Source organism: Rhizobium sp. 10PS4 (assembly GCF_032464805.1).
Classification (GTDB): Bacteria; Pseudomonadota; Alphaproteobacteria; order Rhizobiales; family Rhizobiaceae; genus Rhizobium; species Rhizobium laguerreae.
On record NZ_JAWDIW010000005.1, the window covers coordinates 1 to 56,410 of the forward strand.

At 61.2% G+C, this 56,410-nt stretch carries 52 protein-coding genes, 4 pseudogenes and 1 riboswitch (1 of these 57 cut by a window edge); of the genes and pseudogenes, 24 read left to right on the forward strand and 32 right to left on the reverse strand.

Going from position 1 to position 56,410, the window contains the following annotated elements; genetic code table 11:
* Positions 1–19 precede the first annotated feature (19 nt).
* The 6 genes from RWJ89_RS10370 to RWJ89_RS10395 all read right to left on the reverse strand — a co-directional run bounded on the left by RWJ89_RS10370 (position 20) and on the right by RWJ89_RS10395 (position 7,100).
* Positions 20–472 carry a DUF411 domain-containing protein gene (locus RWJ89_RS10370; protein WP_020050402.1) on the reverse strand — a complete coding sequence of 151 codons (453 nt, stop codon included), beginning with the start codon at positions 470–472 and terminating at the stop codon, positions 20–22.
* A 56-nt stretch (positions 473–528) separates the two neighbouring features.
* Positions 529–3,699: an efflux RND transporter permease subunit gene (locus RWJ89_RS10375; protein ID WP_316030896.1), complete on the reverse strand. Its 3,171-nt coding sequence runs from the start codon at positions 3,697–3,699 to the stop codon at positions 529–531.
* Positions 3,696–5,141, reverse strand: a complete 1,446-nt coding sequence (locus RWJ89_RS10380) for an efflux RND transporter periplasmic adaptor subunit (RefSeq protein ID WP_245503830.1) — start codon at positions 5,139–5,141, stop codon at positions 3,696–3,698. The genes RWJ89_RS10375 and RWJ89_RS10380 overlap by 4 nt, the downstream gene beginning before the upstream one ends.
* Positions 5,138–5,557 carry a FixH family protein gene (locus RWJ89_RS10385; RefSeq protein WP_206105868.1) on the reverse strand — a complete coding sequence of 140 codons (420 nt, stop codon included), beginning with the start codon at positions 5,555–5,557 and terminating at the stop codon, positions 5,138–5,140. The genes RWJ89_RS10380 and RWJ89_RS10385 overlap by 4 nt, the downstream gene beginning before the upstream one ends.
* A gap of 112 nt (positions 5,558–5,669) precedes the next feature.
* Positions 5,670–6,053, reverse strand: coding sequence for a hypothetical protein (locus tag RWJ89_RS10390; protein ID WP_131663567.1), 384 nt, complete (start codon positions 6,051–6,053; stop codon positions 5,670–5,672).
* Between the two features lie 42 nt (positions 6,054–6,095).
* Positions 6,096–7,100 carry a squalene cyclase gene (locus RWJ89_RS10395; protein WP_131663566.1) on the reverse strand — a complete coding sequence of 335 codons (1,005 nt, stop codon included), beginning with the start codon at positions 7,098–7,100 and terminating at the stop codon, positions 6,096–6,098.
* 407 nt (positions 7,101–7,507) lie between these two features.
* Here RWJ89_RS10395 and RWJ89_RS10400 point away from each other — a divergent pair, with 407 nt between their 5' ends.
* The 3 genes and pseudogenes from RWJ89_RS10400 to RWJ89_RS33225 all read left to right on the forward strand — a co-directional run.
* Positions 7,508–8,338, forward strand: coding sequence for a response regulator (locus RWJ89_RS10400; protein ID WP_131663565.1), 831 nt, complete (start codon positions 7,508–7,510; stop codon positions 8,336–8,338).
* A gap of 185 nt (positions 8,339–8,523) precedes the next feature.
* Entirely contained in the window at positions 8,524–9,855 is a 1,332-nt protein-coding gene (locus RWJ89_RS10405) for a diguanylate cyclase (RefSeq protein ID WP_017960878.1), read from the forward strand.
* A gap of 31 nt (positions 9,856–9,886) precedes the next feature.
* Positions 9,887–10,007, forward strand: a pseudogene (locus tag RWJ89_RS33225) (glutaredoxin); the annotation flags it as partial.
* A gap of 661 nt (positions 10,008–10,668) precedes the next feature.
* Here RWJ89_RS33225 and RWJ89_RS33230 read toward each other — a convergent pair.
* The 10 genes from RWJ89_RS33230 to RWJ89_RS10460 all read right to left on the reverse strand — a co-directional run bounded on the left by RWJ89_RS33230 (position 10,669) and on the right by RWJ89_RS10460 (position 20,889).
* Complete coding sequence (locus tag RWJ89_RS33230; RefSeq protein ID WP_003540607.1) at positions 10,669–11,688, reverse strand: GlxA family transcriptional regulator; 1,020 nt, start codon at positions 11,686–11,688, stop codon at positions 10,669–10,671.
* Between the two features lie 294 nt (positions 11,689–11,982).
* Entirely contained in the window at positions 11,983–12,183 is a 201-nt protein-coding gene (locus tag RWJ89_RS10420; RefSeq protein ID WP_026157393.1) for a hypothetical protein, read from the reverse strand.
* Between the two features lie 302 nt (positions 12,184–12,485).
* Positions 12,486–13,067 carry a hypothetical protein gene (locus RWJ89_RS10425; protein ID WP_245503829.1) on the reverse strand — a complete coding sequence of 194 codons (582 nt, stop codon included), beginning with the start codon at positions 13,065–13,067 and terminating at the stop codon, positions 12,486–12,488.
* A gap of 132 nt (positions 13,068–13,199) precedes the next feature.
* Positions 13,200–14,642: a DUF1254 domain-containing protein gene (locus RWJ89_RS10430; protein ID WP_316030897.1), complete on the reverse strand. Its 1,443-nt coding sequence runs from the start codon at positions 14,640–14,642 to the stop codon at positions 13,200–13,202.
* 123 nt (positions 14,643–14,765) lie between these two features.
* Positions 14,766–15,596, reverse strand: a complete 831-nt coding sequence (locus tag RWJ89_RS10435; RefSeq protein ID WP_131663563.1) for a transporter — start codon at positions 15,594–15,596, stop codon at positions 14,766–14,768.
* 116 nt (positions 15,597–15,712) lie between these two features.
* Complete coding sequence (locus RWJ89_RS10440) at positions 15,713–17,515, reverse strand: adenylate cyclase (RefSeq protein WP_131663562.1); 1,803 nt, start codon at positions 17,513–17,515, stop codon at positions 15,713–15,715.
* A 216-nt stretch (positions 17,516–17,731) separates the two neighbouring features.
* Positions 17,732–19,009: an alpha/beta hydrolase gene (locus RWJ89_RS10445; protein ID WP_168285081.1), complete on the reverse strand. Its 1,278-nt coding sequence runs from the start codon at positions 19,007–19,009 to the stop codon at positions 17,732–17,734.
* A gap of 65 nt (positions 19,010–19,074) precedes the next feature.
* Positions 19,075–19,449 (reverse strand): hypothetical protein, encoded by a 375-nt coding sequence (locus RWJ89_RS10450; protein WP_316030978.1) that lies wholly within the window; start codon positions 19,447–19,449, stop codon positions 19,075–19,077.
* A 105-nt stretch (positions 19,450–19,554) separates the two neighbouring features.
* On the reverse strand, positions 19,555–20,571 hold the full coding sequence (locus RWJ89_RS10455; RefSeq protein WP_168285066.1) for an Lnb N-terminal periplasmic domain-containing protein: 1,017 nt from the start codon (positions 20,569–20,571) through the stop codon (positions 19,555–19,557).
* A 51-nt stretch (positions 20,572–20,622) separates the two neighbouring features.
* Positions 20,623–20,889 carry a hypothetical protein gene (locus tag RWJ89_RS10460; RefSeq protein WP_026158814.1) on the reverse strand — a complete coding sequence of 89 codons (267 nt, stop codon included), beginning with the start codon at positions 20,887–20,889 and terminating at the stop codon, positions 20,623–20,625.
* Between the two features lie 221 nt (positions 20,890–21,110).
* Here RWJ89_RS10460 and RWJ89_RS10465 point away from each other — a divergent pair, with 221 nt between their 5' ends.
* The 4 genes from RWJ89_RS10465 (at position 21,111) to RWJ89_RS10480 (ending at position 23,956) form a co-directional block, all read left to right on the forward strand.
* Positions 21,111–21,413: a DUF2147 domain-containing protein gene (locus RWJ89_RS10465; protein ID WP_410056111.1), complete on the forward strand. Its 303-nt coding sequence runs from the start codon at positions 21,111–21,113 to the stop codon at positions 21,411–21,413.
* Positions 21,414–21,528: 115 nt separating this feature from the next.
* Positions 21,529–22,083 (forward strand): hypothetical protein, encoded by a 555-nt coding sequence (locus RWJ89_RS10470; RefSeq protein ID WP_316030899.1) that lies wholly within the window; start codon positions 21,529–21,531, stop codon positions 22,081–22,083.
* Complete coding sequence (locus RWJ89_RS10475) at positions 22,073–22,306, forward strand: hypothetical protein (RefSeq protein WP_316030900.1); 234 nt, start codon at positions 22,073–22,075, stop codon at positions 22,304–22,306. Before RWJ89_RS10470 ends, RWJ89_RS10475 begins: the two co-directional genes overlap by 11 nt.
* 132 nt (positions 22,307–22,438) lie before the next feature.
* Complete coding sequence (locus RWJ89_RS10480; protein ID WP_316030901.1) at positions 22,439–23,956, forward strand: DUF1254 domain-containing protein; 1,518 nt, start codon at positions 22,439–22,441, stop codon at positions 23,954–23,956.
* Positions 23,957–24,589: 633 nt separating this feature from the next.
* On the opposite strand, the gene RWJ89_RS10485 is transcribed toward RWJ89_RS10480, so the two are convergent.
* The 5 genes from RWJ89_RS10485 to RWJ89_RS10505 form a co-directional block, all read right to left on the reverse strand.
* Positions 24,590–25,237, reverse strand: a complete 648-nt coding sequence (locus RWJ89_RS10485; RefSeq protein WP_131663558.1) for a MarC family protein — start codon at positions 25,235–25,237, stop codon at positions 24,590–24,592.
* A 79-nt stretch (positions 25,238–25,316) separates the two neighbouring features.
* The gene (locus RWJ89_RS10490; protein ID WP_168285069.1) at positions 25,317–25,718 is read right to left on the reverse strand and encodes a hypothetical protein; all 402 of its coding nucleotides are present in this window, start codon (positions 25,716–25,718) and stop codon (positions 25,317–25,319) included.
* Positions 25,719–25,772: 54 nt separating this feature from the next.
* On the reverse strand, positions 25,773–27,929 hold the full coding sequence (locus RWJ89_RS10495; RefSeq protein ID WP_316030902.1) for a mechanosensitive ion channel family protein: 2,157 nt from the start codon (positions 27,927–27,929) through the stop codon (positions 25,773–25,775).
* Between the two features lie 44 nt (positions 27,930–27,973).
* A complete protein-coding gene (locus RWJ89_RS10500; protein WP_168285071.1) occupies positions 27,974–29,287 on the reverse strand; it encodes an alpha/beta hydrolase in 1,314 nt (437 codons plus the stop codon).
* Positions 29,288–29,430: 143 nt separating this feature from the next.
* Positions 29,431–31,251 carry an adenylate cyclase gene (locus RWJ89_RS10505; protein WP_316030903.1) on the reverse strand — a complete coding sequence of 607 codons (1,821 nt, stop codon included), beginning with the start codon at positions 31,249–31,251 and terminating at the stop codon, positions 29,431–29,433.
* Positions 31,252–31,397: 146 nt separating this feature from the next.
* Between RWJ89_RS10505 and RWJ89_RS10510 the strand changes: the two genes are divergently transcribed.
* From RWJ89_RS10510 to RWJ89_RS10520, 3 genes are all read left to right on the forward strand, one after another.
* Positions 31,398–31,655, forward strand: a complete 258-nt coding sequence (locus RWJ89_RS10510; protein ID WP_025394943.1) for a hypothetical protein — start codon at positions 31,398–31,400, stop codon at positions 31,653–31,655.
* A 152-nt stretch (positions 31,656–31,807) separates the two neighbouring features.
* Entirely contained in the window at positions 31,808–32,914 is a 1,107-nt protein-coding gene (locus tag RWJ89_RS10515) for an HlyD family secretion protein (RefSeq protein WP_168285073.1), read from the forward strand.
* Positions 32,904–33,932 carry a DUF2955 domain-containing protein gene (locus RWJ89_RS10520; protein WP_131663551.1) on the forward strand — a complete coding sequence of 343 codons (1,029 nt, stop codon included), beginning with the start codon at positions 32,904–32,906 and terminating at the stop codon, positions 33,930–33,932. Before RWJ89_RS10515 ends, RWJ89_RS10520 begins: the two co-directional genes overlap by 11 nt.
* Before the next feature lie 386 nt (positions 33,933–34,318).
* Here the strand turns inward: RWJ89_RS10520 and RWJ89_RS10525 are convergent, their stop codons facing one another.
* The 5 genes from RWJ89_RS10525 to RWJ89_RS10545 form a co-directional block, all read right to left on the reverse strand.
* A complete protein-coding gene (locus RWJ89_RS10525) occupies positions 34,319–34,816 on the reverse strand; it encodes a CYTH domain-containing protein (protein ID WP_168285074.1) in 498 nt (165 codons plus the stop codon).
* Positions 34,817–34,991: 175 nt separating this feature from the next.
* Complete coding sequence (locus RWJ89_RS10530) at positions 34,992–35,324, reverse strand: hypothetical protein (protein ID WP_131663550.1); 333 nt, start codon at positions 35,322–35,324, stop codon at positions 34,992–34,994.
* A gap of 102 nt (positions 35,325–35,426) precedes the next feature.
* The gene (ppk2, locus tag RWJ89_RS10535; protein ID WP_131663549.1) at positions 35,427–36,260 is read right to left on the reverse strand and encodes a polyphosphate kinase 2; all 834 of its coding nucleotides are present in this window, start codon (positions 36,258–36,260) and stop codon (positions 35,427–35,429) included.
* 17 nt (positions 36,261–36,277) lie between these two features.
* Positions 36,278–37,996 (reverse strand): SulP family inorganic anion transporter, encoded by a 1,719-nt coding sequence (locus tag RWJ89_RS10540; RefSeq protein ID WP_168285075.1) that lies wholly within the window; start codon positions 37,994–37,996, stop codon positions 36,278–36,280.
* Positions 37,997–38,192: 196 nt separating this feature from the next.
* Positions 38,193–38,657, reverse strand: coding sequence for a hypothetical protein (locus RWJ89_RS10545; RefSeq protein ID WP_128401682.1), 465 nt, complete (start codon positions 38,655–38,657; stop codon positions 38,193–38,195).
* Positions 38,658–39,414: 757 nt separating this feature from the next.
* On the opposite strand from RWJ89_RS10545, the gene RWJ89_RS10550 reads away from it, so the two are divergent.
* From RWJ89_RS10550 to RWJ89_RS10570, 5 genes and pseudogenes are all read left to right on the forward strand, one after another.
* Positions 39,415–40,797 (forward strand): DUF3300 domain-containing protein, encoded by a 1,383-nt coding sequence (locus RWJ89_RS10550; RefSeq protein ID WP_131663547.1) that lies wholly within the window; start codon positions 39,415–39,417, stop codon positions 40,795–40,797.
* Positions 40,798–40,817: 20 nt separating this feature from the next.
* Positions 40,818–41,774, forward strand: coding sequence for a DUF2950 domain-containing protein (locus RWJ89_RS10555; protein ID WP_168285076.1), 957 nt, complete (start codon positions 40,818–40,820; stop codon positions 41,772–41,774).
* Positions 41,775–41,855: 81 nt separating this feature from the next.
* Positions 41,856–42,089, forward strand: coding sequence for a DUF2171 domain-containing protein (locus RWJ89_RS10560; RefSeq protein WP_017964693.1), 234 nt, complete (start codon positions 41,856–41,858; stop codon positions 42,087–42,089).
* A 115-nt stretch (positions 42,090–42,204) separates the two neighbouring features.
* Positions 42,205–42,377 (forward strand): annotated as a pseudogene (locus RWJ89_RS10565) (DUF2945 domain-containing protein).
* A 75-nt stretch (positions 42,378–42,452) separates the two neighbouring features.
* A complete protein-coding gene (locus tag RWJ89_RS10570) occupies positions 42,453–42,638 on the forward strand; it encodes a DUF3008 family protein (RefSeq protein ID WP_003564288.1) in 186 nt (61 codons plus the stop codon).
* A gap of 25 nt (positions 42,639–42,663) precedes the next feature.
* On the opposite strand, the gene RWJ89_RS10575 is transcribed toward RWJ89_RS10570, so the two are convergent.
* Entirely contained in the window at positions 42,664–43,383 is a 720-nt protein-coding gene (locus RWJ89_RS10575) for an MgtC/SapB family protein (protein WP_168285077.1), read from the reverse strand.
* 238 nt (positions 43,384–43,621) lie between these two features.
* Between RWJ89_RS10575 and greA the strand changes: the two genes are divergently transcribed.
* Both greA and RWJ89_RS10585 read left to right on the forward strand, forming a co-directional pair.
* Entirely contained in the window at positions 43,622–44,104 is a 483-nt protein-coding gene (greA, locus tag RWJ89_RS10580) for a transcription elongation factor GreA (protein WP_168285078.1), read from the forward strand.
* Positions 44,105–44,128: 24 nt separating this feature from the next.
* Positions 44,129–44,449, forward strand: a complete 321-nt coding sequence (locus RWJ89_RS10585) for a hypothetical protein (protein WP_376776624.1) — start codon at positions 44,129–44,131, stop codon at positions 44,447–44,449.
* Between the two features lie 48 nt (positions 44,450–44,497).
* Here the strand turns inward: RWJ89_RS10585 and RWJ89_RS10590 are convergent, their stop codons facing one another.
* Complete coding sequence (locus RWJ89_RS10590) at positions 44,498–45,391, reverse strand: LysR family transcriptional regulator ArgP (RefSeq protein WP_168285079.1); 894 nt, start codon at positions 45,389–45,391, stop codon at positions 44,498–44,500.
* A gap of 100 nt (positions 45,392–45,491) precedes the next feature.
* On the opposite strand from RWJ89_RS10590, the gene RWJ89_RS10595 reads away from it, so the two are divergent.
* Positions 45,492–46,100, forward strand: a complete 609-nt coding sequence (locus RWJ89_RS10595; RefSeq protein ID WP_168285084.1) for a LysE/ArgO family amino acid transporter — start codon at positions 45,492–45,494, stop codon at positions 46,098–46,100.
* A gap of 110 nt (positions 46,101–46,210) precedes the next feature.
* On the opposite strand, the pseudogene RWJ89_RS10600 reads toward RWJ89_RS10595, so the two are convergent.
* Positions 46,211–46,398, reverse strand: a pseudogene (locus RWJ89_RS10600) (hypothetical protein).
* Positions 46,399–46,472: 74 nt separating this feature from the next.
* Between RWJ89_RS10600 and RWJ89_RS10605 the strand changes: the two are divergent.
* On the forward strand, positions 46,473–47,414 hold the full coding sequence (locus tag RWJ89_RS10605; RefSeq protein ID WP_017960848.1) for a LysR family transcriptional regulator: 942 nt from the start codon (positions 46,473–46,475) through the stop codon (positions 47,412–47,414).
* Positions 47,415–47,580: 166 nt separating this feature from the next.
* A complete protein-coding gene (locus RWJ89_RS10610; RefSeq protein ID WP_131663541.1) occupies positions 47,581–47,736 on the forward strand; it encodes an entericidin in 156 nt (51 codons plus the stop codon).
* 74 nt (positions 47,737–47,810) lie between these two features.
* Here RWJ89_RS10610 and RWJ89_RS10615 read toward each other — a convergent pair whose 3' ends face one another.
* Both RWJ89_RS10615 and RWJ89_RS10620 read right to left on the reverse strand, forming a co-directional pair.
* Positions 47,811–48,164 carry a hypothetical protein gene (locus RWJ89_RS10615; protein WP_131663540.1) on the reverse strand — a complete coding sequence of 118 codons (354 nt, stop codon included), beginning with the start codon at positions 48,162–48,164 and terminating at the stop codon, positions 47,811–47,813.
* A 20-nt stretch (positions 48,165–48,184) separates the two neighbouring features.
* Positions 48,185–49,186, reverse strand: coding sequence for a glycine betaine ABC transporter substrate-binding protein (locus tag RWJ89_RS10620; RefSeq protein ID WP_206118613.1), 1,002 nt, complete (start codon positions 49,184–49,186; stop codon positions 48,185–48,187).
* 639 nt (positions 49,187–49,825) lie between these two features.
* Here RWJ89_RS10620 and RWJ89_RS10625 point away from each other — a divergent pair.
* The 3 genes and pseudogenes from RWJ89_RS10625 (at position 49,826) to RWJ89_RS10635 (ending at position 53,586) form a co-directional block, all read left to right on the forward strand.
* Entirely contained in the window at positions 49,826–51,280 is a 1,455-nt protein-coding gene (locus RWJ89_RS10625) for a cobyric acid synthase (RefSeq protein ID WP_132609799.1), read from the forward strand.
* 104 nt (positions 51,281–51,384) lie between these two features.
* Positions 51,385–52,156 (forward strand): annotated as a pseudogene (locus tag RWJ89_RS10630) (SDR family oxidoreductase).
* A gap of 170 nt (positions 52,157–52,326) precedes the next feature.
* Positions 52,327–53,586, forward strand: coding sequence for an adenylate/guanylate cyclase domain-containing protein (locus RWJ89_RS10635; RefSeq protein ID WP_207919075.1), 1,260 nt, complete (start codon positions 52,327–52,329; stop codon positions 53,584–53,586).
* 28 nt (positions 53,587–53,614) lie between these two features.
* On the opposite strand, the gene RWJ89_RS10640 is transcribed toward RWJ89_RS10635, so the two are convergent.
* A complete protein-coding gene (locus tag RWJ89_RS10640) occupies positions 53,615–55,405 on the reverse strand; it encodes a chloride channel protein (protein ID WP_132609073.1) in 1,791 nt (596 codons plus the stop codon).
* 254 nt (positions 55,406–55,659) lie between these two features.
* Positions 55,660–56,056: riboswitch (cobalamin riboswitch) on the forward strand.
* A 332-nt stretch (positions 56,057–56,388) separates the two neighbouring features.
* Here RWJ89_RS10640 and cobU point away from each other — a divergent pair.
* On the forward strand, positions 56,389–56,410 hold the beginning of the coding sequence (gene cobU, locus RWJ89_RS10645; protein WP_077978435.1) for a bifunctional adenosylcobinamide kinase/adenosylcobinamide-phosphate guanylyltransferase. The gene runs 503 nt beyond the window's last position; the window shows 22 of its 525 coding nt (coding positions 1–22); its start codon is at positions 56,389–56,391; its stop codon lies beyond the right edge, outside the window.

The window sequence follows — 56,410 nt, forward strand, 5'->3', positions numbered from 1 at the left end:
GGATCCAACTCCACTACGTCTATTTCGGGCGTACCGATTGATAGATCTGCGGCGTTCCGGCTCCCTTTGGGACCGCGAACACATCATAGGAGGCCTGCGGATCGTTGCCCATGCCGAGCGAGCCGGAGGGCATTCCGGGAACTGCCAGGCCGGCGATATCAGGCTTCTCGCGGAGCATCCGATGGATTGCCTCCAAGGGAATATGCCCTTCCAGATATTTTCCTTCCACGACGCCGGTATGGCAGCCCTGCACGGCGTCCGGCACGTTGTACCTCGCCTTGATGGCAGACAGATCGGTGGCGTCCTCGACCGTGACTGAGAAGCCGGCCTTCGTTAACGCATCGGCCCAGGCATGGCAGCATCCGCAATTCGGATCCTTGTAGACGGTGACGCCGGTAGCCGCCTTCGCTGTGCTACTCATCATGACGGCGACGCATGTGGCTGCACCGCTTATGAACGCTCTCCTGTTCATCTGTTTTCTCCCTTTGCGAGCATCGAGGATGAGCCCGCAGGCCTGTCCTTCTTATCTCATTCGGCAGCCTGCAGTTCACCCGATTGATCGGCGGCGGCAGCAGCGCTTTCCGAAGCGGCTGGCAGTCGCCACCCCTTGATCAATCCGTAGACGGCCGGAATGACGATCAGCGTCAGCAGCGTCGAAGACACCATGCCGCCGATCATCGGCACGGCGATGCGCTGCATGATCTCCGATCCGGTTCCAGTTCGCCAAAGGATCGGAACGAGACCCGCCATGATGGCGACGACGGTCATCATCTTCGGTCGGACGCGCTCGACCGCGCCGACCATGATCGCTCTGTTAAGGTCCAACTTCGAGAAGGCGCGGCGTTCCTTTTCGCAGGCCTCGCGCTGCTCTTTCAGGGCGTGGTCGAGGTAGATCAGCATGATCACGCCTGTCTCAGCCGCAACGCCCGCGAGCGCGATGAAGCCGACGGCGACCGCCACCGAGGCATTGAAGCCCATCCACCACATCAGCCAGATGCCGCCAACGAGCGCGAATGGCAAGGACAGCATGACGATCATCGTCTCCGTCAGCGCTTTGAAGTTGAGATAGAGCAGCAGGAAGATCAGCGCCAGCGTCAGCGGGACGACAACGGCGAGCCGCGCCTCGGCCCGTTGCAGGTACTCAAACTGGCCGCTCCAGGCGACCGAATAGCCGGGCGGCATCGTCACCTTCTCGGTGACGGCCTGCTGAGCCTCCGCCACATAGCCGCCGAGATCGCGGTTGGCGATGTCGACGTAGATGTAGACGGCAAGCTGACCGTTCTCCGTGCGAATGGTCGTCGCGCCACGGGTCAGCTTGACGTCCGCCACTTCGCCGAGAGGAATGGTTCCCCCACCGGGCAGGGATATCTGCACTCCCCTGGCGATGGATTGCGGATCGCTTCGCAACGCCCTTGGATACCGGATCGCCACGCCATAGCGTTCCCGGCCTTCGACGGTCGAGGTGACGACCTCGGAGCCGAGTGCCATGCCGACGACGTCCTGAATGTCGTTGATGGTCAGCCCGTAGCGGCCGAGCGCCGTTCTGTCCGGGACGATGTCGAGATAGTAGCCGCCGATCACGCGCTCCGCATATGCGCTCGACGTTCCGGGGATCGTTTTCAGCACGGTCTCGATCTGCCGGGCGACCTTCTCCATTTCACCGAGATCGGTTCCGTAGACCTTGACGCCGACCGGCGTCCTGATCCCGGTAGACAGCATGTCGATGCGGGCGCGGATCGGCATCGTCCAGGCATTGGAGACGCCGGGAAATTGCAGAGCAGCGTCCATCTGCTGCTTCAGGCTTTCGGTGGTGACCCCCGCCCGCCATTCCGACTTCGGCTTTAACGTGATGATCGTCTCGAACATTTCCGTGGGGGCCGGGTCGGTTGCGGTCAGTGCACGACCCGCTTTGCCGAAGACGCTCTGGACTTCGGGGAAGGACTTGATGATCCGATCCTGCGTCTGCATCAATTCGGCCGCCTTGGTCACCGATATGCCGGGCAGGGTGGTCGGCATGTACATCAGCGTGCCCTCGTCGAGATTGGGCATGAACTCGCTGCCGATGTGCTGGGCGGGCCAGACGGTCACTCCAAGGATGACAAGCGCCACTAGGATCGTCAGCGTCTTCACCCTGAGAACGCCTGAAATGACCGGACGGTAGATCCAGATGAGGAACCTGTTCAGGGGGTTCTTGTGCTCTGGGACGATGTATCCACGGACGAAGAGGATCATCAGTGCCGGCACCAGCGTCACCGAAAGCAGCGCTGCGGCCGCCATCGAGAAGGTTTTGGTGAAGGCGAGCGGACCGAAGAGGCGTCCCTCCTGCGATTCCAGTGTGAAGATCGGCAGGAACGAGACGGTGATGATCAGCAGGCTGAAGAACAGCGCCGGACCGACTTCGCTCGCCGCCTCGACGAGGATTTCCACGCGTGGCTTGTCAGGCGGCGCGCGTTCGAGATGCTTGTGGGCGTTCTCAATCATCACGATCGCCGCATCGATCATCGCGCCGATGGCGATGGCGATGCCGCCAAGGCTCATGATGTTCGCCCCGAGACCGAGGAGTTTCATGGCGATGAAGGCCATCAAGATGCCGACGGGCAGCATGATGATAGCGACCAGCGCACTGCGCACGTGGAGGAGAAAGGCGATCGTCACCAGTGCCACGACGATCGATTCCTCGATCAGCGTCCCTTTCAGGGTCTCGATGGCGGACTCGATCAAGGTCGAGCGGTCGTAGACCGGAACGATCTCGGTGCCATCGGGAAGGCCGCCCTTGACGGAATCCAGGCTCTTCTTGGCGTTGTCGATGACCGTCAAGGCGTTGGCCCCGAACCGCTGCAGGACGATGCCGCTTGCGACCTCGCCTTCGCCGTTCAATTCGGTGATGCCGCGCCGTTCGTCCGGAACGAGTTCCACCCTGGCGACGTCGCTGAGCTTCAGCGGCACGCCGTTCTGGCTCTTCAGCACGATGCTCTCGATGTCGGGTATGCCCTTCAGATAGCCGCGCCCGCGCACCATAAACTCGAACTCGGAGAGTTCGACGGTACGGCCGCCGACGTCCGTGTTGCTTGCGCGCACCGCATTGGCGATGTCGTCGAGCGAAACGCCCTGCGCCTTCAGCCGGGCCGGATCGACGACGATCGAATACTGCTTCACGAAGCCGCCGACGCTCGCGACCTCCGAGACGCCTTCGGATTTCGAGACCGCGAAGCGCACCACCCAGTCCTGCAGCGATCGCAGTTCGGCGAGCGACAGCTCCTTGGCGACGACGGCGTACTGGTAGACCCAGCCGACTCCTGTCGCGTCTGGGCCGAGCGTCGGGGCGACGCCCTGCGGCAGACGGCTCTGGGCGGCGTTCAAATATTCCAGCACGCGGCTGCGCGCCCAATAAGGATCGGTGCCGTCGTCGAAGATGACGTAGACGAAGGAAACGCCGAAGAAGGAGAAGCCCCTGACGACCTTCGACTTCGGCACTGTCAGCATCGACGTCGTCAGCGGATAGGTTACCTGGTCCTCGACAACCTGCGGGGCCTGGCCGGGATATTCGGTATAGACGATGACCTGGATATCGGAGAGATCGGGAATGGCGTCGAGCGGCAGGGACCGCAGAGCGTAGACGCCGCCTGCGACGGCGAGTGCTGTGCCGAAAAAGATCAAGACGAGATTGTGGGCGGACCACGAGATGACACGGGAGATCACGGCTTGGCCTCCTCTTGCGTCATGGCGCTGAGCGCCGAGCTGAGATTGCTTTCGGCGTCGAGCAGGAAATTGGCAGCCACGACCACCTTGTCGCCGGCGGCAATGCCCTTGGTGATTTCTGTCTGCTTCTCGCCCCGGACTCCGAGCGTCACGTCCTTCGGCTCGAATTGACCATCGCCTTTGTCGATGAACACGACCCGGCGATCGCCTGTATCGATGACGGCGCTGTTGGGGACGGCAATGACAGGTTTTGGTGCTCCGGCCTGGATCTCGACGTTGGCATACATGTTGGCCAGCAGTACGCCGTCCGGATTGGGAAGCTCGATGCGGACCTTCGTCGTTCGCGTCTGTATGTCGACGTCGGGATAGATCAGGTCGACGACACCCTTGAACGTCCGGCCGGGATGACTTCTGACCGTTACGTTCACCTCGGCTCCGCTGCGGACAGAGGCCAGATCATATTCCGGCACGCCTGATATCACCCAGACGTTGGAGGTATCGGCGATGCGGAACAGCACGTCGCCGGGTTTGGCCATCATGCCTGCCGTCGCCATGCGTTCGAGGACCACCCCATCGCGCGGCGCGACATAACCTATGCTGGCCGGCACCTGCCGGCTCCGCGCGATCGTATCGATCGCCTCCTGGGGAACGCCGAGGTTTTTCAGGCGCAGCGCGGAACCCACCTCTCCGTTCCCGCGGCCGCCATCTCTCCCGGCCGCGTATTCGGAGGCCGCAGTGGCGATGTCCTTCGAATAGAAGCTGAAGAGGCTCTGGCCTTTCCTTATGCGGTCACCGGTGGTGACATTGGCGACGTCGTCGACGAACGAATCCGTCCGCATCGAGATGACGCTGACGAGCCGCTCGTCGAGGACAATGGTGCCAGGCACCTCGATCTTCCTGACGATGCTGGCCATCTCGGCGGTGGCGGTCTTGACGCCCGTGCGCTGCAGTTTGCCGAGCGAGACCTTGACGGTCGAGGCGTCGCCCTGATCACCCTCGTAGACCGGGATATAGTCCATGCCCATCGAGTCCTTTTTCGGCACCTTCGACGTGTCGGGCAGGCCCATCGGGTTTCGATAGTAGAGAAGTTTTCCTGTCGGCGGCGCGGTTGCTGACGATGTCGTGGTCGTTTCCGTTTCGACCGGTTTTGGTGCTGCGGCGTCGGCGAAACTTAGATCCTGACTCGCATGCACGGCGACGAATGGCCGGCCATCCTCTGTATTCTTCGGCGTCGCAGAGAATTGCGGGAGGCCGTCAGGATGGCGATAGTAAATGATCGCGCCGGTTGGCACGGCCGAGGAAGCTGCCGGCGTAGCGAGCGCCGTTTCGGCGAAGGAAAGGCCGAGCTGTGCGCCAAGATCGTTCGTGCCAGCCCAATAGCCTCCCCCGCCGACCAATACGGCAAGGGAGAGCGTGGCCGCCACACGCGCTGGCGTGTTCACGGCGCTGCCTTGAGGACGAGTTCGCCCTCGACAGTGTCCGGCTCGCCCTGGACTTTGGCGGCAAGCTTGAAGCGCCAGCCACCCGCCATGGTAAAGTCCGCCTTGAAGGCATAGACACCGGGTTCCGTGGAGGCGGCGGCCTCGACGGGTGTCGTCATCATTTCCATGCCCGCGGGAGCCATGTCCATACGGGTGGTGAAGATGACCGCGTCGGGAACGGGCTTGCCCGTGCGCTTGTCAACGAGGCGGACGGAGACCTGCGATCCCTGGCCCTGCTTGACGTCGGTCGAAACCGGCTGGAATTCGTAGTCCTGTGACGCGGCGAAGGACGCTGTGGCGGAACCGACAATCAGCACGCCGGCGAGGAGCATCGCTCCCGCGGAAAAGATGGTCTTGTTCATAATATCTGATCTCATTGGGATAGGCGCTCAGGCCGCATCCTCAGTCATAATTGATTGCCGCAGGTCCCTGAAAGATGCGCAAAGCATCCGCCGTGAACCGTAGACGTGTTTCAGGAATGACTTGAGATCAAGCTTTCGGAGGTCGGGCCGGAGGCTCGACATACGCGGGCGTCAGTTGCGACGCCAGAACGAGGTCATAGCGATGGGACAGCCAGGAGATCGCAAATGACCAGCCTTGGATGTCGGGCGCGTGGGCGAAGATCGAGGTCGTGCAGACCAATGCCAGCGGGCAGCCCTTTGCGCAGTCCGGCTTGACGGGCTGCTGTTCGGGGCAGCACGGCATCTGCTCCGCCATCTGCATGCCGGCCATCGTGGCGCTCATGCCATCGGTCATCGCCGGATCAGAAGAGGCCATTGCACTGCCCGCCAACCCGATGCTCATCGGACCGATGACGATCGCGAGCATGGCGATGGCAAGCAACAGACGATGGACGGCCCGCAGGAAATTCATGGGCGGAATACTGGCATGCCGGTTCCGGAATTGGAAGCAGGCTCACGGAGATGTGTTGCAGGCGTCGAGACGGACTGAGGGCTGGGCATCCCACCATCTGAGCACCCGCATCGCCCGGAGCGTCACCCACCGCGAAGGCTTGCCTTGCCCGTCATCGACCTCGAACCACACCCGACCGGCAGGGATCTCGTCGAGTGGCCAGCGGCCGTCCTGCAAGCGCCGGGAACGAAGGTGGTCGATCGCCTCGCCGAGGCGCGGATCGGGGTCGGCGCCGGTCAGGATCGCGCTGGCGCGGAAATAGTCGAGCGCGCGCAAAATGTCGTAGCGCCAGCGGTTTGGATACAGGAGGCGCAGGAAGCGTTCGTCGGCCGGCTCGCCGGTGCCAAGGCGGCGGAAGAGGTTGCGGGCCAGTAGGAATTCCTCGCCCGTTCTGCGCGCCTCTCGAGACCGATGCGTGCCGCCGGTCGATCTCTCGTATTCCAGCAAACCTTCAAGCACGTTGATGGTGCTGGCGAAAGACGAGCGGACGGAGCCGTTGATCCGCTCGCAGTTCCAGCCGCCGTCGTCGAGACGCTCACCGGCCAGCCTGTCGACGATGGGCGAGACGTCGACGCCGAAATAGGCGCCGTCGGCAACGGTGCGGCCGTTGATGCACTCCTCGACTTCGCCTTCCCAATAGGGCTGGCCGCCTTCTTCCCAACGGGCGTTGGCGCCGACCAGTTTGACGGTGCGCCTGGCGCAGCCGCAGGCGGGATCGAGACCGAACTCGCGCAATTGCGACAGCGAGAAGGTCGTGGCCGTCCACGGCTGGCCACGCTCCTTCCACTCGTGCGGGTCGAAACCGGCGGGCAGGAAGGCGCCGCCTGCCCATTGCCCGTCCTCGTCCTGACAGGAGAGCAGCCTGGCGCCCCAGCCCTCGGTCTCGACTTTGGCCCGCTCAGCCATCCATTCCCGCTCCGGAGCATTGAGCAGGTCGCGCATCACCTGCCATCGGATCGAGGGGTCGGAGTCGAGAAGCCATTCGATCACCGGGTCGGATTGGATCATGGGCGAACCTGTCGGCGGGTCGGGTCGATGGCTCGTTTATAATCGCTTCGGCCGAGCGGTGCCAGCCAGATGGGCTGGTCGGCGGCGCCACCGATAGCGCCTTCGGCTTCCACAACAACCGCTCGCTGGCGCTTGCCATGCTGCGGCCGGATTGCGCCAGGGAAGGCACGAAACCGAAGATCAAAACGTCGGTTCGACCTATAATGCGACGGTTGTCGGCGAAAGCCCGTGCGACGCCGAGAATGCGGCGCTTCCCGCCTGATTTCTTAATCATATCTGCAAAGAAACCGGAGGCGGCCACATCGGGCCGCGTCTTCGTATATATCGGAACGCGCCGATTAATAATTATTCAAATCAATCGATGTATCGGTTTGATCCGGGGACAGATTTTACATCAAAGGTTTGCTATGGCGTTTCTAGGTATTTCGGGGATGCAATATTCCGGGGAAATGTTTGCGGGTGCGCGTATTCTTGTCGCGGAAGATTCCAACGTATTCACCTCGATGATCAGCAAACGTCTCAAAGAGCTGTTCGATATCGATGTCGAGATCTGCCGCAGCTTCGAAGATCTGCAGGTTTCCTACGACAAGTCTCCCGATCCGATCACGCTGGCGATCTCGAACATCAACCTGCCCGGCGCCGAAAACGGCGAAGCGCTCGAATATCTGGTCGATCTCTCCATACCCACAATCGTTTTCACCGGCACCTTCCATGAAAACATGCGCGACAAGCTGATGGCCAAGGATATCGTCGACTATATTCTCAAGGACAATATCTTCGCCGTCGATCTGCTGGCGGAATCGATCTGCCGCTTTCTCACCAATCATCGCCACCACGTGCTGATCGTCGACGATAGTGCGACTGCGCGCGCGTTGCTGTCGAGCCGGCTGAAGCGCTACAATTTCCGTGTCAGCGTCGCCGAGAGCGGCGGCAAGGCGCTGGAGATCCTGAAGGCCAACCGCGACATCGGCCTTGTCATCACCGACTACAACATGCCTGACATCGACGGCTTCGAGTTGACGCGGCGCATCCGCGCCAATATCGGCTCGCACGAGTTGCGCATCATCGGCGTTTCCTCCTCCTCGAACCGGCTGCTTTCGGCACGATTCCTGAAGGCCGGCGGCAATGATTTCATGCTGCGTCCCTTCATCGACGAGGAGTTCTACTGCCGCGTCAACCAGAACCTCGATACGCTGCTGCAAATTCAATCGATGCGCAAGGAGCGGGCGGTTGCCTGACAGCCCTTCCAGCATCGGTATCGCCAGGGGGTGGAAATGACGGTCGGGGACAGTCATCGAATTTTTGCAATTACAAGTAATAATGCCATTATTTGTCCCCTTCACGTGCACAGGCCTCTCGGTTATCGTCCCCGCCGGGGAGAGGGCCGAGTCGCGCCCATCGGACGCATGGGGGAGTAGCGGCTGTGGCTTTTCAAGCGGATTTTCAGCGGGACGGCATCGGGTTACGCTCCGGCGGGCTCAAGATACTTCTGGTTGAAGATTCCCGGATGTTTTCCGCCGTGCTCTGTCACCGGTTCCAGACGGAGCTCGGCCTTGCCGTCAAATCCTGCCCGTCGCTGAAGGCTCTTCGCAAAGAACTTGCCGACGACGCTCACGGCTACACCATGGCCGTCGTCGATCTCAACCTGCCGGATTCGCCCTATGGCGAAGCGCTCGACTGCACGATCGAGCACGATATCCCGGCGATCGTCTTCACCGCGACATTCGATCTCAACACGCGCAACAAGATCATGGAGCGCAATGTCATCGATTACGTGTTGAAGGACAATGAATTCGCGCTCGACAATCTGGTTGCCACCGTCCGGCGGGCGATCTCCAACCGCAAGACGCGGGTGCTCGTCGTCGACGATGTCGTCTCGGCGCGCCAGGTGCTCGTCGACCTCCTGAAGGCACAACAATATCTCGTCGTCGAGGCAAATTCTGGGCTCGAGGCGCTGGCAGCGCTCGAGGCCTATAGCGATATCGAGCTCGTCGTCACCGATCACCACATGCCCGATATGAGCGGCTACGAGCTGACGCGGCGCATCCGCCATCGTTTCGGTTCAGACAGGCTGCGCGTCATCGGCGTTTCCTCCTCCAACGACCGGATGCTTTCGGCGAGCTTCCTCAAGGCCGGCGCCAGCGATTTCGTCTACCGGCCCTTCGTCGCCGAGGAGCTGCAATGCCGCATCGCCAACAATGCCGAAACGCTGGCGCAGATGCGGCAGCTGAGGGCAGCGGCGGCCTGCGACTACCTGACTGGCCTCTATAACCGCCGCTACTTCTACGACAACGGCCCGAAGCTGGTGAACGAATGCCTGCGGCTGAAGGTGCCGAGCTCCGTCGCCATTCTCGATATCGACCATTTCAAGCGGTTGAACGATACCTATGGCCACGAGATCGGCGACAAGGTGTTGAAGGCTGTCGCAAACAGGCTGTTCACGATCTTCGAGGGCAGCGACAATCTTCTCTCGCGGCTCGGGGGCGAGGAATTCGCCATCCTCTTCCCGCAGATGGATTCGGCAGCCGCGACCAAGCTCTGTGACGAGATCCGCTCGGACATTTCGCGGCTGAAGGTCACGGCCGACGACGAGGAACTCGGCGTCACGATTTCGATCGGCATCGCCGAAATCGCCGGTTACGAGACCTTCGAGAATTACCTGAACGCCGCCGACCAGTTTCTCTACATGGCCAAACACAGGGGCCGCAACCAGGTCTACTCCGACGCCAGGATGACGGAAGAGGCGGCGCAATAGCGGGCGCCTAATCTCAGTTCGCTTCTCTCGAAAACGCGAGCTGAAATGCGCCTGCGTGGGCGGTGCCGGTGGCGTTCCGTTGGGCCTTGTTTCCAAAAAACCTGTTGACGATGGCGATGGCAGTATGGGGATCGGTCAGGTCCCTGTTGTGAACCAGACGTTGCAGTCAGATTCCAGCGCGTCGCCGTGGAACAAATGCCTGAACCGCAGGTTCAGTAGATTCAACCGAAAAACGGAGGCGCGCGAGAGGCTGTAGCTGTACGCTCGTCGAGCCCAGCCAACGCGGCGCCGTCAGCATTTTCGCCATCCCATGAAGCCGGTGTCCCTTGGCCGCGAGACGGCGAGAAATGAACGAGCGACAGGCGGAACTTCCGCGCATTCTCGTGGGGTTTGGATGCGCTTGCGGCGAGACTGTGAAAGGAAAAGTCAATGCGAATCCTAGCTGCATTGATCTTTGCGATGGTCGCATTTTCGAGTTCAAACGCTAATGGACAGGCAAATGAACAACCGTCTACCGACTCGGAACGTTGCACTGCATCGCCTGCAGATCAGAACAATCAGTCGGCAACCGGGGACGCCGGGAAGGCGGCCACGGACGGTTCGCTGTCGCAAAAGATGGACGATTGCCACGGTGTCCTGAAGCCGCCCCCGACCGGGGATAGCGAATTCAGCCAGCCCGCGCCTGAGGAAGGGAAGACACCGGTCATTCGGCCTGACAATCTACCCGGGCAGCAACAACCGAAGTGACGATTTTTGCCGCGGGACCGTTACTTGGCCCATCTGGCCGCGGCTGCGACGGCCTTTCTCAATGTCTCACGCGGCGACCGCCTGCCTTGCCGTCGCCATGGTCATCTTGCGCTCGGCGCGCTCCTGCTGCGGCGAGCGGTGGTAGAGTTCGCGATAACACTTGGAGAAATGCGAGGCCGAGACGAAGCCGCAGGCGACGGCGACTTCCACGACCGGCATGGAGGACTGTACCAGCAGGTGGCGTGCGCGGTCGAGCCGGATTTCCAGATAGTAGCGAGCCGGCGAGCGGCCCATCTCCTGGCGGAACAGCCGTTCGATCTGGCGGCGCGAGAGGCCGGCGCCGTCGGCGATCTCGATCAGCGACAGCGGCTCGGCAAGATTACCTTCCATCAGCTCGATGATCGACAGCACCTTGGCATTCTGCACGCCGAGACGGGCGCGCAAAGGCAGACGCTGGCGGTCGTGTGGGTTGCGCACGCGGTCGGTCAGGTGCTGCTCGCAGATGCGGTTGACAAGGCTTTCGCCAAAGTCCTCGCCGACGAGGTTCAGCATCATGTCGAGCGAGGCGGTGCCGCCGGCGCAGGTATAGAGATTGCCGTCGATCTCGTAGAGATCGGCATAGACCTCCGCCTGCGGGAAGGCTTCCGAAAAGCCGGGCAGGTTTTCCCAGTGGATGGCGCAGCGCTTGCCGTTCAGGAGGCCGGCCTGGGCAAGCACATGCGCACCCGTACAGAGGCTGCCGACGGCGACACCGCGATTGTAGCATTCACGCAGCCAGGCATTGACCGACTTGTTGTTGAACTGCTCGACATCGATGCCGGAACAGACGAGCACCATGCCCGGCCGGTTTTCACCGCCGAGATGGCGCCGCTCCTCGGCAAGCGAGGAATTTGCCTCGACGCCGATGCCGCAGGAGGAATAGACTTTTTCCCCGTCGACGGAGGTCAGCCGCCAGGTATAGGCCTGATAGCCGAGCATGCGATTGGCGATGCGCAAGGTGTCCACGGCGGCCGAAAAGGGCAGCATGGTGAATTGCGGTACCATAAAAAAGACTACCGAACGCTTCTTGATCTGCATCCTGTTCATAGCGAAATCCATGCTCGAGGGGCGATGACACATTCGTTGCGCGGAATGCGTCGCGCCGATGTCCTGAAAGCGACACTGGCATGGAAAAATGCGGCCGGGAAGAGCAAATATGCGACATCGCCGGCGATTTGGCCGGTCAAATCGCCGGAATGGCCGCGGGCAGGGAGAAGACAGGCTGATAGGCGACTGAAATTCAATGTTGAAAATGGCTTAGGAATGGACGCTCAGTTCACGAAAAAGGCGGCGTTGCACGAGGCAGGCGCCGCCCTTATCTTGGGAAGAATGTCGCATTCATTACATGGTCCGGTGTTTGTTGTCGTCCGTGCTCGGCCAGCCGATGTCTTTGCGAATGTCGAAGGGCATGGCTTCGATTTCGCGGGCCGTCTGCCAGCGCGTCCAGGCGAGCACAAGCTTACGGGCATAATGTGCCAGGTCGAAGCGGCTTTCACTGGAGGTGAGGGACTTACCACCACCGCGATAGGTGAGCGTGGTCATTTTCCGGTTCCTTTCTTGGGTCAGGGGCATGGTCGTCAATGGGAGGTTCGTCCATGTCCATGATCCTAATATGGGCTTTGAAAACTCATCATTCAAACGAATAGAACTTATGGATAACATCAGAGATATTGAATGATCGTGGCCTCCGCTGGGGTTGTCAGCGAACCTTAATCTTCAGGCTTTTCCAGGGACGGCGGCAAAGCGCTTCGGCATAGTTAGCAACGCCGCGATCGACTGGGTGCGGACGCTTCCGCGAGACGGGACAACGTGACCCCGGCAAGCGGAAGACCGTGGCATCACAGTCATGCAACGTCGATCACGACCTTACCCGCGGCACGTCCAGATCGAAGCGCACCAGGAGCTTCGAGGCGCCAGTCGCTTTTAAAAGCGATACGCGGAACTGCGGTCTTCTTGGGAGTCGAAAGCGAAGAAGACCGCGCCCATGGCCGCCGGGAGACGCCGATCGCCAGCAGGCGTTCCTGCAGCCCTTCAGCGCGTCGTCTCGACCGCGCGAACATCCGCTCGGCGAAAAGTCCGGCCGCCGTCAGCCTAGGGGAGACGACGAACACCGGCAGCTTTCCCTGGGACAAGGCGTCCGCCCTCGTGCCAGAAGCTGCCGCCGTGAACTCGCCGGGAATCCTTGGGATTGCCTGAACGACGCCATCGATCCGTCTCCTCGTGGCAACCTCCCATGTCGCCAGACCGGCGTCCACTTCCTGGGCGGCTATCGACGGCGGGCCGGGCGCTTTCTTCAACCATGACCGAACCTCCGGATCCTGCAGCAGCCGCACGAGATCGTCGACCGTCTGGGATCGTGGAGCCTCCTGAGCGTGAGCAACGGCGCACATCGTGAGAGCCAGAAAAAGCCCGGCGATCCATTTCATACCCTTGTCCTTACGGCTATTTTCGGCTGCGAAGACCGGTCTCCAGTCCGACTTCAGGTCGACGTCCGGCCAGTTGCGGCGCTCCGGCTCGCGGAGCGCCTTGTCGACCCTGCTATCGGCGTTCAGCGCCTTCTACGAAACCCGCTTCACGCCGGGCGGCTGCCACGTTCCTTTCCCAGCGGGCAGGATCGAAGGCGCTTCCGTCTTCGGCCAGTACAGGCGCATCACGAGATAGATCGTACCGTCCGGGGCCGGAAGCCAGTTGGCTTCCTTGTCCGCACCGGGGCTGTCTTTCTGGATATATAGGGTGAGCGAGCCGTCCTCGTTCTTCTTCATCCCCGGCAACATCGGAGAGTTGATGAGGTAGCGATTGATTGGGTTCTTGACGAGGAACTGGCTCTTGCCGTCGTACATGGTCACGGACCAGAACGAATGCACTGGCGGCAACTGGCCCGGCGGGAAGGTGATCGTGTACTTGTGCTTGCTGCCGTCGAGCGGTTTTCCGCTCGCATCTGTTCGGGTGAAGGGGTACATGGCCTCTGCCGCATCGTTGCCATAGAGGCCTGCCTTGGCAGCGCCTGAACGCATCAACCAATCGCCGTTGAAGAAGGCCTCGTCGCCAAGAAGCGAGCTGACGTTCCAGCCGTTGATGGGCTTGTTTCCGCTGGCCAGCCACTTATCGATCTTGTCGTCGCCCTGCTTCATGCCGACCAGCATTTCGGCCTTGTGTTCGAGCGGCAGATCCTTGAACTCGAAGGTCTTGCCAGGACCGATGCCGATCCTTGCAAGCTTCGCACGGATGTCCTTGTCCCTTGACGTCTCCGGTACGAACTGCAGAGCCACGTCGAGATATTCGAAGAAATTCTTCTTGATGCCGGCAGTGGTGGCGGGAAGGAACTCGATCGTCGGTGCGGCGGGCGGGGCGGGTTGCTTGAGGAAGGCCGAAAGCGGTTGCGCCTTGTAGCCGGTCTGCACCTTTTCCACGTTCGCCATATCTTCGGCGTCGATAAGCTGCGTCCGGAAGTTGGCGAATACGAACGGGGTGCTCGAGGTGAAGACCTGCTTGATGCCGTCGGGCTTCTCGCCTTTCCAGTCGGGTCCGACAACGAGATAGGAGCCCGGCTCGCTTCCCGTGGTGCGCGAGCCGATATAGCCGAAATTGTAGGTGTTGCCGTCGATGAGCTGGACCGAGTAATAGCGTTCCTTCTCGACCGTCGGCACCGAGATGACCATCGGTTCAGCACGCAAGTCCAGCCAGAGGATCGAGTAGGGCGTGTCGCTGTTCGGCGTGATGACTGCCGTGTCCGCCGGGCTGGCGACCTGATGCATGTTGTTGATCTCGTTGAACGGCGCCTTGAACTGTCCGGAGTTCCTATCGACAGCGAACTCCTGCATGACCGCATAATTCATCACCAGCGGCAGGCCGTAGATGAAGCCCTCTTCGGCGATGTCCTTTGCTTCCAGCAGGCTGGGCCATTCGGCCTTGTTCTGCGCAAGTACCGGGGTGGACTTGGCCGTTGCGGCGACGAGTGCGGCCATCGCAGCACAGCGGAGCAGATCGCGTTTGGTAAGCATTTGAACGTCCTTTCGGTTCGCGGCGTGCGATCGGGCACGCGAAGGTGGCAGGCGAAGGTCATGCGGCCGCGGACGTCAATCGAACAGAGCCGACTTGCTCCTGACCATGAGGGGGTTATGCGACTATTTAGGGAACAGGAACGTCAGCCCGACCCGGACGCCGAGGCCTTCGGGCCCATCGTCCGGAGCCGCCGCCCAGTATCGAAGTCCGGCCGTCAGGCTGATCGGCTGCTCGTTCACCTTGACCAGCTTGGAGACGGTCAGATTGATCGGCACCGACCAATCGTGCGCCTTCCAGTCGTATGTGGATTCCGTGTTCAGCGCGAACGTCCATGCCGTCGGTGTCGTGTAAGAGAGAAAGGGCTGCAGGAACGTGCTGCTGATGTCGTTGCGATCCTCATTGCCGGCGAACGACCAGATGTGGTTGGCCAGCACGCCATAGGTCCAGGGGCCGTCCTGCTTCAGCGCAACAATCGTCGGCCCTGCGCCCCATTTCTCGCCGCCGAGCAGATCGTCGGTCGCGGTCGGGATCAGGAAGACAGGTCCCGCGCCCCAGACGAGGCCGCCATCGGTCGGCTTGGCAGGCGATAGGAAGAAACTCTGAACGACGTCCCCGAGACCGAACTGCGATCCGGATGACCCGGCGATGTCGTTCTGATAGGTCACGGGAAGGATCGTGCGAGAGATCAGATTCCAGTCGGCGTTCAGCGAGAAGGGGATCACGGGCTGCATGTTCAGGGTCGCCTTGTCGCCATCAAGGGGTCCATAGCCATGGTCATAGTTCAACTGAAAGGGGACGCTGATGAGCGAGGCGATCGGGTTCGAAAGCTTCTTGGCGAGATCGGCGCTGGAATCCTGACCGTAGGCCGGCGTCCCCAAGCCGAGGGTCGCGGCGACGGCGAGCGTCAGGGATCTCTTCAGCGGCAGGGTGCGGGTCGGTGCGGTCTTGACCATTGGGCTCTGTCTCCATCCGATGCCCAGGCTGGCGGTGAGCCAGCCTGGGGTCATGCGCCGGAAGAATGAAGGAACGAGCAGGAAGAGGAAACGTATGTTACTGTAGCGTACGGCCTTCACGGGCCGTATGAGGCGTCGGAGACCCTGAACTCGGCTTCGATATCCGTCGCGCTTGGCACTGGCAGCCCAGCCCGCCGAAGCGCTACGATCATGCGCATGCTGTCCTTCTGCGACAGGTTTCTCTTCCGGTTCTCGGCCACGATGTTGGGCAGATAGTCGGGGCGCATTTTCATGAACACCTCGCCCTCGCGCTTCGCTTCCGCTAACAGCCCGGCCTCGGAGTAGATGACCGCCGCAACGCCATGGAAGAGCGGAAATTTCTGCAGGTCGGCTTTACGGATCAGACGCACCGCCACTTCATGATCGTCGAGCATGCAGGCGATCAGGCCGCGCGTACCGAAGTAATATCCGGCTCCGCCTGGATTGAGCTCGATCGCACGATCCAGCAGTTCCGCGCCGCGCTTCCATTGCCCCGAGAACGCGACGCGCGTTCCGAGTTCCCCGAGAAACTCCGTGTCGTTCGGGTTGGCGGCGAGCGCCGCTTCGCCGACTTCGAAGGCCTCTTTCGTCTCGTTGTTGAAGAATAGAGCCGTCATGAGCGCCTGCAGGGCGCGCGTGTTGTCGGGTTCGAGCGAGACCGCCCGCCGTGCCGAACCCAGCGCTCGCTCCATCGCGGGACCCTTGTCACTCTGTGGATTGAACTCGAACCGGCCCTCGTCGAGATGGATGAACGAGAGCATCGACCAAGCGGTCGCGTAGCTGGGGAAACGCGCGACAGCGTTCTGAAGACAGTCGCGCGCGATCAGATGCGTTTCCGGGTTCAGCTCCTCGCGGTAGGCGTAGAAGCGCAGCGTGCAGTCATGGACGCCGACATCGTCCGGCGGCGGGTTGGCCGCCAACGATTTCGCGATGATGCCGTAAGGCTGGGCGATCGCCGTCGCCACCTTGCTCGCGACATCCGTCTGAATAACGAAGAGCTCGTGCGTGTCCAGGTTCTCGTCGTAGTGCTGCGACCACAGGATGGATCCTTCGGAGGTGTCGACGAGACGCACGGTCACGCGGATCTTGTCGCCCGCGACGCGGACCCCGCCCGCGAGCAGGTAGTGCGCGCCAAGTCCCTCGCGCACCCGCGACGGCTCGACGCCTGGAGGCAGTGCCTTCGATGTCTCGCGGCCGAAGACGGTGATCTCCTTGAAGCGGGGAAGGGCGGTTAGAAGCTCCTCGGTCAGCCCGGCGGCATAACGTGCAGCCTGGGGGCCGTCGCCAAGGTCCTCGAAAGGTGCGATTACAAGGGTCGGCTCGCCCGGAACCTGCCCGGCGGAACGACCGGTGGCCGGCCCCGTCAGAACTCCCGCGTAGTAGCCAAGCCCCGCGCAGACGAACGCCACGAGCGCGGCCAGCATGGGCCAGGCGCGTCGCCGCCACGCGAAAACACGGGGCTCGACGACGTCTTCGATCGGCGCATCCCCGGCCGCTTTTGTCGGCGCGTAGTTCCACGTAAAGGCCGGCACGTAGCCGCCCTTAGGGATGTCGATGCGGATCGGATCGCGTTGGCCTGCAACGAGATAGTAGCGTTCGATGACCCGGCGAAGACGTCCGGCCTCGATGCGAACGACGGGATCTTCCTGAGAGAAGCCCGCGCTTCGGTTGAACACTTCGATGGCGATCGAATACGCCTTGAGACGCTGTGCCCGGCCTGCAAGCGTCTCCTCGGTGACATATTTCAGGAAGGCAGCGCCACGTCCGGCGTTGGGAAACTCGCGGCTCGACAGTATCCGTTCAAGCTGCGCCCTGACCTCCTCATGGGTCGGACAGGGGCGCTCGGCCTGATCGTCAGGCAAAGGCACCGAGGTCTGCATTGCATCATCCCCCTCGTCACACAGATGCGCGACAGTTAAAGCTTGTATTAAAATCCCCTTATGCAACCTAACCCCCGAAGAGCCCTTCGTCTACCTGAAAGAAGTTTCAAGGCGGGTCACCTATGGGCCTGGCAGCCGGTTGGGGACCATGACGGCGATGAACGGGCATGACGAAGAGCGTGCCAGGCGTCGCCGAACTCAAGCGGGCGCCTCCTGCTATCGTTGCTTCCGGCACGCCGGGTCGGCCGGCGTCGCAGCGCAGTTCTTGACCGCGATCTTCTGCGTGCCGCCGTCTTGTCCGGTCAGACCGCCGACATGATTGGCGTAGTTGCTGCGGGTATCGGCGTCGAGCACGGCGACGGGGGCGGTCAGTACGAGGCCCGCGGCGCTTCCGGCCGCCGCCGCCACATGCGTCGTCCCTGCGAGGATCGTGTCGCCGAGGCCGACCCGGCTGTCGGTCAGCGTCTGCCCTTCGGATAGCCGCGCGCCGATGAGCTGTACGACTTGCGGCGATTCCGCGAACTTGCTGTGATTGAGGTCGTCGCTGACCTTGATTTTGGTCAGATCGATCACCGAGACCTTGTAGTCGGCGAGTTCGGTCTTGTACGGCGCGGTTTCCGGATCGATCGAACCGAGCCGCGGGATGTTGCCCCAGACCCGCCGCGAGAAGGCAAGCGCCTTGTCGTCTTGCGAGACGAAGAGCGTGAACTGCGGATGAGGGTCGCCCATGTCCTCGATCTGAGACCGGAAGACGTCCACGTCGACGTCCGGAGCGGCCAGCATGACATTCTTGAACTTCGACGGAAGGCCGTCATTGCGGATCGCCATCTGCCGGAGCGCTTCCAGCGCCAGCCAGTTGCCCATCGAGTGGGCCAGCACGTTGACTTCCTTCACGGTCGCGTCTTTGGCGAGATACTGGAACAGCGTCTCGAGCGCGTTGCGCGTGTAGTTGGTGCTCTCGCGATCATAGCCGTAGGCGAGCAGGCTGCCGCGCGATGGCCAGGTCACAAGGACCGGCGTGCTGTGGACATTGGAATCGTGGACGATCTGAGCGAAGCGGTAGACGCTATCCTCGAAGCGGTTGTTGAAGCCGTGGATGAAGACCAGCACGCTTTGGTCGCGGTTCCTTTTGACCGAGGCGTTCAGCCAGTCTTTCGCCCCCTCGAGACTGAGCTCGTCGGCCTTAAGCGTGGCGAAGTCGGTCTCCGGATTTGGAGGCAGCTTCCTTGGCCAAGCGACGTCGCCCTCCTTGCGAACCTTGGGCAGTGAAACCCTCATCTGAGCAAAGGACGGCGTCCGGGCGCGCTCGCCCGTAAACATCTCGCCCGGAACAGTCGATCGGGCGCGCGTGGTCGCGACGAGCATGTCGACGCGACTGGTATCCGGCGCGGTGTCCGCAACGGGGGACAGCACGCCCTTCGGATGTCCGCCGCAGCCAGCAAGCACGACCAGCGCGAGGCATGGAAGAAGTCGCCGGATACGACCAGCAGTCAACGAAGCAAACAAGCTCAAGTCCTCTGTTGAAATCGATTCGCCGTGCTCGATGCTCACGGCGATCGCTATCGTGGGCAGACGTCCCAGAAACCCGTTTTCTTGGTGCTATCGGTATAGTACCAGCACATGCCGGACTTCGGCGGCGTTCCGGCGACCGAGGCCGCCGCGGCGCCCGCGACAAAGCCGATGGCAGCCCCAGCCGCGATCGCACCCCCGGCGGGCCAATAGCGGCGAGGATTCACGACGACGACGCCGCGCCTGACGGGCGCGCGAGGGACCACGACGGCGCCGCGATTGCCGACGGCCGCACATCCTCCGGCTCCGCAGCCGGCCACCGCACGGCGCGCTTCGGCCGGGGTCGGAGCGAGCATTGGCGCGGCCACCATCATCAGCATGGCCGCAGCCGTCGCGAGGTCTTGAATGTGCTTGATGAGGTTCATGAGTTCGGTCCTGGTTAAGAGCATAGACGAAACTTCGCCCAGGAAATTCCTGACAGGGCGGACCATGCCTCAATCATCGAGATTCCCTTCGTATGTTACTGTACGTTACGGCCTAGCGACGACGACGGGGAGGGGCACGCCGAGACGGATCGCCTTCGAGAAGTCGGGCGACAATCCATCCGCCCGCGCCCGCACGTCGATCTTGGCAATCTCCCGCAGGCGGTCGAGCGGCATCGACGTGTCGACGGCTCCCCGATCATAGGCGTAGTCGGGAAGATAACCGTTGACGATCAGCCGCCAGTCGAACGGAACCTTGTCGCCTGCGATCCGCATCAGCTTGGCGACGGTCGTCGTGCAGTTCGTCGTGATCGAGTTGTAGAACTGCGGCGTCCGGGCGAGCGCATTGGCCTCGGCGACGTACTCGAGCAGCAGGTTGCGCGCCTGCTCGGGACTGGCTCTGAGCCGGTAAATCTGGACGTCCTCGCCACGCACATTGGAGCGGACGCCGACGACGTCGCGTTCGTCCGCGGCAACGACCACGAGGGGGTCGTTCTTGAAGAGATCGGCAAGGGGAGAAAACCCGCCGCCGACCTTGTGACGCACCTCGATCGACCAGGCGAGCTGTTCGCCGCCTTCGAAGCCGAAGCTAAAGATGACATGCGCGATTTGCGGCCCCGCCCAGTATGACATGAACAGGTCGACCGTCCTCACCTTGCTTACATCGTAGGTTCGTGTCGTCCAGCGCTCCGTAAAGTCGGAATTGCTTCGCCACTCGAAGTCCCGGACATCGGTCAAGGTCAGCAAATTTCCCTCGGCACGACCCGTGACCTGGCGGGCGACATCCGGCGCCCATGCGGCGTTGGCTTCCGGCTTGATGGAGCTCCACCAGAAGAGAACCAGCGCGAAGACGATCGCGAACGAAAGGAGGGCTCTGATGCGCTGCCGGCTGGCAAGCGCCGCCACAGTGAAGAGACCGTAGACGAGGAAGACGCCAGTGCCGATCGCCCGCCCGCCATCAGGCAGGGGTAGGCGATACCATAGGGCGAGGGAACTCCAGGCTGTCAAAGCCGTCACGATAACGGCGACCGGGAGGATGAGGACGAACGCCATCGGTCGAGGCATGTTGTTCCTTTTCTGTAGCCCCCGTGCCGCCACGACGGCGAGATCGCGGCTTTATCGGGCGGCTGGGAATGGAACGACCTTGGCAAAGTCCAGCATGGTGTGGATTTCCGCGGCGAGGCCGTCCATGAGTTCCAGCGCCTCGGCATAACGTGCATCCCGCTCCGGAGCCGTAGACGACTTCCAGTCCCGCACGAGCTGGTCGGCGATGGAAAAGTCGTTGCACAGTTCCCGGAAGCTTTCACTGCGGGAGGCAAGCGCTTCGATCTCCAGCGTCTGCTCGGGAAACCTGCGCTTGGCAAACTCCGTGTCGTATTCCATTGCATCGGCTCCCGCCAGGCGACGCGGGGGGCGCACATCGCGTCGTCGTCGTGAAGATGACACAGAACCGGGCTGGCACCATGTAGGTTACAGTAACACACCGTGAGTTTCTTGCGGTCGGCAGAGCATGTGTGGTCCATTCGGTCATCGGCCCGGTGGCGGGCCAGCCATGCGAGGACCTTACCGTGAAACCCATCCTGATCTCCGTCACAGCGCTGCTGATGTCGACCGGACTGGCGAGCGCAGCCGAGCCGATCGTCGGAAACTGGAAGACGACGCTCGGCGACACCGCCGCGATCGAGCCGTGCGGCGGCGGTTTCTGCATCACGCTGAAAAGCGGCAAGCATACCGGCGAGAAGATCGGCGCGTTCGAAGGTAGCGGTGGCAGCTATTCCGGCAAGATCTCCGATCCCGACGCGAAGAAAACCTATAACGGCACCATCAGCGTCTCCGGCGACACGGTCACTCTCAAAGGCTGTGTGATGAAGGTCGTCTGCGAGTCGCAGAAGTGGTCACGCCAATAGTCCGCGGGGACAAACGGAATACGTAACATACGGGTGCTTCCGGCGTGATTGGCTATCCTTGCGCCGGGAATCATTTCCGGCATCCGCCGGAGCCATGGAAGATCGGGATTGCTGCATGATCAAAATGAAAAGCGCCTATTGCGGGTTGGCTCTGGCACTGGCGGCGGCACCCACGGCCGCCGCAGACATGTCGGAACCTCGATCGGTTGTCGCCGACAGCGGATGGAAGTTCCAGGTCACGTTCGACGGCTGGTTGGCAGGTTTGAATGGCGACATCGGCGTGCGCGGCCTCCCGGCGGCGGCAGTCGACGTCTCATCTCTGGACGTGCTCGAGGATTTGGACGGCGTGTTTGCAGGATCCTTTCAAGCAGCAGGCGATAGCTGGCTTCTCTATACGGATGTCATGTGGGCCAAGATTTCGACCGACGCCGACGTCGGCCCCTTCGGCGGAACGGCCGACTTCGAGCAGACGCAGATCGTGGCGACGGCCCTTGTCGGCTACGAGCTGCCCGTCAACGTCGCGAACATGCAGCTCTACGCGACGGGCGGACTTCGCTACCAGCACAACAAGGTGGAACTCGGGATCGATCCCCGTATTCTTCCCGGCGATCGACCGCAGCGGTTCGCAAAGCTGGGCCGATCCGATCGTCGGGCTCACCATGCATTATGACGTCAACAGCAGATGGTTCGTCGACGTCATGGCCGACATCGGCGGCTTCGGCGTCGCTTCCGACATCACTTTGCAGGGAACCGCGACGGTCGGCTACAACTGGACGGACACTCTCGCTTCGTCTTTCGGCTACAAGGCGCTCTCCACCGACTACGAGGAAGATGGCTTCCGGTACGACGCCACCCAGCACGGCATCTTCACGCGACTGGCGGTGAAGTTCTAGTCGGAATCCGGCTGCGGCCCGCCGCAAGCTACGGCCGTGTAACCGTAACATACTTCCCTTCGCGTCGCCGAATGCACACAGATTGGCGACCTCATGAAAAACGACCGACGGGCGGTCGACAAGGAGAGTGCAATGAAACGCGCGACGAGACGGGTTTACGCTACTGCCGCGGTGCTGCTGATGGGCTGGGGGGCCGCGTACGCCGAGGTACCGAAGACGAAGATGGCGACGCCAATACCGGATTCGATCGTCACGCCGGAGAGCGTCGACACCAGGATTGGCAAGCTGAATTTTTTTGACGGCTTTCCGGACGACGCCACTTCGGAGAAGATTTATGACAATCTCGATTTCATGCGAGGCATGGATGCTTTTCTCAATGCGATGCCCGGTGCATCCGTCGAAGCTATGCGGGTTGGACTGGCCAGCCAGGGCGCCGACAACAACCAGACGATCCTGATCTTCGAAAACCTCATGGACTCGCATTCGCTGTTCCTCACAGGCAACACCGAAAGCATCTACAATCTCATGTGGCTGGATACCAAAGCCGGTCCGCTGGTCATCGAGACGCCACCCAACATCCTGGGCATGATCGACAACCACTGGTTCGAATATGTCGGCGATGTCGGCAATGCCGGCCCGGACAAGGGCAAGGGTGGAAAATACCTGCTCTTGCCGCCGGACTACGACGGCGTGGTCCCCGAGGGTTATCACGTATTGCGGTCCTCGACCTACGGGAACCTGTTCTTCTGGCGCGGCTTCCTCGAAGGCGGCAGCACGACGGCGGCCGTCGAAAACACCAGGAAATTCGCGAAGATCTATCCGCTTTCGGCGGCCGGCAATCCGCCGCCGATGAAGATTGTCAACGTCTCAGGCAAGGAGTTCAACACGATCCATGCCAATAATTTTCATTTCTACGAGGAAGTGAACGCCATCGTCCAGTACGAGCCGAACGAAGCCTATCATCCGGAAGTGCTGGGACAACTCGCCTCCATCGGCATCGTAAAGGGAAAGCCCTTCGCGCCCGACGAACGAATGAAGAAGATACTCACCGAAGCCGTGGCCGTCGGCAATGCGACGGCGCGCACGATCACCTTCAAGACCCGCATGAAGGACGCCTATTATTATCCGAACAGTGCCTGGTTCACCGGCTTTGTCGGCGGCAGTTACGAGTTTCTTCTGCAGCCCGGCGTTCGCTATCTGGATGCCCGCGTCCTGTTCCACTACTACGCGACGGGGATCACGCCGGCGATGGCGATAAAGCGCGTCGGCATCGGTTCGCAATATGCCGGCGCCACGACCGACAAGGACGGCAAGCCATTCGACGGCGGCAAGACCTATAAGATTCACCTGCCGCCAAACATTCCTGCAAAGGAATTCTGGTCGTTCGTGGCGTATGACAACCAGACGCGTTCGATGCTGCAGACGGACCGGCAATTCCCCAGCATCGGGAGCGACAAGAAAGACATCGTGATCAACGCGGACTCGTCCGTCGATGTCTGGTTCGGTCCGACGGCGCCGAAAGGCCATGAGGCCAACTGGGTCCAGACAGTGCCCGGCAAGGGTTGGAACGTCCTGCTTCGCCTCTATGGCCCCCTGGAGCCGTGGTTCGACAAGACCTGGAAGCCGGGCGAGTTCGAACCGGTCGAGTGACGCCAGGCTAGGTGATGAACGGATCGCCGCGCCACAGGCGCCCGCCCGCATACTGGGTCCACCTCAATGCCGATCCGACTGGTATGTCGGATCGGCATTGGGCCGGAATACTGCGCCGTACATGAGGGCGTCGTCGGCATCAGCCACGGTGGCTTGCGCCTTCTGGCGCGTGTTTTCACCGTAACAGCGATCAGCGGGACTGCATTGGGAGGCGGAGCTTGAGGTCAAGATTTGGGCTGTCGGCTCCATGGATCTAAGTGGGTCTCCTCGCAGCTCAGACCACTGCGGCCTTGATCCTGTTTTGGATCGTGTTCCCGTCTTTCATGGCTTGGTCACCCACCTAGGTGAATGGCAGCTGCTGGATCTCTCGGACCAGGTCGGGATTTCGTACGATCGCTTGAATCCAAATTTTCGAAATTGCTGTTTTTTAACGGGTTGGCTGAGTTGGTTCGAATTGATTGCATATTACAGTCGGCTAAGATCTTAGTCCCCAGGCTTTCCGCGCAAGGGATCACAAATCTGCAGGCGGGCTTGATGCCGAAAGTGTCAGCAGTTTCGGATGGCATCACGCTCTGTTTCTTGACTTAGACCGGGGTTCAGATGTTAGGTCGGCGCGGCCTAAATCATCCGCATCTAATGCACAGCGGCCGGGGTGATGATCCCGAGATTGCCAAGCCCGGCGACGATCAGCTGGACTGCGACGGCGGTCAGCAGAATGCCGAAGACGACCTCCGAGACGATCATAGTGACTGGCTTCATACGCTTGGCGAGCTTGTCGATGTTGGTGAACACCAGATAGTCCAATGCGCCGACGATCAGGATCAGGCCGATGACAAGTATCGCACTGGCGATCGAGACGACTTCGCCGGAGGCGATGATGATGATCGTAATGCCGACAGGATTGAGCAGGTAAGGGACCGCAAGCGGAAATACGGCCAGCTTGTCGGGATCGACGGGCGCCGCAATATCGTCATGCGGCTTCTCTGTCGGTCCTGATGCCATCTTGATCGCGATCAGTGCGAGGATGATGCCACCGGCGACGGCGACGGCGCCGCCCGTGATGTGGAGAAGCCGCATCAGCAGAGCGCCGGTGGCAAATAGGATCAGGGCCGTGACGACGGCGATCTGGACCATCTGGCGGCCGATGCGCACCTTGGTTTGGGTATCGAAGGCGTGGGTCTTTTCCAGAAACGGCACCAGGGCAATCTTCGGCCCCATGCCGATCAGAAGCAGCAGGAGAAGTTTTCCGACGAGTGCGGCATCGATGACTGTGAAATCCATGAAACGTGCCCTCTAAATTTGTGATGCGGAAATCGAGACGAAGAGAACCAAACGAACTCGTCAGTTTTTCTGCGAGCACTCAGCGCGGGCATACGTCCCAGAAGCCCGTCGTCTTGGCGGGCGAGGTGTAATACCAGCATTGACCAGATTGCGGCGGCGTGCCTGCCAAGGACACGGCGGCAGCTCCGGCGACGAAGCCGATGGCAGCACCCGCGGCGATGGCGGTGCCCGGACGCCAGTAGCGGCGAGGGGTGACGACGACGACGCCGCGCCGGACAGGCGGGCGAACGGCGGGGCGGGTGCTTCCGACTGCGGCGCATCCCCGCGGTCCGCAGGCTGCAGCGCCGCAGCCTCTCGGACCACATGCCGCCACGCCACGACGGGCAGCTTCGGCCGTTACGGGAATGAGGACGGGCGCGCAGACCGTCATCATGACCGCAAGTGTCGCAAGCATGTGCGACAGGATGACCAGGATCTTCATTTCATTTCCTCCCATTGTTCTCGTGTGTCGTTCATTTCCTCGAAGATGCCGCCCTCAGGCCGGGTTTGCGGCGGCGGCCGCGTTCTGTGCTGCGAGCGTCTGCTGGGCAGCGGCTGCAACAGCGTCGTCCTTGCCGCCGGAGACCTGAACTGTGGGCACAGCGAGCTTGATGCCGTTTTCGTTGAACGCCTCATGGATCATCCGCAGAGCCCGACGCTTCAGCGTGAACTGCTGGCCGGGAAGCGTCATGACCTTCATGCGCAGGAGCAGGCCGGAGTCGCCCAGGCTGTCGATCCCCTGCATCTTCAGCGGCTCGATCGTCGTCGGCTTGAACTCCGGATCCTCGAACAGCTCCAGGCCGATCTTCTTGATGATCTTGCGGGCCTTCTCGATGTCGGAATCGTAGGTGATGGTAATCGTCATCTTCTCGATCACCCAGTCGCGGCTCATGTTCTGGACTGCTCCGAGCTCGCTGAAGGGGACGATGTAGACCGCGCCGCGGTGGTGCCTGAGCTTGATCGATCGCAAGCTGAAGGATTCGACGGTGCCCTTGTAGCTGCCGCTCTGGATATATTCGCCCACCCGGAAGGCGTCGTCGAGCAGGTAGAACATCCCGCTGATCACGTCCTTGACCACCGTCTGCGCGCCGAAACCGATCGCAACGCCGACCACGCCGGCGCCAGCGATCAACGGGCCGATCTCCACGCCGAGCGACGATAGTGCCATCATGATCGCGACGGCAACGAAGAGGATCATCAGGAAATTGCGAAGGATCGGCAGCAGGGTTCTGAGACGTGTGCGCCGCCGCTCCCGTTCGCTGCCGACTTCGAGGACGGCTTCGGTGTCGCCGAGCTTGCGATCAATCAGCACTTTGACAACGCTCCAGGCAAGGTCGACGACGAGCAGAATGATGCCGGCGCTGAGGAGGCCGCGCACAAGGCGCAGAAGCGGCGAATCCTGCATCGTCATCTGCGTCAGCCTGATATCCAGGGCGTTCGCCAGCAGAAGAATGGCGCCGACGATCAGTGCCGCCCTGATGCCGCGCTCGACGATCACCGAGACGACGGTGCCTCTCTTATGGCCGTCCTCTTCGTCCTCGGAAGAGCGCAGGATATTGTCGACCGACGCCTTGGTGAGGGCGATAGCGCCGGGCAGTGCGGCACAGACCACCGCGATCCAGAACAGCCTCATCGCACCCACCACCCACAGCAGCCAGACGGCAACGAAGTAGACCGTCCAGAGCCAGTTCCGCGCCCGCAGGCCGATGCGGCTGGCCTGGCCGGCCGTCAATCCGGACGGACGTCTCCAGACGGCTTCGATGCCGATGACGAGGAGCACGAGGCCGAGGGCATAGGCCACGAGTTGCCGGGCCGGGACGGAAAAACCGAGTGTGCCGAGCAGGCGGATGGTCACCCAGCCAAAGGCATACCAGCCGACGAGATAGCCGAGGCGTTTCGCCCAATGGCCGGCGGCATTTTTGGTGATCGGTACGACACGAAACCGACCTTCTTCCTCTGCTCGCGGTGCCAGAAGCACATCGAAAATGGCGCTTGCCAGACGGAAGATCACGATCGCAAAGAGGTAGCCGACGACGATTTCCCGGACGATCGGCGGCCATTGGAACAAGAGGAAGAAGCCGATGCTGCCGAGTCCGAACGACAGGACGAAACATGCCGCCCACAGAAGCCTCGCAGCCAGTGCGATCACCCTCTGGCGAACCGTGGCGAAGGGCGCGCGTGTCATCCATGAGCGCCAGCCGGCGCTGATCCACCACAACAGCCATTGCGCAGCCAGCCCGACGGCAACGAAGGCAGCGACCAGGAAGATCGGCCGCGTTCCGCCGTTCGCCTGGACGTCGCCTTGGAGCATGGCCGCGCCACGCATCGTCTCGGAGGGAAAGGATTTGATAGCTCCGAGAAGGCTGGAAACATGGACACGGAGCCGCATCGCAAATTCCGAGAACGAAGGGTCGGCATTCGGCGTTGCGACAGGCGGTTCCGTGACGGCCCGGGCTGCTTCCGATTGCTGCTGCAGGAAGCGCTGGACATCCGGATCCGAGAACATGCCGATAAAGCGCTGGACACTTTCAGGCTGCGGGCTCGCAGGCGTCGCGCTCTGGGCCGCGGCAATGGAGGCACAAAGGAGAATGGATACCAGGGTGGCCCCGATGAGAAGCGGCCTGACCATGCGGATTTTGGAAAGTAAAGGCATCGTCTATCCTGATCTCGATGAAGCTGTTGCCGGTTGCTGAAGCGCTATTGCCTACATGACTCCTTCGATCGGCCCGCGGCAGTGCACTCGGACGCCTTCGGTCGCGTACCCACAGGACCCGTGAGGCCGCTGACCTGGCCGGCGTAATTATCTCTGGTATCCGCATCGACGACGGCGACCGGGGCGGCAAGGATCAGGCCGGCTGCGCTGCCCGCGGCGGCCGCCGTGCTCGTCGTCGCGGCGAGGATCTTGTCCCCGAGCCCAACCTTGCTGTCGGTCAGCGTCTGCCCGTCAGAAATGCGAGCCCCTATGAGCTGAACGACCTCGGGCGATTCCGCGAATTTTCCGTGGTTCAGCCTGTCGCCCGCCTTGACCTTGGTGAGGTCGATGACCGTGATCTGGTTGTCGGCCAGTTCCTTCTTGAAGGGGGCCTGCTCGGGATCGATGGCGCCGAGTCTGGCGACGTCGCCCCATACCCTGCGCGATACCGCGAGCGCGCGATCGTCTCGCGAAACGAACAAGGTGAAATTCGGATGCTGCTTGCCCATGTCGACGATCTGCTGGCGGAAGACATCGACATCCACGTCGGGCGAGGCCAGCATGACATTCTTGAACTTGGCAGGGAGGCGGCCGTTGCGGATCGCCATCTGGCGAAGCGCTTCCAACGCCAGCCAGTTCCCCATGGAATGCGCCAGGATCGAGACTTCCTTCACCTCTGGATCCCTCGCGAGATACTGGAAGAGCGTCTCCAATGCGTTGCGCGTGTAGTTGGTGCTCTCCCTGTCGTAGCCATAGGCAAGTAGACTGCCGCGCGACGGCCATGTCACTAACACGGGCGCGCTGTGCACGCCGGAATCCTTGACAATCTGAGCGAAGCGATAGACGGAATCTTCGAAACGGTTGTTGAAGCCGTGGATGAACACCAGCACGCTGCGGTCGCGGCTCTTCCTGACAGAGGCGCTCAGCCATTTCTTGGCGTCGTCGCGTGTGATCTCCGCGGCTTTCAAGGTTGCGAAATCCGTTGCTGGATTGGATGGAAGTCTTCTCGGCCAGGCGACTTCGCCGATCTTGCGGACGTTCGCAGGCGGGATGGATACGGTGATGTCGGCAAAGGCCGGGGCGAGTGCACGCTCGCCTGTGAACATTTCGCCTTGGATCGTGGAGCGGCCGCGCGTCGTGGTCACGAGCATGTCGACCTTGGCGGCGTTCGGCGCGCTATCGGCAACCGGGATGAGGACGTTCTTCGGGTGGCCTCCGCATCCGGCCAATGCGCAGAGCAGCAGCAGAGCCGAGATCCATTTCAAACCCGGGGAAAGGCTTGGTTGAATTCGGCCGTCACGACATTTTGCTGTGCTCACTGGCGTTCCTCATAGCCCTGTCAAATTGGTACGGGCCTCGACGCCGCACGCCGCGGCGGTCGAAGTCGGCACTGAGGCCAGACTATGCGAAGACGAGATGGCGTGCCCGTATGATCGGGTATGTTACGGTCGGGAAGACAGTATCAGCGGGGTTGCAGGTCCGAGGTGGCGGCGGTCGACGCGATTGCATCGGGATCGGGCACCGTCATCCCCGCCTTGCGAAGTCCTTCGATCAGACGATCGCGATCTTCGGGCTGCATGTTGCGCATTGCGAGTTCGGTGACGATGTTCGGCAGGAAGTCGGGTCGCATGCTGACGAACACCTGTCCTTCCCGGCGGGCGTCGTCCATCATGCCAGCCTCTGCGTAGATGACGGCGGCGACAACATGGAAGAGAGGGAACTTCTGCATGTTCGCCTGTCTGATCTCCAGCACGGCAGTGTGGTTGTCGCGGAGCATATAGGCGGCCAGGGCTCGCGTTCCGTGGTAGAAGCCGCCGCTGCCTGGATTAAGCGCGATGGCCTGGTCCAGTAGGGTTGCTCCACGTTGCCACTGGCCAGCGATCGCAAGCCGAGTTCCGAACTCGCCCATCAGTTCGGTGTCATTGGGGTTGGTGGCAAGCGCCTGCTCGCCCACACGCAGTGATTCAGCGAGCTGCCTGTCAAAGAACAGCGCCGTCATCAGTGCTTGAAGTCCGCGTGTATTGTTCGGATCGATCTGCGTTGCGCGCCTGGCGGCATCGAGTGCACGCTGTATGGCTGTATCCTGGTCTGGTGTCGGATTGAACTTGTACCGGTCCTCATCGAGATAGACGATCGACAGCATTGCCCAAGCGGTCGCGTAGTTCGGAAACCGCGCGAGCGCGGCCTCGAGGCAATCCCGGACGCGCGCGTGCGCTTCGGCGCTCAGTTCGGAACGATAGGCATAGAAGCGCAAAGTGCACTCATACGCACCGAGGTCATCCGGGGGCGGACTGGCGGCGTCGACCTGTGCCATGACCCCGTAGGGCTGGGCGATGGCGGTCGCGACCTTTCTGGCGACATCCGTCTGGATCGCAAACAGGTCTCCCGATGCGAGATCATTGTCATAGTTCTCCGACCAGAGGATTTCGCCGTCCGACGTATCGAGCAGCCTCGCGGTTACACGAAGGCGCTTGCCCGACGTGCGTACCCCGCCGGCAAGGAGATAACGTGCGCCGAATTCGGCCCGGATCTCCGATGCGCCCACATCCGCTGGGAGGGACTTGGACGTTTCGCGGCCGAAGACCTTGATCTCCTTGAACCGTGGCAGGATGGTCATTAGCTCCTCAGTCAGGCCAGCTGTGTAGAGCTGTGCCTCCGGCCCTTCGCCGAGATTGGCAAACGGGGCCACGACGAGGGCCGGCCGATCGGGCGACAGGCTCGCAACGCGTTCGAGCGACGGAGCGGGAGACCGCGCCCCGATCCAATAGAGCGAAATAGCCACTGCAGCGAGCGCGGCAGCACCCGGCAACAAGACTCGCCTTGCGCGCCACCAGCGTCCGGGGCGAACCTCAAAGGGTGATGTTTCGCCAGCGTCTTCGTCTCCAATGTCGACTGACGCCGAGCAGGACCAGGCGAAGGTTGGGATATATCCGCCCTTGGGGATGTCGATCCTGACCGGGTCATCCTGCCCGGCAACGAGATAATAGCGCTCGAGCGACCGCCGCAGCCGTCCGGCCTCGATCCTGACCACCGGGTCGTCCTGGGTGAAGCCGGGATCCCGGCCGAACACCTCGATCGCGATCGAATAGGCTTTGATCCGGTTGCCCCGACCCTCGAGAGTTTCCGAGACGACATAGCGGAGAAACGCTGCCGCGCGACCGACGCCTGGAAATTCAGGGCTGGAGACGACACGTTCCAGTTGCTCGCTGATATCGTCGGCTTGAGGCGCCGGCCTTGAAGAAATGGATGCAGCAGACCCCTCTGCTGGTATCGATGTCTGCATGTCTGTCCCCAATCCCCCGTGGAGTCACATCACTGCCAGACCGTATGTTACGGTAACATACTCCACTAACCTATTGCCGTCCATGAAGATCGGGATCAGGCACACGTTGCAGTGGCGACGTCTCGAATGCCGGTAAGGAGTGGACCATGGACGAAGGCGTGACCGCAGTCCGTCGGCAGTTTCCAGCGAGGATCAGGGCGATCGACGATCTCTCTGCCCGCAGTGAGGATTTTCGGGAAATCTGCAGGGACTTTGCCGACGCCCAATCGGCGCTGCAGAAATGGAACGTCTCAACCGATCCGAAACGCGACGAGCGCGTCGTCGAATACCAGGAGCTGATCGCCGAACTCTCCAAGGAGATAGAGGGCGCGCTTGACGCCTCGGTACCGCCAACCGCTCTCTGACGAGGCGAGACTAAGCACGCGGCAAGCCATCGCCAGGCGTATGTTACGGTTACCTACTTGCGTTCCATCGCCCGGTAACGACCATCGCGACAAATGTCCGGCGCTGAAACTTTGCGCTTCCACGAAACGAAACGCCTCCGAAGGATATTGCCGTGGTTTCCGAAAACTTGGACGAGACTGCCATTTCCCCAACGCCTCGGAATCCACTCCGCAGGATAGCACTCATCGTTCTCCTCCTGGCGCTCGTCCTGTTCGTCCTCTCCATCTTCATGGAGCGGCGCACGCCATCGACCTCGCAGGCTCAGGTCCAAGCCTATATCGTCGGCATCGCTCCCGAAGTCACCGGTCGGGTGGTGGAAGTCGGCGTCACCGACAACTCGCGCGTCGAGGCCGACCAGGTTCTCTTTCGTATCGATCCCGAGCGCTATGAACTCGCGGTCAGTGAGGCCGAGGCGAACCTTGCAAGTGTCGGCCAGTCAATGGGCGCGTCAACGGCTGCTGTCGATGCGGCGCAGGCAAAGCTCGTAACGGCCCAGGTCGATCGCGACAATCTTCGCGAACAAGCTGCGCGCGCCGCAGAGCTGCAAAAGAGGGGCGTGTATTCCAAAGCGCGGGCTGATTCAACCAAATCGGCTTTCGGTCAGTCAGAGGCAGCCGTCACCGGTGCTGAGGCTGAGCTGGCCAAGGCCAAGGAGCAGCTCGGGCCGAGCGGAAATGACAATCCGCAGCTCCGGGCAGCTCTGGCAGCGCTCGAAAAGGCACGACTCGATCTGGTGCGGACCACCGTTCAGGCACCTTCGGCCGGGGTCGTGACCAACCTCCAACTTACAACCGGTAAGGTCGTGTCGGCCGGACAGTCAGCCATGACCTTTATCGATGTCGGAACGATCTGGATCACCGCCGCCTTCAAGGAGAATAGCCTCGAGAAGGTGGCAGTTGGCAACCGGGCGGAAGTCCTTTTCGACGCGCTTCCCGGTCGGTTGTTTCCGGCGCAAGTCGAGAGCGTTGGTTTCGGCGTATCGCAAGGGAGCACGGACCCGAACACCGGATTGCCGACGATCCGGAGCGATAGCGGCTGGGTCCAGGAGCCGCAGCGGTTTCCGGTCCGCCTCATCATCGAGGAGGCGCAGCGGCCCAAGGGCGGCGTACGCTACGGCTCACAGGCGACCGTCGTCATCTACACCGGCGACAACCCGGTCACCAATGCCTGGGGATCGCTCTGGATCCGCATCATGTCGGTGCTAACCTATGTCCGCTGAGAGGAGCCCCGCGGTCGAGGAGCAGAAACGCAAGGGGCTGCGGGTCGCATTCGCGGTCTCCATCGGCTTCACGCTCGCAGTCTATGCCGGGGCTATCGTACCGTTCCTTGGTCCGCTCTTTGCCGCCCAGTTTCTGCTCGGAAGTTCGCGGCCGATGCCGCTCGGCAAGACTATCGGGGCGGCGATGGTCATCCTGATCGCAGGAATGGCGATGATGGTTCTGACCGACGTGCTCGGCGACCGTCCGGCACCCTTTCTGCTGATCCTGGGGCTGACCTATTTTGCGTGCTTCGCCGCACAGTCGACGGGAAAGGGAGGACCGGCCGTCTTTCTCGTGCTGGTCGTTTCGATCATCGTGCCTCTGCTCGGCATTCTGAACAAGGAGCTCGCCAATTCCATCCTGTCCATCCTGGTCGCCGGGGTGTTGTCCGGCACGGCTCTGATGTGGTTCGCCCATGCGATCTTTCCCGAGCCGTTTTCCCCGGAGGTTGAGGCGGTGGCGATCGACGAGCGGCCGCCGGCCTTGGGTCGGGCGCTGGCAAACACGGTCATCCTTCTGGGCTCCGTCGTGATCTGCCTGACGAGCGACAACCTGACCGCCGCGGCGGTCATTCCGATCACTGTTGCTTCGCTGCTCGGGCAGCTCGACGTTGCCGCGAGCGCGCGAGTGGCGATCGGGCTCGTGCTCGTCAACCTGTTCGGCGGCGTGCTCGCCTCCGTTGCCTATGCCGCGCTATCGCTGCGCCCCAATCTTTTCTCGATCTTCGTCATCGTTCTCGTCGTCGTCCTCCTCATCGGAGGGCGCGCGGCTGCTCGCTCGAAGGACGCCCCGGTTTTTGCCGGCGCCCTGACAACCTTCCTGATCCTGTTCGGCCTCGGGGTCTCGCCTCTGCCGGGGAGTGCTGCAGAATCCTTCGCCACCCGCATCGTCTATGTCGCAGCAGCCTTGATCTACGCGCTGCTGTTTGCCGTCATCCTGTGGCCGCGGGCCGCGGAAACGAAGAGGATATCGGTATGACTCAGTCGTACTCTGAGAGCACGTTACCTTGAAGAAGTCGGCTGTCTTCAGTCCCGCGATGTTCTTGGCGTTAGTCGCTTCGGTGGCCTCAGTAGACGCCGCCCAGAGAACAGAAGACTTCCTCAAGGCCCGCAAGCATTGCGAACTCACCCATCTGTGGAAGGATCCACCCGACCCCAATGGCTTCAGCGAATGCATGAAAGAAAGGCGCTATCGCCTCCATTTCTCGCCGACCTGCCAGACCGGGAGCCGCAGGGCGCAGTGCTACGACCTGCAGCGCTAACTGCCGACGCGTTAGCATCAGGTCTTTGCTTGCAACCCGGCGCAGAGGAACTGCCGCCCGTTATCGAGGCGCTCATTGTTCCCTCCCGTGGAAAGGCGGCCCATCAGGTTGCAGCCTTTGATACATACCGGCTGCGGTAGTCGTTGCGTTGAACGAGCATTGCGAGCCTACGATTGGAAAATGCGGCATTCCCGGTCACTTCCGGGCCGAGCCACGGCGGGCAGGGAGGTTGATCGCTTTCGTCGGCAAGCTCGATTTCTGCGACAACCAATCCGTCGTGGACGCCACTGTAGACGTCCACCTCCCAAAGGCAGCCACGATGGTTCACCTCATAGCGGGTCTTATCCACCACACTCGTTGCAAAGGCGATCATTTCGAGGGCATCGGCGTAAGGAATCTCATATTCGAACTCCTCGCGCCGCAGGCGCCCGGTCCGGAGTTTAACGGTCAGGACGGCGTGTGCCTTATCGATGATCCTGACGCGCACGAAGCGGTTCTTCTTCGCCAGCAGGTAGCCCTGGCAGAATGCGGCGCCCTTGGAAGCGTGGTCCCGCCAACTATCGTTTGCGACCAGAAATTTTCGCTCAATCTCTGCGGTCATTCTTGCCTCCCTTGTCGTTCCGAACCGCGACGAACCTGAATGAGGGTGCTTGACGGACTTCCCGACCAGGCACCGCCGTCCGAACTTTAATATCGAGTCGGCAGGGATGCAGCCTCCCTCCGCCGGATCGTGCCGTTGATCGCCATATGCCGACAAAACTCCGGGACGAAGATTGCTAGCGCTTCAGATCGAGGATCTGTCCCGACGCCCTGAGCTGCTCCAGCGTTTTACCGAGACAACTTCCACCGATCGGTTCGCCCAAGGCCTTGGCGGTCCCGCCGACAGATATCGTTCCGGCAAGCTTGCTCGGATTGACATAGGTGGCCACGCCATTCGCCTCCAATCTCGTGAGATAGAAGATCTGGTACAGGCCTTTATATTCGCAGGCTACGGCGATCGGAAATTGATCGAACGGCTCGGCCGCCTGCGCTCGCGAAACGGATATGCCGGCCAAGGGAAGAATGCAGGCAATGGCGACAGACAGCACACGGTCCGATGGATGGATCATCACACACTCCTGTTGATTGATAACATCGCCGCGCCGGACAGCTGGTCTGTTCCGGGCGGGCCTTCCTCCTGAAACTGCGGTGTCGTTCCCGCGCGGCTTCGACTATTGCATCTGCTCGGCGACCACATCCGGTACAATATGCCGGATGCTTTTGTCTTCGACGTAGTCAGCGGGTCGCTTTTGACGTTTCCCAAGGTCCGGTGCGTTGAACTTCATCGTTTCGTACGGAATCGACTTCAGGATGTGCGAGATGCAGTTGATGCGCGCGCGCTTCTTGTCGTCGGACGGCACGATCCACCATGGGGCGTGCTGGCGGTCCGTCGCCCGGATCATCTCGTCGTAAGCAACCGTGTAGTCCCACCACCGTTGGTACGACTCGATATCCATCGGGCTGAGCTTCCACTGCCGCAGCGGATCCTCGATCCGCCGCCTGAAGCGCCGATCCTGTTCCTTCTCGCCGACCGTCAGGAAGTACTTCAGCAGGGTGATGCCGCTTTCGACGATCGAGGCTTCAAAACCGGGAGCCAATTCAAGAAAGCGCCGGGCCTTTTTCTCGGAGCAGAATCCCATCACCCGGTCGACGCCGGGGCGATTGTACCAACTGCGATCGAATATGACGATTTCGCCCGCAGCGGGCATATGTGCGAAGTAGCGCTGCATGTACATTTGCGTCTTTTCGCGATCGGTCGGGGCCGGCAGCGCGACCACGCGAAAGACACGTGGACTGACGCGCTCGGTAATTCGCTTGATCATCCCGCCTTTGCCGGCAGCATCCCGGCCCTCGAAGATGATCACGACGCGAGCGCCCGATTTTTTCACCCAAGCCTGCAGATGCGCGAGCTCGACCTGAAGCTTTGCGATTTCCTTGTCGTAGTTCCAGGACTTCTTGCCTTTCATTTCGTCCACTTCGGTGTAGTCTTCCTGCCGCTTGTTCATCACGTCCTCCTTGCCCTTCACTGATGATCGCCGACCAAAGGCCGGTCGCTTCCTTCCCCAAGGCGCGCGGCACGCAGCGCGTCCTCCGTGTCGCCAAAGAACTTTCCGGCTCCGATGCCGTCGACGACGCCGGCGCGGCCCAGCAGCTCCGTGACCTCGGCGTTCAGATGAGCCACGCCGAAGACGATGCCCCGCCCGGAGAGGTTTGCCTGCACGGCATCAAGTGCTGCGGCCCCGGTGCTGTCGATATGCGCAATGGCGCTGGCGTCGAGGACGAACCAGCGTGTTTCGGCCGGCAGGCCGTCAGCGACGGTGCGCAACCGGATCCGGACATAATCGGCGTTGTAAAACAGCAGATTGCCCTGGACGAGACATATGGCGATGCCCGGAATGCCCCGGGCCTCCGGAAAGCGCTGCATGTCGTAGAAGCCATCGCGTCCGGCAATGCGGCCGAGAAGCGTGTCTTTCGGAAACATCGTCTTGCGCAGGAGATAGATCAGGGTTGCGGCGATCGCGACGATGACGCCGTTCAGGACTCCGAAGCTGATGGCTCCGAACATGGCGATGAGGGCGAAGACGAACTCCGCGCGGCTGATGTGCCATATCTTTCTCAACTCGCTGACGTCGATCAGGCTGATTGCGGCTGCCGCCAGGATCGCCGCCAGGGCAGGGATCGGCAGGATGCGCAGGGCGCCATTCAAGAACAGCAGCGCCGCCATCAGGGTCACGGCGGAAACGAGACCGGCTGCCTGCGATCTGCCGCCGACTGCAAGATTGATCGCTGTACGCGAGTCGGACACGGCGATGGGAAATGAACCAAACAGGCCAGGGGCGATGTTCGCCGCGCCCAGCCCAATCAGTTCCTGGTTGGCGTCGACCTCCTCGCCGGAGCGCGCCCCGAAGCTTCGTGCGGCGACGATACTCGAACCAAAACTGATCAGAAAGACGGCTGCCGACCCAAGGACGATCCTGTCCATGGGCATTTGAGAGAATGCATGGAGGGAGAATGACGGCAGCCCGGTGGGGAGATCGCCAACGACGCGGATGCCAGCGGCTTCAAAGTTGAAGATGGCGGAGAGAATGACGGAAACAACGACAACGACGACGGGTCCCGGTACAGGCAGCCGCGTGGCTTTCACGATCCACAACAGTGCGAACATGGCGAGCCCGAACAGCAATGTCGGCCAATGGATCAAGGCACTCTTGCGAATGATCTCGGCAATCGGCGGCAGGAGACCGTCGGACTCGATACGCACCCCGGTAAAGCGGCCGATCTGCCCGACAAGGATCGAGATGGATACGCCGGCAAAGAAGCCGACCAGAATCGGGCGGGATAGAAAGCTTGCGAGGACGCCTAGCCGCAGCAGCCGTGCTGCAAAATAGAAGGCTCCGACGCCGAGCGCCAGGGCAGACGCGATCGCAACCGGATCGGCTGATGTGCCGGCAGGTTGCGCGGCGATGACAGTTCCTATGACCGCCGCGAGAACCGCCATGGTCCCGGCGTCCGGTCCGACCACCAATAGCCGCGACGGCCCGAACAGAGCGTAGGCAACGGGCGCGACGATACTCGCATATATCCCCGTTTCCGGGGGGAGGCCGGCGATGGCGGGATAAGCGATCGCACTCGGCAGTCCGACAGCCGCAATCGACAGCCCCGCAGGAATATCGCTTCGCAGCCAGTCCGCGCGAAATCCTTCCAGGCCCCTGAATACCGGCATATGAAAACTTTGAAGCATGCCACTCCCCCCCGAAATTCATTCATCTGCTGAAGCGAACTCAGGCTACCAGTGGGGTGGCTTCCGATCGCTCCAGACTGGGCGCAGATTGGGCTTTGACGAAGATGGCCTTGCCAGCGTCAGCCGAAGGGTTGACCGCGGACGCTGACGCGCTGGCCGAACCCATGGCTGACGACCCGCATGGTTGCGCAGCGGCCTAGCCGACGGGTGCCTCCCAATTCAGGAAGAAGCCGATGTCGCCCGGCATACCGCCCGGAAAACTGATGACCATCGCTTTCAACTTGTAGCCGTGAGGCCGGGCCACTTCGACGAAAAGATCATATATTTCCTTGGCTTTTCCTTGAAGCGTCGTCGGCCACTCTGGCCGGGCACTGTTGATCGCGCGGCCGCTATCCGTGCAGAAGCTCGAGGGAAAGCTATAAACCATGGCCTCGGATTTGCCGTCGGCGGCTGCCTTCATGACGACGCGCCTGATAATGTCACGTTCCTTGTCGCCGACGTGTTTGCGGAAGAAGTCATCGACGAACTCCGCGTGTTTTTTTGCTTCACGCGCTTTGACTTTGTCATCACGCTGCATTTCTATCAGCTGCAGTTCCAGAGCTTTCTGCCTCAATTCGTCCGCGCTAAGCATCTGAGGATTTGACTTTTCACTTTCAGCCATGACGTTCCCTCCCACTGGTCCAAGGCCAAGACCAAAAATTACAGCATCGATAAGTCAAGCTAGGCAGTATGATACTGTAGGTTCTGGTAACCTACCGCGCTGCCGATATTTTAGCCGTCAACCCTCCCACTGGGATGAATATGCGGCATGGGCGAAATGCATGAAGCAGGAGTGTTGTCGGCTCCATCTCGTTGACGTGCCGAGCCGGAGGCGGCAGGGCACCGCGCCACGACATGGAACGTTAGCCACCGGTTTCGAAACCGGGGTACAGCATCATTCCGCCGTCGACATAGATCGTCGCTCAGACGATGTAGTCGGTGAAATCAGACGCAAGCCGCACCGCCATCCGGCCAATCTCCTCCGTCTCGCCGATGCGCTTGTATGGAATGAGCTTCATCAGTTCGACGTAGGCTTCCGAGGTTTGCCACGCGCTGGATCGGCGTGCGAATGGCGCCTGGGGCGATGCTGTTGACGCGAATGCGCTTTCAGCGTGCCCATGACTTCGTGGTCAAGCGGCCCGCGGTCGATTTTAGCCTGCGCTCTGAACTCCGCTTTTGCAAGGGTGTTACTGTAACATACGTCCCAGATCAGTCCCACGACTACGCCTGGAGCTGTCTTTGCTATAAATTTGGAGCAAAAGACGGCTTGGCCGATGTTTAGCTATCAATCCTCCTCCACTCGGAGGAGTATGCGGCACGAGCGAAGATACAATAGTCGACAGCCTACACACCATGTCTGACCGCAAGGAGGATTTGAGATGGCTAGACCTCACGCATTGTTACTCGCCACAGGCTTGTTCCTGCCTTTTGCAGGTTTCCCGTTTTCGCCACATCCGACACCGATCGCCGCCGCGCAGGAGCCGACCCCTTCCAGTCCCGTCGCGGAAAAAGACGACGCGCCGGCGCCGTTGAGCGAGGATGAACTCGAAATCCTGGTGGCGCGGATTGCGCTTTATCCGGACGAACTGGTCGCGCTCGTCACATCGGCGTCGCTCTATCCGCTGCAGGTCGTGGAAGCAGCCCGGTTTCTCGAAACCTTGAAGAAGCAGCCCGAGCTCAAGCCGAAGACGTCGTGGGACGGCAGCATCGTATCCCTGTTGAACTATCCCCAGATCGTCACGATGATGAGCGACGATCTGGACTGGACGCAGTCGCTCGGAGAGGCGCTCTCCTACCAGCAGAAGGACGTTTTGATCGCCATACAGCAGCTGCGCGACAAAGCGGTCGCCGACGGCATCATCAAGACGGACGACAAGATCAAGGTCAGCCAGGAGAACGACAACGTCGTGATCGTCTCCGCCAGTCCTGACAAGATCTACGTTCCGCAGTATGCGCCGGAGATGCTGTATGAACCGAATTATGTGGCCGCGCCGATCGGCTACTATTCCGAGCCGTATCCGAACTACTACTATCCGACCGCCACATTTTTCGCGGGTGTGGTGACGGGAGCGGTGTGGGCCGCTGCCGTCGACTGGAACCGTTGGGGCGTATGGGGCGGTCGCTGGAACGGCAACGTCGATATCGACTGCAACAATTGCCTCAACAACATCAACGGCAAAATGAATATCAACGACGTCGACTGGAAGAATGTCGACCGCAGCAAGATCGGGTTCGACGGGGCGCAGTTCAACAATATCGACCGCGGCTCCTTCCGGAGCAGTATCGAGGCGAATGCCGGCAACAGGGTCGGAGCTAGAGGCAACGACCGTGCGAACACGATCCGCGACCAGCCAAGCAAAATCAGCGTCAACGATGTCCGCAAGAGCAAGATCGATGCGGACAGGATAAGTGCTGCCCGCAACAAGGCAGGCAATATGGGAGCGGCTCCTGGTGGCGGGAAGGGAGCGCAGGCTGCGCAGAATCGCAGGCCCGAGGCAAGGACGCCGAACAGGGCGGCCGAAAAAGCAAGGCCCGGGGTCAACGCCAAACGTCCGGTCGCAAAGCCGAAGCCTGCGGCCCGGGTCGACAGCCGGCCGAGAAAGCCGTCGGCCCTCGGTCAGGTCGACAGCGGCAGGCGCGCTGAGATGCAGTCCAACCGCGGCAGACAGGCCATGGCCGGAGGCAATCGTGGCGGCGGTAGAGCAATGCACGGCGGTGGCGGCGGCCGCGGCGGTGGTGGACGCGGCGGCGGTCGTCGGTGACGGAAAGAAGGAGGAAAGTCATGACCAAGTCAGTCAGAAACATGCTTCTGGGTTCGATGTTCACTCTAGCGGCTCTCGCCACCAATCCAGTTCCGGCATCTGCAGCAGAGCCATCCGATGCAACCGTCATCTCGGACTTCGCTTCACAGAGCGATCCCCCCGTATTCGAGACGCCGGAACAGGTCGTTGACGCCTTCAAAACGGCCTTGGCGTCTGATGATTTCGACAAGTTCGCGGCGCTGCTGGGTATTGATGCAGCGAAAGCGAAGGCAGGCGAAGGCGTGATGGACACCTACGCACAGATTCGGGACGGCACAAGCAAGAAGATCGTCGTGAAGGACGTCGATGACCGCAAGATCATCGAGATCGGCGACAAATTATGGCCTCTGCCATTTCCGATCGTGAAGGGCGACGATGGCAAATGGGGCTTCGACACCTATGCCGGGTTCGAGGAGATCATCAATCGTCGCGTCGGCGAGAACGAATTGCAGACCATCGACACGATGAAGGCCTATGTCGACGCCCAAAAGGAATATTCTTCCGCCGACCACGACGATGACGGCGTCCTGGAATATGCTCAGAAACTGATCAGCAGCGACGGCAAAACCGACGGGCTCTATTGGTCGCCTGATCTCGGCGAGGGCGATAGCCCGGCGGGCAATGCCCTCGAAGACAATGCTGCGCTTGACAAGGCGAAGGCCGGCGAGGGCTATTACGGCTATCGCTACAGGATCATCGACGGCCAGGGGCCGAACATCGCGGGTGGAAAGTTCGATTATGTGATCAACGGCAACATGATCGCGGGATTTGCCCTTATCGCCTGGCCGATCCGATATGGCGAAACCGGCGTGCACACATTCGCAGTCAACGCGAACGGCACGGTCTACCAGGCCGATCTCGGCCGGGAGACCGAAAAGATAGCTGCCGGTGTCAGGACCTTCAACCCAGGTGACAATTGGGACGTGACTGCCGATTGAACACGGTCGCGGATGTTTGGAACCAAGTCCGCTCCACCTCGTTGCCGCTTCGTATCTGGCAATGATGCAAAGGAGGAAACGATGATTTCTGCAGATCAGATCCGTGAACATATGGAAGTTCGGGCTGCCGACGGCACCCATGTCGGCACAGTCGATCATCTCGACGGGCCCACGCGCATCAAACTGACGAAGACCGACTCGGGGGATGGAAAGCACCACTTGATCCCGCTCGATTGGGTCGATCACGTGGACGCACACGTCCATCTGTCGAAGAACGCCAGGGATGTCCGAAGCCAGTGGGCCACCATCAACTGACCGCCGGTCGGCTGCGGCTTATGGGCCGCAGCCTCCTTGAACAGGATGGTTAGAGCATGATGTCGTCCGAAAACCGCTCACACTTTTCGGCATCATGCTTTTAAAGGAACCCGCCATATCGAAGCAATTGAAGAGGGGCGATGAGGTCAGCTGGAATACCAGCCAGGGAAAGACCAAGGGCAACGTGATTAGGAAGCAGACCAGCCAGACGAAGATCAAGGGTCACACAGTGAAGGCCACGGTGGCAGAGCGCAGTATATCGTCGAAAGCGAAAAAACGGGAAAGTGAGCCGCGCACAAGCCCTACGAACTCAGGAAGCTCTGACGACCGCGGGCACTTTATTCAGATACAAGGAGATCGAATATGCCAGCCAAGTCGAAAGCCCAGCAAAAAGCTGCGGGTGCCGCGCTCTCGGCAAAGCGCGGCGAGACGCCGAAGAAGGAGCTCAAGGGCGCTTCGAAGCAGATGGTCGAGTCCATGAGCGAAAAGCAACTCGAAGAGTTTGCCTCGACCAAGAGAAAGGGCAAACCGGAACACGCCTCGAAATAGACGGCGAAATCATGGCGTCCCCGGCTCAGGTCGTCGTCGATTGTATGGAAAATTCCGCGACGTCGTGCGACTCGGAGACGGCGGCCAGGATTGTGCGGGCGGATGCGTCTGGATCTTTCGTGAGCCAGCGCAATTCGAAGGCCGCCCCGATGCGGCCGTCCTCGGTCCGTTTCAGCGATCCGAACAGCGCGCTGCATTCGAGAGGGCTAAGCACATCCGACAGATCGGGAATACCGGAGTTCGGACAGTAGATCACGAGCGTTGCCTTGCGTTCGGATCGCAGCCACGTGTCCAGTTGCTTCATCGGCGACAACACGATGAAGGCTACCAGGGTGGCCACCGTCCCCGTCACGATCTGGCCGCCGCCGAAGCAGAGGCCGACGACGGTCATGAACCACATGGTCGCGGCCGTCGTGACGCCCGTCATCGTGTCGCCGCGCCTCAGGATCACTCCGCCGCCGATGAAGCCGACGCCCGTGAGCACGCCGAGGGGAAAGCGCAGCACGTCCATTTGCGTGAAAAAGTTGAACGTTTTTCCGTAGGTCGATAGAAGGAGATTGGCTTGGATCATCGCCAGGCAAGCGGCAAGCGCCACCAGGATCGTAGTCCTGAAGCCTGCGGCGTGACCGCCGCGCTCGCGGTCGAGACCGATGAGGCCGCCGGCGACCACCGTCAGTACGATCCGTGCAGCGATGTCCCACCAGCTTGGTGTGAGCGGCATCGCGTCGGTCAGGAGTGAAGGCATCGTCTGACCCTGACGGTGTTGCCGCTCCTTCGCTGCTGGCGGGGCATTCGTTCCTCCTGCGCTACAGTGCCTCCGGATGAGATAAACGCAATGTCGGCCAGGACGTTCCCTTTGCTTCGGGGTCGTAGAGGTTTGCCCAGATGGCAAGATTGGCGGTTTGTCGGCGCTCGGTGTATGCTTCCGAACCGGGGATAATCCCCCGCCAACCTGCGCGTGGCGTCTAAAACGGAGTTCGAGATTGGCCGTCGCTTTCACCAAGGAAGAGAGTTTCGAAACCGCTTCGGAAACCCTGCTGCCCGATCGTCCGATTTCGCCGCATCCGAACCTCGTCACGGAAGCGGGATTGAAGGCTCTGGAATTGCATTTCCTGCAGGCTCGCGAGGCTTATGATGCTGCGAGCCCCATCGAAGACGTGAACGAACGGCGGCGGCAGACGGCCAATCCCTTGCGTGATCTTCGCTACTTAGCCGCAAGACTTCGCACCGCTCAGCTCATGCCTGCCCCTACGTCAATCGATACCGTCGCCTTCGGCAGCACGGTGACTTTCCGTCGTGACGACGGGCGTGTGCAGACCTATCGCATTGTCGGAGAGGACGAGGCCGATCCGAAGGCCGGGTCCATTTCCTATGTCTCCCCGGTGGCGCGGCTCCTGATGGGCAAGGCTGTCGGGGATATGGTCGAGACAGGCGGCCAGGAACTGGAGATCATCGCCATCGCATAGGAGTGGTCTATTCGCGTAGCCACCATTTTGAGTTCAGCCGCTTCAACCTCGTCTTCCAGTTCGTCGGATCAGCTTGCCTCTCTTGAGGCGCAGCTTGCCGAAAAGCAGGCAGCCCTGTCGGAAACGCAGGACGAGCAAGAGAAGGCTACGATCGAAAAATCCATCGCGACGCTGGAAGCGAAGATTGCCAAGATCGAAGCGAGCGAGAGCAGCCAAACTCAGGCGTCTGCTGCATCGAAGCCTGCCGATGGCGCTCCGAAAGAACTTTCCGGCGAAAGCGAGTGTATCGGCACGACGAATTTTGACGAGACCAGCGAGTTCGGCAGCCGCACGGCTTACGTCTGATAAAAGCGACCCGTTCAGCGGGATGATGCTGCATTTTTGAGTGATGCATCAAAGGCGGCGCTTGGCCACGGTGACGACTTCGCGTGTCAGATCCGCCAGGCGGTCGGCGGCGAGGCGATTTATCTGCCAGTAGAGCGGGACATCGAGTGGCGTGTCGGGCACCAGCTGGATCAGCCGTCCGGATGCGAGGTGCTCGCGGGTCAGCTGGGTCGGGTTCATTCCCCATCCCATGCCTGAAAGGCTCGCCTCGACGAAGCTCTGCGGCGACGGCAGCCAGTGGGTGGGATAATCGAGATCGCGTCCGAATGTTCGCCTGATCCAACTGCTCTGCAGCCTGTCCTTTTGATTGAAGGTCAGCGCCGGAGCGTTGCGGATCGCCTCTGATGTCACGCCCTGCGGAAAATGGCTTGTGACGAAGTCGGGGGTTGCCGTTGCATGGTAACGCAGAACGCCGAGGGCAAAACGCCGGCATCCGCGGACCGGTTTTTCCAGGCTGGTGACGGCGGCGATCACCCGTCCGCGCTGCAGCCATTCGGCGGTATGGTCCTGGTCGTCGACGGCGACGTTCAGCAGATAGGAAGAGCTTTTGGCAAAACTCGACATGGCCTCGACGAACCATGTTCCGAGGCTGTCGGCGTTCGTCGCGATTTGAAGCGTGACCCTTTGGCGTGGTTCGTCGGGATCGACGAGGGCGGGCAGTTGCCCGAAGAGTTCTGCTTCGAGCATGCCGACATTCTCCATATGGCGGCAGAGCCATTCTCCCTTTTCGGTCGCCGTGCACGGTGTGCCTCTGACGATGAGGACGACGCCGAGACGCTCTTCGAGCTGCTTCACGCGCTGCGAAATGGCCGAAGGGGTCACGTTCAAGGCGGTCGCAGCTCTTTCGAAGCTGCCTGTCTGGACAATAGTTGCGACGGCGCGAAGAGCGGGATAGTCGAGCATGGATTAGTTTCTCTTAATCTGGGTAAGCTAGATTAACTAGCCTAAATCTCGAAATAGCGATAGCGCAACCTCACCGAAATGAGGGGCGTTGGCCGAAGAGATGAATTTTTCGATCTATGGAACCGGCCTGATGATGGGCCTCAGCCTGATCGTCGCCATCGGCGCGCAGAACGCCTTCATCCTGCGCCAGGGCTTGCGCAACGAACATGTCTTCGCCGTCTGCCTCGCATGCGCGGTATCGGATGCCGCGCTGATCGTGCTTGGTGTAACCAGCCTCCATCAAATCGCCAGGTTCATGCCCTGGCTCGATCCCGTCATGCGCTACGGGGGAGCTATGTTTCTGGTCTGGTACGGGGCAAGAAGCCTCTATTCCGCCTTGCGGTCGTCCGCCTCTCTCACGGCCGCGGAAGCCAAGCCATCGAGCTTTCGGCAGACGCTGGCAACCTGCCTCGCACTCACCTGGCTCAATCCGCATGTCTATCTCGACACCGTGGTGCTGCTCGGCACGATATCGACACGATATCCGGGAGAGCAGGCTTCTTTTGCGGCAGGGGCGGTGACGGGGTCCTTCCTGTTCTTCTTTTCGCTCGGATATGGCGCGAAACAGTTGCGGCCGATCTTCTCGAAACCCTCATCCTGGCGCATGCTGGAAACGCTCGTCGCTTTCACGATGTGGATCATAGCGTTCAAACTGCTGGGCGGGTTGTGACCGCCGTTCGGCTGTCGATCGGCCGCTGCGGCGCAGGTCGAGCGGACGTTGCAAGTGGACTGCCATCGATCTGTCCAGATCCTGAGCGGATTCAAAACGATGAAGCGTCTCTACCGCGTCCCATCGCATCGCGGCGCTCCGGGACGGTTAACTCCATCTCGCGCTGACAATCTGCCAGCAGATGTGGCGGAAAACGCCTTAGTTCCCGGAGCGCATGCTCATGGTTCGCATCCCTGCGTCTCTGCGACTTGAATGCGGAAAGGGCCTGTACGATATTCCAGATGCTTGTTTGAGACATGTCGGGCCTCCTTTTGCTGCATTTAGCTGCCGACGCTCGAAATATGGGTGTCAATTGACATTCAATCAAACAAAATGATATGGGGTTATAAATCAGAAAAATTGAAAGATGCGACGATGAGTATTCCCTTTCGCCGTCCCATTCCGCTGCTTGACAACGAAGTGCTGCGTACCTTCGTGGCGATCGCCGAAACAGGCAATTTTTCGACCGCCGCAGAGGCTGTCTTCCGCACGCCGTCAGCGGTATCGATGCAGATCAAGAAGCTTGAAGAACAGCTGGGGGCGACGCTGTTTCTGCGCGACGCCCGCTCGGTGTCGCTGACGCGCCACGGGGAGATGTTGCTGTCCTATGCCCGCAACATCCTGGCGCTGTCGAACGAGGCAGTGTCGCGCTTCATCATGCCGGAACTCAGTGGCGTCGTGCGGCTCGGCGCGCCGGAGGATATCGGCGAACGGCTGCTGCCGAGCATCTTGAAGAGTTTCGCCGAGAGCTATCCCGGCATCATGGTCGATGTGACCATCGACATGAGCATCGGGCTGAAGAAGCGCATGGAGGAGCAGCGGCTCGACCTGGCCTTGATCAACTGTGCGACACGGCCGTTCCCAACGGGCGGTGAGGTGGTGTTCCGCGAGCGGCTGGTCTGGGCCGGCGCCAAGTGCGGCTCGGCTCATCGGCGCGATCCGCTGCCGATCTCGATCTGGGAGGATGGCTGCATCTGGCGCCAGGAAGCACTCTCCCAGCTCGAACGCAACAAGCGGCATTATCGCGTCGCCTATCTCAGCGGTCACACGATGGCGCAGCGCGCCGCCGTACTTTCCGATCTCGCCATCGCGCCGTTGCCGCTGTCCTATGTCAACGAGGACATGGCGATCCTCGGCCCCCAGGAAGGATTGCCGGAGCTCGGCGCCTTCGATATCCGCCTGCTGACCGCCTCGCAGGTATCCGGGCCGATCGAGACGGTGGCTGACAGCATTCGCGGCGCCTTTGCCGAGAGAGCAAAGGCGGTCGCCGCCTAGCTGCATCGGACAGGATTGCGCCGATCGAAAATGGTGGCGCGTCCTATCGGACGCGCGGCTGTAGCGGGTATCCTTATAGCCAGTGAACCTTTTGGTTTGTCGTGCGTTATCGGCGCGGACGGCAATTGTCGCCGTTCGGGGTTGATTTCAAACAAGGATATCCGAGATGACGACAATGGCCAAAATTGCCGCAGCCTTGATGGTTCTTCTTGCCCTTTCTTCCTGCGGCAACACGATCCGCGGCATAGGAAAAGATACGGCAAATACCGTGAACGCCACGCAGGATGCCGGCCGCTCAGTCGACCGCGCCGCGAAGAAGTGATGACGGTTCAGATTCCTTCCGGGGATTGCCTGATCGGATACTGACCGAGGGATCATGACCCGGTTCTGATCATCCTAGCGGATGACCGGGGGATAAGCCTTTTCGAGGCCGCCGGATCGGCTGAGGCCGGTCCGGAAGGCTTGGTAGGCTGGATGCTGACCAGAGCGGGCGGTTTCCATCAGCCGGATCTGCAGCCGATCCGGCGCGTGGGCTCCGAGCCACATTCCTAGATTTTCAAGCTTCAGCGAGTTCAGGAAACGCGATCCGGCGGCAAGATCGAGATGGCGGCGCAGGCCGTCGAGCAGATTGTCGTCCTGGGCGGCGTTTTCCATGAGCAGCGCCAGGTAGGACTTGTCGGTCTCCGACAGCGCGGCGAGCTTTTCCGCAACGGTATCGCGGTCGGGAAAGGGAATCATCGAATCGTCCATGCTTGATCGTGTTTTGGCCGTTATAAGCTCGCCTTGATCTTCTCGGCTACATCGGCCGGCACCCATTTCGTCCACAGACTCTCGTAATTGCGAAGGAAATAGATCGCGGCATCCTCGTTGCTTTCGCGGTTTTCGTCCTGCCAGGCGAGCACCTGGTTGATCGTCGCATTGTCCCATTTGCGGGTCTTGAGATAGGCCGTGACAGGTCCGGCACGGCTGGCGAAGGACCTGGTCATCAGTGTGAAGGCGCGCGAGACCGGGTAGGAGTTGAGCTCGGGCCTGGCGCAGCCGGCAACCGCGGTACAGCGGTCCCATTCATTCTTGTTGTGGCCGACGCCGAAGCTCAGGCGCGTCATGTCGTATTTGCCGAGGATGGCGGTCGGCGCCCAGTAATAACCGAGCCAGCCGATCTTGTTGTCGAAGGCGCGGGCAATCGACGAATCGAGCCGTTCGGGACTGCCGGTCTCGACGAGTTCGAAGCCCTTCTTGTCGGCGGCAAGCGCCTTGAACAGGTTGGTGGTCGATATCTGGCAGCTCCAGTCGGCGGGGCAGTTGTAAACTGCGCCTTTCGACGGGTCGTCCTCGGCGGGGAAGAGTTCGGGATGTTTTAGCGCGTCCTCGACCGAGCGGATGTCGGGGTGGGCGTCGGCGATAAATTTTGGAATCCACCAACCCTCGACGGCGCCGTCGGCCAGGATTTCGGCCCCCTGTACCAGCCGGCCGCTGTTGACAGCCTGATCGAGCAGGGACCTGACGGAATTGATCCAGTATTCCGAGGCGATGTCGGGGATGCCTTTCTCATTCATCGAGGCGAAGGTCGGCAGGGTGTCGCCATCGACGATGGTGACCGAGCAGCCGTAGCCTTTTTCCAGGATGATCTTGTCGAAACTCGCCGCAATGCCTGCTGAGGCCCATTTCATTTCGGCGATCGAAACGCTGCCGCATTCGGCGGCTTCGGCCGGCGCGACGGTAGAAAGAGCCGCGGCAAAGACGGCCGGAATCAGAAACGTCTTCATCGTCATTCCCCGAATTCTTCTTAGGCGGACGTGCAGCAGGCTCTGAAATTCACCGACAAATCTCTCCGGCACCCGAATGGAAAATGCCTGCCGGGGCGATACCGCAACAGGCTTTCCGGTTCATGGGCAAGCCATGTTCAACAATGGCGCGTTATGACGGAGCCTACGCGTTCGCTCGCAGAAATCAACCATCTTCTGCTCATGGTTGCGTGACTAAATTATTGAATTCGAAGAATTTATGTCAGCATTCCGAAATTGGCACCCTCGGGCGAAAAGCACGCTCTTGGCGACCGGCTGCGGATCTTCGGCAGAAATTTTGGCCAGAATGTCAAAAAAGATCAAAATTAACATTTGCGTAAGCCTTCAATAACTCTCCGGTAAGAATGTGCCGTTATCAGTTGGGTCGTGGCAGCAATGACCGCCGCTTCTCCGGTTCAGGTAGTGCGTACCGGAGAAAGCGAGCTTCGCCGTGTAAGGGCGAAGACGCCTGAGTTTTCGGCAAACCGCGCAGAGCCAAGGCCATGCGCGGTTTTCGCGTTTGTGTGGGAACGGGACTGGGGCCAGGTCTTGCCCCGGGCCAAGTCTTGACCTGGGATTGCCGCCCATTGTAGGCCTCGCCTGAACGAGAGGCGAATGCGGGCCACCATGGCAAGAGCGATCATGCTGCAGGGAACCGGCTCCGATGTCGGCAAGACGGTTCTGGTCGCAGGGCTCTGCCGGCTGGCGGCCAATCGCGGGCTGACGGTCCGGCCGTTCAAGCCGCAGAATATGTCGAACAATGCGGCGGTCGCCGATGATGGCGGCGAGATCGGCCGGGCGCAGTGGCTGCAGTCGCTGGCTGCGCGTACGCCATCCTCGGTGCACATGAACCCGGTGCTGCTCAAGCCGCAATCGGAAAACGGCAGCCAGATCATCGTGCAGGGCAGGGTGTTCGGACAGGCGAAGGGGCGCGACTACCAGCGGCTGAAGCCTGCGCTGCTCGGCGCCGTGCTCGAAAGTTTCGAAAAAGTGGCTGCGGGTGCCGATCTCGTTATCGTCGAAGGTGCGGGATCGCCAGCCGAGATCAATCTCCGGGCCGGCGATATCGCCAATATGGGCTTTGCGACGCGGGCCGGCGTGCCCGTCGTGCTCGTCGGCGATATCGACCGCGGCGGCGTCATCGCCTCGCTGGTCGGCACGCATGCGATCCTCGAGGATGGCGACCGGGCGATGATTGCGGGCTATATCATCAACAAGTTCCGCGGCGACGTCTCGCTGTTTGACGACGGCATCCGTGCCATCGAAGGTTTTACCGGCTGGCCGTGTTTCGGCGTCGTGCCGTGGCTGAGGGGTGCCGCGCGCCTGCCGGCCGAAGATTCGGCCGTGCTCGAGCGGCTGGCGAGGGGCGGGGCAGGCGCGCTGAAGATCGCCGTGCCGGTGCTGCCACGCATCGCCAATTTCGACGATCTCGATCCGCTGCGGAGCGAGCCGGATGTCGAGCTGGTCTTCGTGCGATCAGGCGAGCGGATACCTGCCGATGCGAGCCTCGTCGTGCTTCCCGGCTCGAAATCGACGATATCGGATCTCGCCGACTTCAGGGCTGAGGGCTGGGACCGCGATCTCCAGGCGCATGTCAGGCGCGGCGGCCGGGTGATCGGCATCTGCGGCGGCTACCAAATGCTCGGCCGCATGGTGCACGATCCGCTCGGCATCGAAGGCGGGACGCTCGAGACGCCGGGGCTTGGGCTGCTCGACATCGAGACCGAGATGGCGCCGGAGAAGACCGTGCGCAACAGCCGGGCTCGCTCGACCGAATATGACGCGCCGCTTGCCGGCTACCAGATCCATCTCGGCGTGACCCGCGGCCCGGATTGCAGTCGGCCTTCGGCAATCATCGACGGCGCGCCCGGCGGGGCGTTGTCGGCCAACGGCCGGATCATGGGCACCTATCTGCACGGGCTGTTCGGGAGTGACGCCTACCGCGCCCGGCTGCTTCAGAGCTTCGGCCTATCAGGCGAGCAGCGGAATTACCGCGAGAGCGTCGAGCAGGCGCTCGACGAGATCGCCGAGGAATTGGAACGTCATCTCGATCCACGCTGGCTGGCCGGCTTGTTCGGCTAAGCCGCACCTCGCACGATCATCGATGCCGTCGTTCGGCTATTGCCAAATTAGTTGACTGAGTCCATTAATTGTCGCGACGGACCCGGTTGAGAGCGACGAAAACTATGAGCATATTGGATAGATTTTCACTGGCAGGTCAGGTGGCGCTCGTGACCGGCGGCGGCCGTGGTCTGGGATTCGAGATGGAGTGCGCCCTTGCCGAGGCCGGCGCGCATGTCATCGTCAACGGACGCACGGCGGCGACGCTGGAAGATGCCGTCAGGACGATCCGTGCCGCGGGCGGCACGGCGGAGGCCCGCCGCATTCGATATCGCTGACCGCGAGGCACAGCGTGCTGCGATGGCGAATATCGACAAGGTCCATGGTCGTCTCGATATTTTGATCAACAATGTCGGCGCCCGCGACAGGCGGCCTCTGGCCGAATTCGATGATGATGCCATCATTGAGCTGCTGCGCACCGACCTGGCGGCGGCGATGACGCTGTCGCGCGACGCTGCCGTGCTGATGAAGCGACGCAATCACGGCCGCCTGATCGCGGTGACCTCGATCAGCGGCCATGTCGTCATGCCCGGGGACTGCGTCTATCCGGCGGCCAAGCAGGGACTGACGGGACTGATGCGCGGCATGGCGGTCGAATTCGGCCCGCACGGCATCACCAGCAATGCGATTTCGCCCGGCTGGTTTGCCACTGAGACGAACGCGGCGATGGCTGCAAACGAGGAATTGATGCCCTTCGTGCGCCAGCGCATCCCGGTTCAGCGCTGGGGACGGCCGGACGAGATCGCCGGCGCGGCGCTGTTTCTTGCAAGCGACGCCGCTTCCTTCGTCAACGGTCACGTGCTGACCGTGGACGGCGGCATGACAGTCAGGATGTGAGATATCCGCAAGCGCTGCGGCACCGTCTTTCATTTTTGCGGCACTCTTCACTGCTTCTCGTCGGAGCCGAATGACGGTAACGGCAGGTATCACTTGCTCTCAGCCTGCCTTGTGGTCGTCGCTGCCGGAATCCATGGCTAGAAATATCTGCCTGACTCGACTATTGGTTGATCTGGCAACGCCCCGGTTGGTCATCGCCGTCCATTTGCCCGATTTCCGACCATAAACTGCGTCGGTCATTTGGAGGTTCGGAAATTAACAATCATATTCAGTGGCTTATAGAACAAGGAATCACAGCTGAGCATATTGGCGAGCTGATAGCCGGATTGTGCGATCGGCTGATCGCGGATGGCTTTCCGATCTGGCGGGGAAGTATTGCGATGCCGTCGATTCATCCCATGTATGGCGGCGTCTCGGCCAACTTCGTGCGTGGCGGTGCGACCACGATCGAGAATGCCGAGTATGGCAGTGCGGCAGTGCTGAATTTCGAGAAGACCCCGATCTATTTTCTTTTGGGCCGCGGCGAAACGTCAGGTCGATGGAACATCGCCAAGGGTGAGGGTGTCGATGACTACCCGCAGCTTGCGGAATTCGCGCATGGCGGCGGCACGGATCACCTGGTCAGCCTGCTGGAGTTCCCGAAGGAGGCTGCGCTGCGCGGGGTCAGTCTGTCTCTCACAAGCGACAGGCCGGGCGGATTTTCTGACGACCAATTGGCGATCGTCGCGAAGCTCTTCCCGGCGCTGGGGCTGGCTTGCTATCGCATTGCGGCATCGAAAACCGCATCGGATATCCTTGCCGTCTATACAGGCGCCAAGACAAGTGCACGCATCCTTGCAGGCGATATTCAAAGGGGAAAGGGAGGGGCGATCAATGCTGCAATCCTGCTTGCGGACCTGAGAAACTTCACGGCGCTGACCGAGGTTTATCAGCCGGGCGAAATCGCCGGGTTTCTGAATGAACATTTCGAGCTGATCGGCTGGCATGTCGAGGAAAATTCGGGCGAGATCCTCAAGTTCATGGGCGATAGCGTGCTGGCGATCTTTCCGACCGATGCTGAAGACCCGCAAAAGGCCTGCATGGCCGCACTGGCTTCCGCAAGGAATATTCTAGAAGCCAACAAGGTGCTGAATGGTCAGCGGAGGAATGATGGAGGTCCTGACATCGGCGTCGATGTCGTGCTGCATCTCGGCGAGGTGTTCTACGGAAATATCGGCGCGCGCGGCAGGCTTGATTTCACCGTCATCGGCAGCGCCGTCAACGAGGCCTCGCGGCTCGAAAAGCTCTGCGGCACGCTTGAGCAAGACCTGCTGATGTCGGAGAGCTTCGCGACCACCTGCGCCGTGGCCTGCGAGTATATGGGTTCGTTTGAATTGCGTGGCGTTTCGAAGCGGGCCGACGTGTTCAAGCTCGCCGACGCCGTATCCTGAAGCGTCGATCCGGTCGGCGCGGCGACGCTCAGATCTCGCCTGACACTTCACGGCGGCGGCGGTCGAGTTCTTCGCTGTAGCGGCGCAGCGTATAGCTTTCGCTGAGCTGGCCGATCACCTTGCGTTCGATCAGGTTGTTGACGACGGCGAGCGCTTCGCTTTCGCTCTTGTCGAAGATCGCAGCCGCCTGCCTGGCATTCATCTGCGGCTGCAGGAAATCGTTGCGGTAGTGGATGAAATCGGCAAGCGTCTTGCCCTCGTCCTGGGCGTCGGTCGGGTTGGCGTAGATCTCCGGCACCAGCACGAGGCCCGTATATTTGTCGCTCTCCTCGACGAGGATGACGCGTTGGGTCGAACCGATCGGGAAGGCCTGCTTGAATTCCTCCAGCGAGATGCCCGCCCTTGCCGTTTTGACGTCGGCGCGCATCAGCTTGTCGACCGTCAGATTGCGTATCCAGCCGACGTCGTGGGCGCTGCGGATGCTTTCTCCGCGCAGGTGGAAGCGCCATGTGGCGAAGGAGTAGCCGAAGGTCGAACGCACGACGAGCGAGGAGGTGATGACGGCAGCGAGTACCAGCGCCGTGATCGGAAAATCGCCGGTGATTTCGAGCGCCAGGAACGTCATGGTCAGCGGCCCGCCGATGACGGCGACGGCAAGCGAACTCATGCCGACCACGGCATAGATGACGGGCGTCAGCGTCGCATCGGCGAAATAAGGGCCGCAATAGGCAAAGAGTTTGCCGAGCAGGGCGCCCATGAACAGCGAAGCGAAGAACAGCCCGCCCCTGAAGCCGGAGCCGATCGAGATCGCCGAGGCGAAGGATTTCAAGAGGAAGAGGCCGATCAGCGTCGGGATTGCCACGTCACGGGAAAGGTTGAGATGCAGCGCGCCGTGGCCGGCCGAGAGCACCTGCGGCGAGATCATCGCCAGCAGCCCGACGATGATGCCGCCGAGTGCCGGGCGGAAGGGTGGGGCGATCGAGCTCTTGCGCGCCAGCTCCTCGACAAAGGCGACGCCCTGCATGATCAGGATGCCGACACCAGCGCAGAAAGTGCCGAGCAGCAGCGCCGGGATATAATCGGCCGGCACGACCGAGCCGAAGCTGCCGATATCGATGGTGAAATCGCTGCCGGCGAGCAGTCTTGCGATCAGGGTGGAGACAAGGGCTGAGACAACGACCGGCGTCAGCGAGACGATCGTATAGGTGCCGATGATCAGCTCGAAAGCATAGAAGGCGCCGGTCAGCGGCGCGTTGAAGGCGGCGGCGATGGCGCCCGCCGCGCCGCAGCCAACGAGGGTGCGCAGGTCCGAGCGGCGAAGCTGCAGCTTCAGACCGAATTTCGAAGCGAGGCCGGCGGCAAGCTGGGTATAGCCGGCCTCCAGGCCGACGGAGGCGCCGAAACCGTTGGAGATCAGGTTCTGCACGGCAACGATGATGCTGTCGGTCAGGGACAGGCGGCCGCCATGCAGCGCATTGGCCTCGATCGGGTCGACCATCGGCTTCTTGCGCCGTTTCGCCAGCACGAAAAGCAGCAGGCCGAGCAGGGCGCCGCCGATGACGGGGGCGGTGAGCAGCAGCAGCTTGTTCTCGATCTCGGAGGAGCTCAATCTTTCGCTGTCGGCGATGCCGAAGACCAACTGATGCAGCTCGTTGGAGACGTAGCTCATGCCGGTGACGGCGAGACCCGAGATGATGCCGACGACGGCGCCCGCCAGCGACAGGCCGACCTCGCTGCGCCGGGTCAGAGCCCGCAGGCGTCCCGGATCGAAGAAAACGCGCAGCGCGCGGAAACGGCGCCGATCCAATTTCATAAGCATGGCAAGACAACTAGGCAGGGAGAGGCCCGGTCAAGGGCGAAGGCGCAGTCCGCTTGCGACGCAATTGCGGCGAAAACCCGGCGGGCGGGATAAATATTTGTGACGTAAGTCTCTGATAAATGACGATGTTTTAGGTAGAGTAAGTCGTGTTGGAGCAGGCCATACCGGGTGGCCGTCAACTGGTCGACCGCCGAGCCCGGTTGACTTCACCCCTGCGCTTGCCTAACCATCCCGATAACGGATGGTCGACTGACCATCCTGACATAACGGATGGTTCCGGATCGGTGTTACGCCCTTCCGGATGAAAAGGGAATGTGACGGGGCGGACCCAAGCCGGGCGCCTTCATCACAGCCGACCCCGCGACTGTAGAGCGGTCAGGGTCTTCCATCCGGCACTAAGCCCTTCCGGCTGACAGCTTGCAATAATGCAAGCGGGCGGGACAGGTGGTGTGCCGGAAAAGCCACTGGATATGCATGGTGATCAACCGGGGTCGGACGCCTCTCAAGTCTACGAATCGTCCACCTTTTCACTGATGCGGCCGGGAAGGCGAGGATGATCCGCTGGCACGATCAGGGCGACCGGTTTCCGGTCTGCCCCGATCGCGGCCGATAACCGCGAGCCAGGAGACCTGCCATGCGTGCCGGGCGAGAAGCCTAACCCTGGGCACTATGCCCGTTGCCAGCACGGAGGTTGTCTTGGCTGAACGATTGAATTCGGCGTGGCCTGGTGCGGCGCGACGGGGAGGTGCCTTTTCGGCACCTCTTGGCCCGGTGTGTTTGGGACGCACTTTCCTCTCCTCCCTCATTCCTGTGCTTGTCACAGGAATCCAGCGTGCCCAAGTCCTTGGGCACAGAAGAATCATTTCACGGGGGCATAGAGTCATTCACGGCGCGGACGCGCCGCGGCTGGATTCCTGTGACAAGCACAGGAATGAGGGAAGAGAGTGGGGCGACGCCGCGTTTCTTCTGGAGGCCGCTTGCGCATGACGGACGCCCCATCCAACA

Excerpts from the sequence above, each read along its gene's own strand:
- RWJ89_RS10575 (WP_168285077.1), bottom strand. The coding sequence starts at position 43,383 with ATGCCTTCACTCCTGACCGACGCGATGCCGCTCACACCAAGCTGGTGG.
- RWJ89_RS10455 (WP_168285066.1), bottom strand. The coding sequence starts at position 20,571 with ATGCCTCGACCGATGGCGTTCGTCCTCATCCTCCCGGTCGCCGTTATC.
- RWJ89_RS33230 (WP_003540607.1), bottom strand. The coding sequence starts at position 11,688 with ATGAACAGGATGCAGATCAAGAAGCGTTCGGTAGTCTTTTTTATGGTA.
- RWJ89_RS10450 (WP_316030978.1), bottom strand. The coding sequence starts at position 19,449 with ATGAACCTCATCAAGCACATTCAAGACCTCGCGACGGCTGCGGCCATG.
- RWJ89_RS10485 (WP_131663558.1), bottom strand. The coding sequence starts at position 25,237 with ATGGATTTCACAGTCATCGATGCCGCACTCGTCGGAAAACTTCTCCTG.
- RWJ89_RS10385 (WP_206105868.1), bottom strand. The coding sequence starts at position 5,557 with ATGAGATCAGATATTATGAACAAGACCATCTTTTCCGCGGGAGCGATG.
- RWJ89_RS10475 (WP_316030900.1), top strand. The coding sequence starts at position 22,073 with ATGCATTATGACGTCAACAGCAGATGGTTCGTCGACGTCATGGCCGAC.
- RWJ89_RS10530 (WP_131663550.1), bottom strand. The coding sequence starts at position 35,324 with ATGATCCATCCATCGGACCGTGTGCTGTCTGTCGCCATTGCCTGCATT.
- RWJ89_RS10640 (WP_132609073.1), bottom strand. The coding sequence starts at position 55,405 with ATGCTTATGAAATTGGATCGGCGCCGTTTCCGCGCGCTGCGCGTTTTC.
- RWJ89_RS10590 (WP_168285079.1), bottom strand. The coding sequence starts at position 45,391 with ATGCTCGACTATCCCGCTCTTCGCGCCGTCGCAACTATTGTCCAGACA.
- RWJ89_RS10625 (WP_132609799.1), top strand. The coding sequence starts at position 49,826 with ATGGCAAGAGCGATCATGCTGCAGGGAACCGGCTCCGATGTCGGCAAG.
- RWJ89_RS10615 (WP_131663540.1), bottom strand. The coding sequence starts at position 48,164 with ATGGACGATTCGATGATTCCCTTTCCCGACCGCGATACCGTTGCGGAA.
- RWJ89_RS10390 (WP_131663567.1), bottom strand. The coding sequence starts at position 6,053 with ATGAATTTCCTGCGGGCCGTCCATCGTCTGTTGCTTGCCATCGCCATG.
- RWJ89_RS10430 (WP_316030897.1), bottom strand. The coding sequence starts at position 14,642 with ATGCTTACCAAACGCGATCTGCTCCGCTGTGCTGCGATGGCCGCACTC.
- RWJ89_RS10550 (WP_131663547.1), top strand. The coding sequence starts at position 39,415 with ATGGCTAGACCTCACGCATTGTTACTCGCCACAGGCTTGTTCCTGCCT.
- RWJ89_RS10570 (WP_003564288.1), top strand. The coding sequence starts at position 42,453 with ATGCCAGCCAAGTCGAAAGCCCAGCAAAAAGCTGCGGGTGCCGCGCTC.
- RWJ89_RS10605 (WP_017960848.1), top strand. The coding sequence starts at position 46,473 with ATGATATGGGGTTATAAATCAGAAAAATTGAAAGATGCGACGATGAGT.
- RWJ89_RS10400 (WP_131663565.1), top strand. The coding sequence starts at position 7,508 with ATGGCGTTTCTAGGTATTTCGGGGATGCAATATTCCGGGGAAATGTTT.
- RWJ89_RS10540 (WP_168285075.1), bottom strand. The coding sequence starts at position 37,996 with ATGCTTCAAAGTTTTCATATGCCGGTATTCAGGGGCCTGGAAGGATTT.
- RWJ89_RS10495 (WP_316030902.1), bottom strand. The coding sequence starts at position 27,929 with ATGCCTTTACTTTCCAAAATCCGCATGGTCAGGCCGCTTCTCATCGGG.
- RWJ89_RS10610 (WP_131663541.1), top strand. The coding sequence starts at position 47,581 with ATGACGACAATGGCCAAAATTGCCGCAGCCTTGATGGTTCTTCTTGCC.
- RWJ89_RS10555 (WP_168285076.1), top strand. The coding sequence starts at position 40,818 with ATGACCAAGTCAGTCAGAAACATGCTTCTGGGTTCGATGTTCACTCTA.
- RWJ89_RS10465 (WP_410056111.1), top strand. The coding sequence starts at position 21,111 with ATGTCGACCGGACTGGCGAGCGCAGCCGAGCCGATCGTCGGAAACTGG.
- RWJ89_RS10490 (WP_168285069.1), bottom strand. The coding sequence starts at position 25,718 with ATGAAGATCCTGGTCATCCTGTCGCACATGCTTGCGACACTTGCGGTC.
- RWJ89_RS10560 (WP_017964693.1), top strand. The coding sequence starts at position 41,856 with ATGATTTCTGCAGATCAGATCCGTGAACATATGGAAGTTCGGGCTGCC.
- RWJ89_RS10435 (WP_131663563.1), bottom strand. The coding sequence starts at position 15,596 with ATGGTCAAGACCGCACCGACCCGCACCCTGCCGCTGAAGAGATCCCTG.
- RWJ89_RS10440 (WP_131663562.1), bottom strand. The coding sequence starts at position 17,515 with ATGCAGACCTCGGTGCCTTTGCCTGACGATCAGGCCGAGCGCCCCTGT.
- RWJ89_RS10525 (WP_168285074.1), bottom strand. The coding sequence starts at position 34,816 with ATGACCGCAGAGATTGAGCGAAAATTTCTGGTCGCAAACGATAGTTGG.
- RWJ89_RS10480 (WP_316030901.1), top strand. The coding sequence starts at position 22,439 with ATGAAACGCGCGACGAGACGGGTTTACGCTACTGCCGCGGTGCTGCTG.
- RWJ89_RS10420 (WP_026157393.1), bottom strand. The coding sequence starts at position 12,183 with ATGACCACGCTCACCTATCGCGGTGGTGGTAAGTCCCTCACCTCCAGT.
- RWJ89_RS10510 (WP_025394943.1), top strand. The coding sequence starts at position 31,398 with ATGGACGAAGGCGTGACCGCAGTCCGTCGGCAGTTTCCAGCGAGGATC.
- RWJ89_RS10425 (WP_245503829.1), bottom strand. The coding sequence starts at position 13,067 with ATGAAATGGATCGCCGGGCTTTTTCTGGCTCTCACGATGTGCGCCGTT.
- RWJ89_RS10595 (WP_168285084.1), top strand. The coding sequence starts at position 45,492 with ATGAATTTTTCGATCTATGGAACCGGCCTGATGATGGGCCTCAGCCTG.
- RWJ89_RS10545 (WP_128401682.1), bottom strand. The coding sequence starts at position 38,657 with ATGGCTGAAAGTGAAAAGTCAAATCCTCAGATGCTTAGCGCGGACGAA.
- RWJ89_RS10620 (WP_206118613.1), bottom strand. The coding sequence starts at position 49,186 with ATGACGATGAAGACGTTTCTGATTCCGGCCGTCTTTGCCGCGGCTCTT.
- RWJ89_RS10520 (WP_131663551.1), top strand. The coding sequence starts at position 32,904 with ATGTCCGCTGAGAGGAGCCCCGCGGTCGAGGAGCAGAAACGCAAGGGG.
- RWJ89_RS10470 (WP_316030899.1), top strand. The coding sequence starts at position 21,529 with ATGATCAAAATGAAAAGCGCCTATTGCGGGTTGGCTCTGGCACTGGCG.
- RWJ89_RS10460 (WP_026158814.1), bottom strand. The coding sequence starts at position 20,889 with ATGGAATACGACACGGAGTTTGCCAAGCGCAGGTTTCCCGAGCAGACG.
- ppk2 (WP_131663549.1), bottom strand. The coding sequence starts at position 36,260 with ATGAACAAGCGGCAGGAAGACTACACCGAAGTGGACGAAATGAAAGGC.
- RWJ89_RS10505 (WP_316030903.1), bottom strand. The coding sequence starts at position 31,251 with ATGCAGACATCGATACCAGCAGAGGGGTCTGCTGCATCCATTTCTTCA.
- RWJ89_RS10395 (WP_131663566.1), bottom strand. The coding sequence starts at position 7,100 with ATGATCCAATCCGACCCGGTGATCGAATGGCTTCTCGACTCCGACCCC.
- RWJ89_RS10370 (WP_020050402.1), bottom strand. The coding sequence starts at position 472 with ATGAACAGGAGAGCGTTCATAAGCGGTGCAGCCACATGCGTCGCCGTC.